This window comes from Sphingomonas oligophenolica, assembly GCF_006438955.1.
Lineage (GTDB): Bacteria > Pseudomonadota > Alphaproteobacteria > Sphingomonadales > Sphingomonadaceae > Sphingomonas > Sphingomonas oligophenolica_A.
The window spans coordinates 1-57671 of sequence record NZ_RCZK01000008.1 but is presented as its reverse complement, the minus strand read 5'-3'; the positions used below and the strand labels follow the sequence as shown (position 1 = coordinate 57671).

General features: G+C 64.9%; 48 protein-coding genes and 1 pseudogene (1 of these 49 running past the window's edge). 28 read left to right on the top strand and 21 right to left on the bottom strand.

What is annotated here, in order from left to right; translation table 11 throughout:
- The 5 genes from hflK to EAH84_RS10990 form a co-directional block, all read left to right on the top strand.
- Positions 1–65 carry the 3' portion of an FtsH protease activity modulator HflK gene (hflK, locus tag EAH84_RS11010; protein ID WP_140871905.1) on the top strand. The gene continues 1039 nt to the left of window position 1, outside the view, so 65 of the gene's 1104 nt are visible here — the last part of the coding sequence; the start codon falls outside the window, past its left edge; it ends in the stop codon at positions 63–65.
- 62 nt (positions 66–127) lie between these two features.
- Positions 128–940 (top strand): protease modulator HflC, encoded by an 813-nt coding sequence (gene hflC, locus EAH84_RS11005; protein WP_194150392.1) that lies wholly within the window; start codon positions 128–130, stop codon positions 938–940.
- Between the two features lie 94 nt (positions 941–1034).
- Positions 1035–2582 carry a Do family serine endopeptidase gene (locus tag EAH84_RS11000; protein ID WP_140871901.1) on the top strand — a complete coding sequence of 516 codons (1548 nt, stop codon included), beginning with the start codon at positions 1035–1037 and terminating at the stop codon, positions 2580–2582.
- A gap of 110 nt (positions 2583–2692) precedes the next feature.
- Positions 2693–4336, top strand: coding sequence for a helicase HerA-like domain-containing protein (locus tag EAH84_RS10995; protein WP_140871899.1), 1644 nt, complete (start codon positions 2693–2695; stop codon positions 4334–4336).
- A gap of 66 nt (positions 4337–4402) precedes the next feature.
- Positions 4403–5629 carry a M20 metallopeptidase family protein gene (locus EAH84_RS10990; RefSeq protein WP_140871897.1) on the top strand — a complete coding sequence of 409 codons (1227 nt, stop codon included), beginning with the start codon at positions 4403–4405 and terminating at the stop codon, positions 5627–5629.
- A 3-nt stretch (positions 5630–5632) separates the two neighbouring features.
- On the opposite strand, the gene EAH84_RS10985 is transcribed toward EAH84_RS10990, so the two are convergent.
- Both EAH84_RS10985 and EAH84_RS10980 read right to left on the bottom strand, forming a co-directional pair.
- Positions 5633–6136: a DUF1993 domain-containing protein gene (locus EAH84_RS10985; protein ID WP_140871895.1), complete on the bottom strand. Its 504-nt coding sequence runs from the start codon at positions 6134–6136 to the stop codon at positions 5633–5635.
- Positions 6137–6141: 5 nt separating this feature from the next.
- A complete protein-coding gene (locus tag EAH84_RS10980; protein WP_140871893.1) occupies positions 6142–7113 on the bottom strand; it encodes an isopenicillin N synthase family dioxygenase in 972 nt (323 codons plus the stop codon).
- A 341-nt stretch (positions 7114–7454) separates the two neighbouring features.
- On the opposite strand from EAH84_RS10980, the gene EAH84_RS10975 reads away from it, so the two are divergent.
- From EAH84_RS10975 to EAH84_RS10950, 6 genes are all read left to right on the top strand, one after another.
- Positions 7455–8636 carry a M23 family metallopeptidase gene (locus tag EAH84_RS10975; protein WP_140871891.1) on the top strand — a complete coding sequence of 394 codons (1182 nt, stop codon included), beginning with the start codon at positions 7455–7457 and terminating at the stop codon, positions 8634–8636.
- 231 nt (positions 8637–8867) lie between these two features.
- The gene (erpA, locus tag EAH84_RS10970) at positions 8868–9206 is read left to right on the top strand and encodes an iron-sulfur cluster insertion protein ErpA (RefSeq protein WP_140871889.1); all 339 of its coding nucleotides are present in this window, start codon (positions 8868–8870) and stop codon (positions 9204–9206) included.
- 17 nt (positions 9207–9223) lie between these two features.
- Complete coding sequence (gene xth / locus EAH84_RS10965) at positions 9224–9994, top strand: exodeoxyribonuclease III (protein ID WP_140871887.1); 771 nt, start codon at positions 9224–9226, stop codon at positions 9992–9994.
- Positions 9991–10788 (top strand): transporter, encoded by a 798-nt coding sequence (locus EAH84_RS10960; RefSeq protein ID WP_140871885.1) that lies wholly within the window; start codon positions 9991–9993, stop codon positions 10786–10788. Before xth ends, EAH84_RS10960 begins: the two co-directional genes overlap by 4 nt.
- A 61-nt stretch (positions 10789–10849) precedes the next feature.
- Positions 10850–12883: a M13 family metallopeptidase gene (locus EAH84_RS10955; RefSeq protein ID WP_140871883.1), complete on the top strand. Its 2034-nt coding sequence runs from the start codon at positions 10850–10852 to the stop codon at positions 12881–12883.
- A gap of 60 nt (positions 12884–12943) precedes the next feature.
- Positions 12944–14350, top strand: a complete 1407-nt coding sequence (locus tag EAH84_RS10950; protein WP_140871881.1) for an amino acid permease — start codon at positions 12944–12946, stop codon at positions 14348–14350.
- Positions 14351–14580: 230 nt separating this feature from the next.
- Here the strand turns inward: EAH84_RS10950 and EAH84_RS10945 are convergent, their stop codons facing one another.
- From EAH84_RS10945 to acnA, 3 genes are all read right to left on the bottom strand, one after another.
- Positions 14581–14916: a GFA family protein gene (locus EAH84_RS10945; protein ID WP_140871879.1), complete on the bottom strand. Its 336-nt coding sequence runs from the start codon at positions 14914–14916 to the stop codon at positions 14581–14583.
- Positions 14917–15316: 400 nt separating this feature from the next.
- Positions 15317–15577 (bottom strand): CBU_0592 family membrane protein, encoded by a 261-nt coding sequence (locus tag EAH84_RS10940; RefSeq protein WP_140871877.1) that lies wholly within the window; start codon positions 15575–15577, stop codon positions 15317–15319.
- Positions 15578–15581: 4 nt separating this feature from the next.
- Positions 15582–18257, bottom strand: coding sequence for an aconitate hydratase AcnA (acnA, locus tag EAH84_RS10935; RefSeq protein ID WP_140871875.1), 2676 nt, complete (start codon positions 18255–18257; stop codon positions 15582–15584).
- 217 nt (positions 18258–18474) lie between these two features.
- Here acnA and EAH84_RS10930 point away from each other — a divergent pair, with 217 nt between their 5' ends.
- The 6 genes from EAH84_RS10930 to EAH84_RS10905 all read left to right on the top strand — a co-directional run bounded on the left by EAH84_RS10930 (position 18475) and on the right by EAH84_RS10905 (position 25176).
- Positions 18475–19020, top strand: coding sequence for a helix-turn-helix domain-containing protein (locus EAH84_RS10930; protein WP_161978378.1), 546 nt, complete (start codon positions 18475–18477; stop codon positions 19018–19020).
- A gap of 40 nt (positions 19021–19060) precedes the next feature.
- Positions 19061–19411, top strand: a complete 351-nt coding sequence (locus tag EAH84_RS10925) for a hypothetical protein (protein ID WP_140871871.1) — start codon at positions 19061–19063, stop codon at positions 19409–19411.
- Positions 19412–19456: 45 nt separating this feature from the next.
- Entirely contained in the window at positions 19457–19939 is a 483-nt protein-coding gene (locus tag EAH84_RS10920; RefSeq protein WP_140871869.1) for a hypothetical protein, read from the top strand.
- 41 nt (positions 19940–19980) lie between these two features.
- Entirely contained in the window at positions 19981–23154 is a 3174-nt protein-coding gene (locus EAH84_RS10915) for a bifunctional cytochrome P450/NADPH--P450 reductase (RefSeq protein WP_140871867.1), read from the top strand.
- 85 nt (positions 23155–23239) lie between these two features.
- Positions 23240–24733 carry a WS/DGAT/MGAT family O-acyltransferase gene (locus EAH84_RS10910; RefSeq protein ID WP_140871865.1) on the top strand — a complete coding sequence of 498 codons (1494 nt, stop codon included), beginning with the start codon at positions 23240–23242 and terminating at the stop codon, positions 24731–24733.
- Positions 24733–25176 carry a phasin family protein gene (locus EAH84_RS10905; protein ID WP_140871863.1) on the top strand — a complete coding sequence of 148 codons (444 nt, stop codon included), beginning with the start codon at positions 24733–24735 and terminating at the stop codon, positions 25174–25176. Before EAH84_RS10910 ends, EAH84_RS10905 begins: the two co-directional genes overlap by 1 nt.
- A 191-nt stretch (positions 25177–25367) precedes the next feature.
- Here EAH84_RS10905 and EAH84_RS10900 read toward each other — a convergent pair whose 3' ends face one another.
- The 7 genes from EAH84_RS10900 to EAH84_RS10870 are packed head-to-tail and all read right to left on the bottom strand — an operon-like array spanning position 25368 to position 34216.
- The gene (locus EAH84_RS10900) at positions 25368–26174 is read right to left on the bottom strand and encodes an esterase/lipase family protein (protein ID WP_194150389.1); all 807 of its coding nucleotides are present in this window, start codon (positions 26172–26174) and stop codon (positions 25368–25370) included.
- A gap of 52 nt (positions 26175–26226) precedes the next feature.
- Positions 26227–26760, bottom strand: coding sequence for a GNAT family N-acetyltransferase (locus tag EAH84_RS10895; protein ID WP_140871861.1), 534 nt, complete (start codon positions 26758–26760; stop codon positions 26227–26229).
- Between the two features lie 16 nt (positions 26761–26776).
- Positions 26777–27841 (bottom strand): alpha/beta fold hydrolase, encoded by a 1065-nt coding sequence (locus tag EAH84_RS10890; RefSeq protein WP_140871859.1) that lies wholly within the window; start codon positions 27839–27841, stop codon positions 26777–26779.
- A gap of 13 nt (positions 27842–27854) precedes the next feature.
- Positions 27855–28205 (bottom strand): poly(R)-hydroxyalkanoic acid synthase subunit PhaE, encoded by a 351-nt coding sequence (locus EAH84_RS10885; RefSeq protein ID WP_140871857.1) that lies wholly within the window; start codon positions 28203–28205, stop codon positions 27855–27857.
- 47 nt (positions 28206–28252) lie between these two features.
- Positions 28253–29755 (bottom strand): efflux transporter outer membrane subunit, encoded by a 1503-nt coding sequence (locus EAH84_RS10880; protein ID WP_140871855.1) that lies wholly within the window; start codon positions 29753–29755, stop codon positions 28253–28255.
- Positions 29755–33015: an efflux RND transporter permease subunit gene (locus EAH84_RS10875; RefSeq protein WP_140871853.1), complete on the bottom strand. Its 3261-nt coding sequence runs from the start codon at positions 33013–33015 to the stop codon at positions 29755–29757. The genes EAH84_RS10880 and EAH84_RS10875 overlap by 1 nt, the downstream gene beginning before the upstream one ends.
- A 7-nt stretch (positions 33016–33022) precedes the next feature.
- A complete protein-coding gene (locus EAH84_RS10870) occupies positions 33023–34216 on the bottom strand; it encodes an efflux RND transporter periplasmic adaptor subunit (RefSeq protein ID WP_241656562.1) in 1194 nt (397 codons plus the stop codon).
- Between the two features lie 157 nt (positions 34217–34373).
- Between EAH84_RS10870 and rpiA the strand changes: the two genes are divergently transcribed.
- From rpiA to EAH84_RS10835, 7 genes are all read left to right on the top strand, one after another.
- Positions 34374–35060, top strand: coding sequence for a ribose-5-phosphate isomerase RpiA (gene rpiA, locus EAH84_RS10865; protein ID WP_140871852.1), 687 nt, complete (start codon positions 34374–34376; stop codon positions 35058–35060).
- 67 nt (positions 35061–35127) lie between these two features.
- Positions 35128–37221: a transketolase gene (gene tkt, locus EAH84_RS10860; RefSeq protein WP_140871850.1), complete on the top strand. Its 2094-nt coding sequence runs from the start codon at positions 35128–35130 to the stop codon at positions 37219–37221.
- Positions 37221–38345 carry a transaldolase gene (gene tal, locus EAH84_RS10855; RefSeq protein ID WP_140871848.1) on the top strand — a complete coding sequence of 375 codons (1125 nt, stop codon included), beginning with the start codon at positions 37221–37223 and terminating at the stop codon, positions 38343–38345. The genes tkt and tal overlap by 1 nt, the downstream gene beginning before the upstream one ends.
- 58 nt (positions 38346–38403) lie before the next feature.
- Complete coding sequence (gene gnd / locus EAH84_RS10850) at positions 38404–39390, top strand: phosphogluconate dehydrogenase (NAD(+)-dependent, decarboxylating) (RefSeq protein WP_140871846.1); 987 nt, start codon at positions 38404–38406, stop codon at positions 39388–39390.
- Between the two features lie 10 nt (positions 39391–39400).
- The gene (locus EAH84_RS10845; protein ID WP_338326038.1) at positions 39401–40216 is read left to right on the top strand and encodes a Cof-type HAD-IIB family hydrolase; all 816 of its coding nucleotides are present in this window, start codon (positions 39401–39403) and stop codon (positions 40214–40216) included.
- Positions 40213–40959 (top strand): HAD-IIB family hydrolase, encoded by a 747-nt coding sequence (locus tag EAH84_RS10840; protein ID WP_140871844.1) that lies wholly within the window; start codon positions 40213–40215, stop codon positions 40957–40959. The genes EAH84_RS10845 and EAH84_RS10840 overlap by 4 nt, the downstream gene beginning before the upstream one ends.
- Positions 40956–41432 carry a nuclear transport factor 2 family protein gene (locus EAH84_RS10835; protein ID WP_140872007.1) on the top strand — a complete coding sequence of 159 codons (477 nt, stop codon included), beginning with the start codon at positions 40956–40958 and terminating at the stop codon, positions 41430–41432. Before EAH84_RS10840 ends, EAH84_RS10835 begins: the two co-directional genes overlap by 4 nt.
- Positions 41433–41442: 10 nt before the next feature.
- Here EAH84_RS10835 and EAH84_RS10830 read toward each other — a convergent pair whose 3' ends face one another.
- Together EAH84_RS10830 and EAH84_RS10825 are read right to left on the bottom strand one after the other, a co-directional pair.
- A complete protein-coding gene (locus EAH84_RS10830; protein ID WP_140871842.1) occupies positions 41443–42057 on the bottom strand; it encodes a flavodoxin family protein in 615 nt (204 codons plus the stop codon).
- A gap of 118 nt (positions 42058–42175) precedes the next feature.
- Positions 42176–44032 carry an ABC-F family ATP-binding cassette domain-containing protein gene (locus EAH84_RS10825; RefSeq protein ID WP_140871840.1) on the bottom strand — a complete coding sequence of 619 codons (1857 nt, stop codon included), beginning with the start codon at positions 44030–44032 and terminating at the stop codon, positions 42176–42178.
- A 343-nt stretch (positions 44033–44375) separates the two neighbouring features.
- On the opposite strand from EAH84_RS10825, the pseudogene EAH84_RS10820 reads away from it, so the two are divergent.
- Both EAH84_RS10820 and EAH84_RS10815 read left to right on the top strand, forming a co-directional pair.
- Positions 44376–45680 (top strand): annotated as a pseudogene (locus EAH84_RS10820) (serine/threonine-protein kinase); the annotation flags it as partial.
- Positions 45670–46383 carry a PP2C family protein-serine/threonine phosphatase gene (locus tag EAH84_RS10815; protein ID WP_140871836.1) on the top strand — a complete coding sequence of 238 codons (714 nt, stop codon included), beginning with the start codon at positions 45670–45672 and terminating at the stop codon, positions 46381–46383. The pseudogene EAH84_RS10820 and the gene EAH84_RS10815, both read left to right, overlap by 11 nt.
- A gap of 213 nt (positions 46384–46596) precedes the next feature.
- Here EAH84_RS10815 and EAH84_RS10810 read toward each other — a convergent pair whose 3' ends face one another.
- The 5 genes from EAH84_RS10810 to EAH84_RS10790 form a co-directional block, all read right to left on the bottom strand.
- Positions 46597–48201, bottom strand: a complete 1605-nt coding sequence (locus tag EAH84_RS10810) for a carbon-nitrogen hydrolase family protein (RefSeq protein WP_140871834.1) — start codon at positions 48199–48201, stop codon at positions 46597–46599.
- A gap of 131 nt (positions 48202–48332) precedes the next feature.
- On the bottom strand, positions 48333–49148 hold the full coding sequence (locus EAH84_RS10805; protein WP_140871832.1) for a LytR/AlgR family response regulator transcription factor: 816 nt from the start codon (positions 49146–49148) through the stop codon (positions 48333–48335).
- Positions 49145–50263: a sensor histidine kinase gene (locus EAH84_RS10800; protein WP_140871830.1), complete on the bottom strand. Its 1119-nt coding sequence runs from the start codon at positions 50261–50263 to the stop codon at positions 49145–49147. Before EAH84_RS10800 ends, EAH84_RS10805 begins: the two co-directional genes overlap by 4 nt.
- Positions 50264–50394: 131 nt before the next feature.
- A complete protein-coding gene (locus EAH84_RS10795; RefSeq protein ID WP_140871828.1) occupies positions 50395–53685 on the bottom strand; it encodes a TonB-dependent receptor in 3291 nt (1096 codons plus the stop codon).
- 399 nt (positions 53686–54084) lie between these two features.
- Positions 54085–54861, bottom strand: coding sequence for a hypothetical protein (locus EAH84_RS10790; RefSeq protein ID WP_140871826.1), 777 nt, complete (start codon positions 54859–54861; stop codon positions 54085–54087).
- A gap of 975 nt (positions 54862–55836) precedes the next feature.
- Here EAH84_RS10790 and EAH84_RS10785 point away from each other — a divergent pair.
- Positions 55837–56259 carry a nuclear transport factor 2 family protein gene (locus EAH84_RS10785; RefSeq protein ID WP_206663962.1) on the top strand — a complete coding sequence of 141 codons (423 nt, stop codon included), beginning with the start codon at positions 55837–55839 and terminating at the stop codon, positions 56257–56259.
- Between the two features lie 33 nt (positions 56260–56292).
- Here the strand turns inward: EAH84_RS10785 and EAH84_RS10780 are convergent, their stop codons facing one another.
- Together EAH84_RS10780 and EAH84_RS10775 are read right to left on the bottom strand one after the other, a co-directional pair.
- Positions 56293–56919, bottom strand: coding sequence for an SOS response-associated peptidase family protein (locus EAH84_RS10780; RefSeq protein WP_140871822.1), 627 nt, complete (start codon positions 56917–56919; stop codon positions 56293–56295).
- 10 nt (positions 56920–56929) lie between these two features.
- Positions 56930–57277: a hypothetical protein gene (locus EAH84_RS10775; RefSeq protein ID WP_140871820.1), complete on the bottom strand. Its 348-nt coding sequence runs from the start codon at positions 57275–57277 to the stop codon at positions 56930–56932.
- A gap of 183 nt (positions 57278–57460) precedes the next feature.
- Between EAH84_RS10775 and EAH84_RS10770 the strand changes: the two genes are divergently transcribed.
- On the top strand, positions 57461–57671 hold a 211-nt coding region (locus tag EAH84_RS10770), incomplete at its 3' end, for a transposase (RefSeq protein ID WP_140868377.1).

The window sequence follows — 57671 nt, the reverse complement described above, 5'->3', positions numbered from 1 at the left end:
GGCGGGTACCCGAAACCGTGTCACCCGCGACCACCGACGCGCCAGCGGCAGGGGGTGGCCAGTGAGCGCGACGTTATGGCGCAATCCGGTTGCGATCGGACTAGCGGTGCTGTTCGCGTTCGTGTTGATGGCCTCGACCTTCACGATCGTGCCCGAAACCGAACAGGTCGTCGTGCTGCGCTTCGAAAAGGTGGTGCGGACGGTCAACGCGTATAAGCCGAAGGAAGTGTTCGGGCGGACCGGCGCGGGGATGATCGCGAAGGTGCCGTTCGTCGATCGGCTGGTGTGGATCAACAAGCGCGTGCTCGATGTCGACTACGACAACCAGCAGGTGCTCTCGTCCGACCAGCTGCGGCTCGAGGTCGATGCCTATGCGCGGTTCCGGATCACCGATCCGCTAAAGGCGGTGAACGCGACCGGCAGCGTCGGATCGACCGAAGAGCGGGTGCGCGATGCGCTCCAGCCGCTGCTCGGCAGTTCGATCCGCGCCGAACTCGGCAACCAGCCGTTCGCGACGCTGCTCACCCCAGAACGTGACCGGGTGATGGACAATATCCAGCGGCGGCTCCAGCGGCTCGCGACGCAATATGGCGTCCAGATCGTCGATGTCCGGATCAAGCACGCTGACCTGCCCGACGGCAGCCCGCTCGACAGCGCCTTGAAGCGGATGCAAACTGCACGTCAACAACAGGCCGTGACGATTCGAGCACAGGGCCGCAAGGACGCGCAGATCGTCCGTGCCGATGCCGATGCCAATGCCGCGCGCATCTATGCCGAAAGCTTTTCGAAGGATGCCAGCTTCTACGATTTCTATCGCGCGATGCAGTCGTACCGGCACACCTTCGGCGCTGATGGCGGCGACACGCCGACCGGATCGACCTCGATCATCCTGTCGCCCAACAACAGCTATATGAAGCAGTTCGAGGGTGGTGGTCGGTGATGCGGCCGGGCCGTTCATATTCAAGCGGCGTTCAGCCGGTGTCGGGCATTGCGTCCGCAACCGCGAACGACCTATCTGAGAGGAAGAATAAATAGTGCGCTACGCCTATGCCATTACCGGTGCGCTGCTGCTCGGCGGCGCCACCGCCACCATCGCGCTCCAGCCGGGCCATGCCCAATCCGCGCAGAACGAACCCGGCGCGATCGAGGCCGTGATCCCCAAATCCGGCGCGCCGCTGAGCTTCGCCGACATGGTCGCCAAGCTCCAGCCCGCGGTCGTCAACATCTCGACCAAGCAGACCATCGTCCAGAAGCAGCAGGCTAATCCGTTCGCGGGCACGCCGTTCGGCGATCTATTCGGCGGTGGCGCGGCGCAGGGCGGCGCGCCGGTGAAGCGCGAGGGCCAGTCGCTGGGATCGGGCTTCCTGATCTCGCCCGACGGCTATGTCGTGACCAACAACCATGTGATCTCGCCGGGCGCGCAGGGCGCAACGGTCGATTCGATCGCGGTGACGCTGAGCAATCACAAGGAATATATCGCCAAGGTCATCGGCAAAGACCAGGATTCGGATCTGGCGCTGCTCAAGATTGATGCCACCAACCTGCCTTATGTGAAATTCGGTGATTCATCGCGCGCGCGCGTGGGGGATTGGGTGGTCGCGATCGGCGAACCATTCGGGCTGGGCGGCACCGTGACCGCGGGCATCATCTCGTCGATCAACCGCGTCACCGGTCAGGGCGGCGCATATGACCGCTTCATCCAGACCGATGCCTCGATCAACCAGGGCAATTCGGGCGGCCCGATGTTCGACATGAACGGCAACGTCATCGGCATCAATTCGCAGATATTCAGCCAGTCGGGCGGCAACATCGGGATCGGCTTCGCGATTCCCGCGGCGACCGCCAAGCCTATCATCCAGACCTTCATGAAGGGCGGGACGATCGAGCGCGGCTATATCGGCGTCCAGATCCAGCCGGGGACGATCGACGACGATACCGCCGCGGCACTGGGGATTCCCAAGAATCAGGGCGAGCTGATCGCGGATACCACCGCGGGCGGACCGGCTGCGAAGGGCGGGGTCCGCGCGGGCGATGTTGTCACGAAGGTGAATGGTCAGGCGGTGACTCCCGAACAGACATTGTCCTATCTCGTCTCGAACGTGGCTCCGGGCTCTACCGCGCGACTCGACATCCTGCGCAACGGCAAGCCCGCAATCGCGAACGTCACCGTCGCGACCCGTCCGAGCGCGGACAAGCTCGCCGAGATCGTCGGTGGCGATACCCAGGGGTTTGGCGGCACCGATAACGGCGATGATGATACGTCCTCGACCGCAGCACCCGCCGCGGGCGGCATGCTCGGCATGGCGGTGCAACCGCTCACCCCCGGCATCGCGCGCGCGATCGGGGTTGACGCGTCGACCCAAGGCGTTGTGATCGCCTCGGTCGACAACGCGAGCGACGCTTATGGCAAGTTGAAGCGCGGCGACGTGATCATCTCGGTCAATGCGACGCCGGTGAAGACCGCAGCGGACGTCGATCGGCTGGTCCAGTCGGCAAAGGCCGCAGGTCGACCTCAGGTGCTGCTCCAGGTCAAGCGCGGAAGCGGCCCGGCGCGATTCCTGCCCTTCAAGCTCAAGGGCTGATCCGCTACCGGATCGGTTGGTCAGGGGTCGCCGCTTCTCGGAGCGGCGGCCCTTTTCTTTTGCGCGGTCGGGAGCGTAGAAACGCGGCGGCGGGAACGAGGATAAGCAACATGGGCGAGGGCATCTATATCGGCTTTGGCGGGGGCAAGCCCCAAGCGCTCGACCTCAAGCGTGCCAACCGCCACGGGCTGATCGCGGGCGCGACCGGCACCGGCAAGACGGTGACGGTACAGGGCATCATCGAGGGGTTTTCGCGCGCCGGGGTGCCGTGTTTCGTCGCCGACGTGAAGGGTGATCTGTCGGGCCTTGCGCTGGCAGGATCGCCGCAGGGCAAAGCCCACGACATCTTCGCGGCGCGCGCGAAGGAGATCGGGCAGGACGATTGGGCCTATGCCGATACTCCGGTGCAGTTCTGGGACTTGTTCGGTGAACAAGGCCACCCGATCCGCACCACGATCAGCGAGATGGGGCCATTGCTGCTCAGTCGGCTGATGGACCTCAACGAGGTGCAGGAGGGCGTGCTGACGATCGCGTTCCACGTTGCCGACAAGGAAGGGCTGCTGCTGATCGACCTCGACGATCTCCAGGCGATGCTCGGCGAATGCGCCCATCGCGCGGACGAATTGACGACGACCTATGGCAATGTCTCGAAACAGTCGATCGGCGCGATCCAGCGCTCGCTGCTCCAGCTGCGGACGCAGGGCGCCGAGCATTTCTTCGGCGAACCCGCGCTAGAGATCGACGATTTCCTGACCCTCGACGACAAGGGGCGGGGGATCGTCAACATTCTCGCCGCCGACAAGTTGATGCAGAGCCCCAAGCTCTATTCGACCTTCCTGCTGTGGCTGATGAGCGAATTGTTCGAGCAGCTTCCCGAGGTGGGCGACCCCGACAAGCCCAAATTGTGCTTCTTCTTCGACGAGGCGCATCTGCTGTTCGACGATGTGCCCAAGGCGGTCGAGGAAAAGATCGAGCAGGTCGTCCGGCTGATCCGGTCGAAGGGGGTGGGGGTGTATTTCATCACCCAGAACCCGATCGACATCCCCGATACGGTCGCGGGCCAGCTCAACAACCGCATCCAGCACAAATTGAACGCCTTCACACCGCGCGACCAAGCGGCGGTGAAAGCCGCGGCGGACACGTTTCGCGCCAACCCCGGCGTCGATGTCGCGACCGTGATCACCGAACTCAAGATCGGCGAGGCGCTGGTCTCGCTGCTTCAGCCCGACGGATCGCCGACCCCGGTCGAGCAAACGCTGATCAAGGCACCGTCGAGTCGGGTTGGCCCCGTGACTCCGGTCGAGCGCGGCGTGCTGATCCAGACTGACGCGATCGGCGCAAAATACGATTCCCCGGTCGATCGCGAGAGTGCGGAGGAAATCCTCACCGCCAAGACCGCGCAGGCGACCGCGGCGGCGGCGGCGGCGCAGGCCTCGACCGATGCCGAAAAACAGGTCGCGGCGCAGGCAAAGGCGGACGCGATCGCGGCGAAGGAAGCCGCGCGCCAGCAGGCGACCGCGCTGAAGGAAGCCGACCGCGAGCAACGCGACGCGGCACGGGCATCGGCGAACAGTCCGTGGTCGAAGATCGCGACCAGCGCGACCCGCGCGGCAGGATCGTCGATCGGGCGTCAGGTCGCGAACGAACTCGGTAGGCAGGTGTTCGGGTCGTCGTCACGCGGGCGCTCATCGGGCGGCGGGATGGTAGGATCGGTTCTGCGCGGGGTGCTCGGAGGATTGCTCAGGGGGCGGTGACCTGAGACTTTGCGTCGATCCCGGCCGAGGAGTAGGGTCTGGGGCCCGCCTCAAGGAGAAGCCGCGATGACGCTCGACACGATCGATTCCACCGACTGGACCGCGGTCGGCGAAGCGGGGCTCGACGAGGCGATCGACCTGCGCCGCGCGATTCATCGCGAGCCCGAGATCGGGCTCCATTGTCCCAACACCACCGCGAAGATCAAGGCGGCGCTTGAGGGGTTGCCGCTCGAGATTCGCGAAGGATCGTCGACCACGGGGTTCGTCGCGATCCTGCGCGGGCAGCGCGGCGACAATGGCCGCACGGTGCTGCTGCGCGGCGACATGGATGCGCTGCCGATGCAGGAGGAGACGGGGCTCGATTACGCCTCGACGATCCCCGGCGCGATGCACGCATGCGGGCATGATTCGCACACCGCGATGCTGGTCGGTGCGGCGAAGGCGCTGAGCGCGAGGGCCGACTCGCTACCCGGCACCGTTGTCTTCATGTTCCAGCCCGGCGAGGAGGGGCATCACGGCGCGCGCCACATGATCGCCGACGGGCTGCTCGACGAACCGCGCCCCGATGCCGCCTTCGCGCTCCATATCACCCCCAACGCGCCGGCCGGCACGTTCGTCGGTCGGCCGGGGCCGCTGCTCGCCTCGACCGACACCGTCCACGCGCGGATCATCGGGCGCGGCGGGCATGCCGCGATGCCGCATGATTGCGCCGATCCGATTCCCGTCGCGTGCGAGATCGTCACCGCGCTCCAGACCTTCGTCGCGCGGCGCGTGCCGGTCGCGGACCCCGCGGTGCTGACGATCACGAAGATCAACGCCGGCTCGTCGCACAACATCATCCCCGCCGAGGTCGTGCTGATGGGCACGCTGCGGACGCTGTCCGAACGGACCCGCGAGATGATGCGCGCCGCGTTCGAGCGGATCGCGCAGGGGATCGCGGCGGCGCACGGGCTGACCGCCGAAACCTCGATCGAGGAAGGCTATCCGGTCACGATGAACGATGCGCGCGCGACCGCGCTGATCGAACGCGTCGCGGGCGAGATGGGGGGTGCCGACGGCTGGAACCTGATGCCCGCGCCGATGATGGGCGGCGAGGATTTCTCCTATGTCCTGCGTGATATCCCCGGCGCGATGGCGTTCATCGGGGTCGCACCCGACGGCACCGATCCACACACCAACCCGCCGCTCCACAACACCAAGATGACGATCAACGAACGCGTCATGGCCAAGGGGATTGCGATGCACTGCACCCTCGCGACGCGGTTCCTCGACCGGGGGTTCGACGAGGTTTGAGGCTTACAGGTTCGGCTGGCCGAGATGCTGGAGGAAATCCGGTTTCCCCAGCTCAACCCCATTGGCACGCAGGATCGCGTAGGCGGTGGTGACGTGGAAGAAGAAGTTGGGCAGCGCGAAGCCGGTCAGGAACTGGGTGCCGGTGAAGCCGTAACCCATCCCGTTCGGGAAGCGCAGCTCGACGCGGCGATCGGCGCTATCCGCTAGCGCGGCGGGGGCGATGCCCTCGATGAACCCGATTGTCTTCTCGCACCGCGCCTTGAGGTCGGCGAAGCTCGCCTCGGTATCGGGCATTGCGGGGGGCTCGACCCCGGTGAGCCGCGCCATCGCGCCCTTCGCCGAATCCGACGCCATCTGGAATTGCGCTGGCAGCGGCTTCATGTCGGGGGCGAGGCTGGCGGTCATCAGCGCGGCCTCGTGATCGCTCGCTTTGTCGAGCCACGCGTGCATGTTGCGCAGGCTGTTGACGAAGACCGGGGCGGAGGCGTCGTAGATCGAAAAGGTCATGCTGCTCATTTCTTGATCAGCCCGATTTCGACGAGCCGCTCGTACAGGTAGTCCTGCGCGGTGATCGGGGTGGGGTAGCGGTTGGGGTTCGCGGACGTGATCGTCTGCGGCAGCGTCTCGATCAGGAAATCGGGCGCGGGGTGGAGGAAGAACGGCATCGAATAGCGCGAATGGCCGCGGCGTTCGGGCGGCGGGTTGACGACGCGGTGGGTGGTCGACGGCAGGACGTTGTTGGTCAGCCGCTGGAGCATGTCGCCGACGTTGACGACCATCGCGCCCTCGGGCGGCTTGATCGCGAGCCACGTGTCGTTGGTGCGATCGTAGAGTTCGAGCCCCGCCTCCTCCGCGCCGAGCAGCAATGTGATGAGGTTGATGTCTTCATGCGCGCCCGCGCGGACGCCCTCGGCATCGGCGGGGATCGGGGGATAGTGGAGCAGCCTGAGCACGCTGTTGCCGTCGCCGACCGCGGCGTCGAACCAGTCGGGGGCGAGCCCCAGATGCCGCGCGATCGCGGACAGCAGCCGGTCGCCCGCGCGATCGAACGCGGCGAACAGTTCGAGGAACACCGGCTTGAATCCCGCGGGGCGCTCCGGCCAGATGTTGGGCGCCATGTCGTCGGCGAAGCGGTGCCCCGCGGGCAGTTCGCGCCCGACGTGCCAGAATTCTTTGAGGTCGACCGCGCTCGCGCCCTTGGCGATTTCGGTCTTGAACGGGGTATAGCCGCGCGCGCCGCCGCCGCCCTCGACGAAATAGCCGCGCTTTTCGGCATCGGGGAGCGCGAACAGTTTCTCGGTTTCCGCCCAGGCGCGCGCGATCAGGTCGGCGGGAATGCCGTGATCGGCGACGATCGCGAAACCATAGCGTTCGAACGACCCGCCGAACGCGGCAGCGAAGGCGACCGGATCGCGCTTCTGGTCGGCGAGACTGAGCGTCGGGACCTGCGCGGTCGCGGCGTCGGCGGTAGGGGTGTCGTGCATAGGGTCAGCGTCCGGTTGTGATGGAAACGACTATACCGCTGCGATCGCGCGGCGTCATGCTCCTTATCGGTCGATAGCGATCATCGTATCGCGCGCGAATCGAGCGTTTCGGGGCGGCATAATCCAGCTTTTCTGCGACGTTGCGGGCGCTGGTTCCCACATTTTCAACCACTCGCCGCACGCTTCCGTCGGTTGACCCCGAGATGACGTGCGCGCTCTTGCTCACCGTCGCGGCTTATCGTTCAACCATGATCGTGAGACGCGGAGGGGCTGCGATTTCACCGAACTTGAATGAAGTCGTGCCCGGATTGACCCGGATACGGCGCAATTTATGGGGCACGATGAGCCGTTTCATACGATCCGCCGGCGCTTTCGTTCAGCGCGCGCGTTCTTTTTTCACCCCCCGCGATTTCCTGTTTCACGACGGCAAGACGCTGCGGCGCCTGAGCGTCAGCGCGCGCAGCCAGGGGACGATCGCGCTGGTCGGTGCAGTCACGATCGGCTTTTCTGGCTATGGCGTCGCCCACGCGGCGTATGATGCCGCGGCGCTGACCGGGGTCGTCGCGCCCGCGACGTCCGCCGCCAGTCTCGATCGGATGCAGCATGAGGTCGCCTCGATGCAGCACCGCGTCTCGACGATCCGCCAGGTTGCTGCGGCGCATGCGCAGCGGATCGAACAGCGCCAGACGCTGATCGCCGCGGCGCTGACCGGATCGGGCACCGAACAGCGGATGGCACTCGCCACGCTGACGATCGATCCCGCCAAGGACCAACTGGCCGCGACTGCGATCGCGCCGCTCGCCAAGGTCGAGGCGCGTCAGGTCGGGTTCGCGAAGGTAGCGCAGAAGCTGCTCGACAAGCGCTACGCCGATACCGCCGCGGAAATCCGCAAGCTTGGGCTGGCGAGCCGGATCAGGACCACGCGCCGCGGCATGGGTGGCCCGATGATCGCCGCCGACAGCGCCGAAGCGGTCGCGGACCTCAAGGCCGATGCGCAGTTCCGCACGCTGTTCCAGACCTGGAAGAAGCTCGATACGCTGCAACAGGGGACGATCGCGATCCCGTCGGTCCATCCCGTAGCCGACCTGCAGTTCACCAGCAATTTCGGCATCCGGTCCGATCCGTTCCGTGGTACCGCGGCGATGCACGCCGGGGTCGACATTCCCGGCCCGGTCGGCACCCCGGTCTATGCGACCGCCGATGGCGTCGTCGACCGCGCCGAACGCGCAGGCGGCTATGGCAACCTCGTCGAGATCGATCATGGCAAGGGCATCCAAACCCGGTACGGCCATCTGTCGAGGATCCTCGTCAGCGACGGCACCCGCGTCCATCGCGGCCAGTTGATCGCGCTGATGGGATCGACCGGGCGGTCGACCGGCCCGCATCTCCATTACGAGGTCCGGATCGACGGGCATGCGGTGAACCCGGTGCCGTTCCTGACCACCGCCGACTATCTGCTCGCGGCGCAGGACCGGTCGGTCCATGCGATCCCGGTGTCGACCGGCCCCGCTCCGCAGGATTGAGCGCCGCCCGCCGTCTCGTCCGCCGCGGTTTCAGCCAGAGCCGTAAACCCGGACGTGTTCCTGGGTCCATCGGGCGGTTGGGTGGTGAACCGGGGGCGAGCGCATTGCTGGCGGCACAATAGGCGCCGGAACAAGGGCACCCGTCAAAGTAGTACTTTGACGGGACCCAAGTCCGGTGTGGCGTGTAGGGCAACGCTTGCCCCGCCTCCTACGACCCCTTATCTCCGACCCATGGCCACGCTCGCACCAGACATCGCCCTGACCCCCGCCGCGGCGGCGCGCGTCGCCGCGATCGCGGTCAAGCAGAACAAGCCCGCGATCTTGCGGCTGTCGGTCGACGGCGGCGGGTGTTCGGGGTTCCAGTATAAATTCGGGTTCGCCGATGCCGCGGAGGGCGACGACACGGTCGCGGTGACCGACGGGGTGCGGCTGGTGGTCGACAGCATCAGCCTCGACCTCGTCCGCGGCTGCCAGGTCGATTATGTCGAATCGCTCGGCGGCGCGGCGTTCAAGGTGGAAAATCCCAACGCCGCCAGCGGGTGCGGCTGCGGATCCAGTTTCGCCATCTGACGTGAAACCCGGCTGACATGAAAATCGTCACGTACAATGTCAACGGCATCAAGGCGCGGTTGCCGAGGCTGGTCGAATATCTGACCGAGGCGCAGCCCGATGTGGTGTGCCTGCAGGAACTGAAGTCGAGCGACGATACCTTCCCGGTCGCGGATATCGAGGCCGCGGGTTATGGCGCGGTATGGCATGGCCAGAAGAGCTGGAACGGCGTCGCGGTGCTGGCCAAGGGCGGGGTGCCGGTCGAGCGCCAGCGCGGGCTGGGGGGCGAGCCCGAGGACGAGCATAGCCGCTATCTAGAATGCGATATCGATGGCCTCGTCGTCGCGTCGATCTACCTGCCCAACGGCAATCCGCAACCCGGCCCCAAGTTCGATTACAAGTTGCGCTGGATCGACCGGCTCGCGGCACGCGCGCAAGAGATTCTGGCGGAAGAGGTGCCCGCGATCCTCGCGGGGGATTACAACGTCATTCCCAACGACGACGACACCTATTCGGTGCGTGCGATGCAGAACGATGCGCTGATGCAGCCCGAAAGCCGCGAGGGCTATCGCCGCCTCGTCGCGCAGGGGTGGACCGATGCGCTGCGGACGCGGCATCCCAAGGGCGGGGTGTGGACGTTTTGGGATTATCAGGCGGGCGCGTGGCAGCGCGACGCGGGGTTCCGGATCGACCATCTGCTGCTGAGCCCGGCGGTCGCGGATCGGTTGATCGAGGCGGGGGTCGACAAGGAGTATCGCGGTCGCGAAAAGGCGAGCGATCACGCCCCCACCTATGTGAGGATTCGATGAAACCGATCGCGGTGGCGCTTGCCACTGTGCTGGCCGCGCTCCCTGCGGCGGCAATGGCGCAAGACGACGCCTATTGTCCCGAGCGCCCTGGGATCAACACGCCGCCCTGCGTGACCCCACCCGGCCGGGTGTCGGTGGAAACCGCGATCGTCGACTGGACGCGCGACGACAGCGACGGCGCGCGCAACGATAGTGTGGCGATCGGCGACACGCTCGTTCGGGTCGGCCTGACCGACCGGGTCGAGGCGCGGGTCGGCTGGTTGCCGTTCGGCCATTCCTATGCGCGCGATGCGGGCAGCATCGCCACCGCGGATCGGGTCGGTGACGTGTCGCTGGGGGTAAAGGCGCTGCTGACCGATCCCGACGGCGGCGGCGCGCTCGCGGTGGCGGTGCTACCGTTCGCGACGCTGCCGGTCGGGCGCACGCCGATTGGCGCGGGGGATTGGGGCGCGGGCGTGCTGCTGCCGATCTCGTACAGCCTCACCGACAAGGTCGCGCTGGCGCTGACGCCCGAGGTCGACGCCGCGGTCGATGGCGACGGCGATGGCCGCCATTTGGCGTACAGCGCAGCGGCGGGGCTGTCCTACGCGCTGACCGACGCGCTGACCGCGACGGGCGAAGTCCAGGCGCTGCGTGACGACGATCCCGCCGGCCATGCGACCCAGACCGTCGCGGCGCTATCGTTCGCGTATCTCGCGACCCCCGACACGCAGTTCGATATCTTCGCCGCCGCCGGGCTCAATCGCAACACGCCCGATGCCGAACTGTACGCCGGGATTGCGCACCGTTTCTGATCGACTGGCGCCGCGTCGGCGGCGGGTGTAACGCTTGGGCGATACACTGGAGACTCAGCCCATGAAGCGCCTTGTTCTGCTCGCCGCCCTGCTTGCCTCGACCGCCATCGCGCAGGATGCGCCGATCGGCATCGATACCACCGCGATCGACCGGTCGGTCAAGCCCGGCGACGATTTCGATGCCTATGCCAGCGGCGCGTGGCGTGCGCGGACCGAAATTCCCGCGGACCGGTCGTCGACCGGCGTGTTCCTGACCGTCTTCAAGAAGGCGGAGGCCGCCAATGCTGCGATCATCAAGACCGCGGGTGCCGCCAACGCCGCGGCGGGCACCGACCAGCGCCGGATCGCGGATTACTACGCCGCGTTCATGGATACCGCGGGGATCGAGGCACGCGGGATGGCGCCGGTGCAGGCGGACCTCGCTGCGATCGCCGCGCTCAAGGACAAGCAGCAGTTGTCGGCGATGCTCGGCGCGAACCTGCGCGCCGACGAGGATCCGATCAACGCGACCAGCCTCGGCACCGAGAATCTGTTCGGGCTGTTCGTGACGCAGGCGCTGACCAAGCCTGACGAGACCGTCCCCTATGTCCTCCAGGGCGGGCTCGGCATGCCCGACCGCGACTATTATCTGTCGACCGCCGCCGACATGGTCGCGATCCGCACCGCGTATCGCGCCTATGTCGAGCAGCTGCTGACGCTGGCGGGCGTCAGCGATGCCGCTGCCCGAGCCGACCGGATCGTCGCGCTCGAAACCAAGATCGCGAAGGCGCATGCCGACGTCCTCACCACCAATCAGATGAGCCAGGGCCACGATCCGTGGAGCAAGGCCGATTTCGCCGCCAAGGCACCCGGAATCGATTGGGACGCCTATTGGCGCGCCGCCGGGCTTCCCGCGCAACGCGATTTCATCGCATGGCAGCCCGCCGCCGTGGCGGGAGAGGCGGCGCTGGTCGCGAGCGAACCGCTGGAGACGTGGCAGGACTGGCTGACCTTCCATCGGATCAACCAGGTGACATCGGTTTTGCCCAAGCGAATCGACGACGCGCACTTCGATTTCTACGGCAAGACGCTCAACGGCACCCCGCAACAGCGCCCGCGCGATCAACGCGCGATCGGCGCCACCGGTGGCGCGCTCGGCGATGCGGTCGGCAAGCTGTACGCCGCGCAATATTTCCCCGCCTCGTCGAAGGCGGACATCCAGCATATGGTGAAGGGCATCCTCGCCGCGTTCGACACCCGCGTTGCCGCGCTCACCTGGATGGCGCCCGCCACCAAGGCCGAGGCGCGGCGCAAGATCGAAACGATGCGCGTCGGAATCGGCTATCCCGAAACGTGGCGTAGTTATGCCGATTACACCGTCCGCGCGAATGATCCGGTCGCCAACCAGCGCGGCGCCGAACTCGCCGAATACCACCACCAGATCGCCAAGATCGGCCAGCCGGTCGATCGCGGCGAATGGTGGATGACGCCGCAGACGGTCAATGCGGTCAATCTGCCGCTTCAGAACGCGCTCAACTTCCCCGCCGCGATCCTCCAGGCGCCGTTCTACGATCCCAAGGCCGATGCGGCGTCGAACTACGGATCGATCGGCGCGGTGATCGGGCATGAAATCAGCCACAGCTTCGACAACAACGGCGCCGAATTCGACGCCTCGGGGCGGTTGCGCAATTGGTGGACCCCCGCCGATCTGGCGCATTTCAAGCAGCAGGGCGCGGCGCTCGCCGCACAGTATGGCGCGTACGAGCCGCTGCCGGGCGTTCACCTCAACGGCGAACAAGTGTTGGGCGAAAACATCGCCGACGTCGCGGGGCTGACCGCGGCGTATGAGGCGTATCACGCCTCGCTCGGCGGCAAGCCCGCGCCGGTGATCGACGGGATGACCGGGGACCAGCGCTTCTTCCTCGCCTTCGCGCAGAGTTGGCGGAGCAAGACCCGCGACAAGGCGCTCCGCGCGCAGATCGCGACCGACGGCCACGCGCCGGGCCGCTATCGCGCGCAGACCGTCCGCAACCTCGATCAATGGTATCCCGCGTTCACCGTGGTGCCCGGACAGGCGCTGTATCTGGCCCCGGCCAAGCGCGTTCACGTGTGGTGACCTGAGCCCCGCTTTGCCGCGGCGCGCCCGATTTGGTAGGGCCGCGGCAAAGGGGACATCATGAACAGTCTGTTTCGCCGTAAGATCATCACGCCGGTGGCGCCGAGCGACCAGCTCGCGCGGACCTTGTCGTGGCCGCATCTCCTCGCGTTGGGCGTCGGCGCGATCGTCGGCACCGGCATCCTGACGCTGATCGGGGTCGGCGCGGATCGCGCGGGACCCGCGGTGATCCTGAGCTTCGTGATCGCGGGTGCGATCTGTTCGTGCGCCGCGCTCTGCTATGCCGAAATGTCGACGATGATCCCCGCGTCGGGCAGCGCCTACACGTACAGCTACGTCGTGCTGGGGGAGATCATCGCCTGGGTGATCGGCTGGTCGTTGATGCTCGAATATTCGCTCGTCGTCTCGACCGTCGCGGTCGGCTGGTCAGGCTATGCCGCGCCGCTGCTCGAAGGGCTGGGCTTTCCGCACAGCTTGACGCAGGGGCCACCGCTCGGCGGGATCATCAACGCGCCCGCGATCTTCATCATCGCGGTCGTCGCGGGGCTGCTCAGCCTCGGAACCAAGGAAAGCGCGACGTTGAACGCCGTGCTCGTCGTCATCAAGATGCTCGCGCTTGCGTTGTTCGTCGTGGTGGCGCTGCCACATTTCGATGCCGCCAACCTCCATCCGTTCATGCCCTATGGCTTCGCCAAATCGGCGGAGGCCGGCCCCGACGGGGTCGTCGCCGCGCGCGGGGTGATGGCGGCCGCCGCGATCATCTTCTTCGCCTTCTACGGCTTCGACGCGATCTCGACCGCGGCGGAAGAGACCAAGAACCCCGGGCGCGACCTGGCGATCGGGATCGTCGGGTCGATGATCGCGTGCGTCATCATCTATATCCTGATCGGGGTCACCGCGGTCGGCGCGTTGCATTTCACCCGCTTCGCCAACAGCCCCGATCCGCTCGCGCTGATCCTGCGCGAGGTACATCAGCCGGTGGTCGCGACGATTCTGGCGGTGAGCGCGGTGATCGCGCTGCCGACGGTGCTGCTCGGCTTTCTGTTCGGGCAGAGCCGGATTTTCTTCACGATGGCGCGCGACGGCCTGCTCCCGGTCGGGCTGACCAAGGTGTCGAAGCGCGGGTCGCCGGTGCGGATCACGATGCTGACCGCGGTGCTGGTCGCCGCGATCGCGGGCTTCGCGCCGATCGACGCGATCGCCGCGCTCGCGAATGCGGGCACGCTCGCGGCGTTCACCGCGGTGTGCGTGTGCGTCCTCGTCATGCGCCGCCGCGCGCCCGACCATCAGCGGACGTTCCGCACCCCCTTCGCCTCGGTCATCGCGCCGCTCGGGATCGCGGGGTGCGCGTATTTGTTCTTCAGCCTGCCGACCCGAACCGAGCTGTATTTCCTCGGCTGGAATGCGTTCGGGCTGCTGATCTATTTCTTCTACGCGCGACCGCGGATGACGGGCGCAGATGGCTGACGCTTTGGGCTTCCGCAATAACGGGAGCCCAAACTTACAAGCGGCGTGTTGCTCACGGCTCAAGCTTTTAGATGAGCTGGCGACCATCGGCTCGCGGGGGAGCCCATCAGCGCAACGTCCGAGATTGGGTGGATTCCGGAAAGTCTGCATTTAGGCCACAAACCCGGTTTTCGGCCATCAATACCTTCCTGAGGCATCCCGAATGGGGGGCGATGCGGTGAATCGCTGTCTTACCAGCTCGCGCCGTCGACGAACTTGCGGGGTAACGCTTCCCATAGCCTCGGATCAAACAGCCTGAGGTTGATGCCCATCCGGTCGTAGTCCGGGTCGATTGTGCTCCAATGAGTAATCACACCGCAGGTTGGGCAATGAAACAGAGCCAGCATCTTGTCACCGTGGACGTAGCCGATGCCTTCGCCGGTCACTGCGACGCAAGCGGGCGGGGCATAAGTCCACAACGCACCGGTGCGGCGGCAGATCGAGCAATTGCACTCACTGACTTCAATCGGATCGTCCTCGATTGTGACGGTCATCGCGCCGCAGTGGCAGCTTCCCTGGTGGCTCATGCCAGCACTTCCTTTACACGTTCGGAGAGTTCTGTGCCGCCGGACGACGACACATCAAATAACGCCCGCACGCTCGCTTCGCTGGGTTTGCTTTCGAACGATACATTGCGCCAAAGGAATGTCTACTTTTGGGTCGATCTCAGCCATTTCAGCTGCTGAAGACCGACCGCTAGCGGCCCATCCTCGCATCGACGCTGTCCTACATGACTGCATCATGGCATGGTCGCCGCGCTCTTTCTCAAGACGATCGGTGCGACCACTATACGCGCTCTTGCCAGCATCGAACCCCGCACGATGCTCCCCGGCGTGACCTTATGTGAACTTCCGCCGTCAGAACTGCGGTTTGGCGTGACCTTGTGTGAACTCTGGCAGCTGAGGGGCTGATAAAAGGCGAATCGCCCTACTGCGCCGACCGTCTCCGCACCGCGATACCTGCCAGCGCCGCAACCCCGATCGCGCACCACGCCGCATCGAGCGCGGCGACCGGCACCGCGCCGTGCGCCCAGCCGTTGAGCGTCAATCCCGCGGCGCCGACGACATTCATCCCCTGGAACATCGCCGACTTGCCCGACAGTCGCCCGGTCGTGACCAGCGCATAAGCGGCGAGGATCAGCGCGCCGCCGATCCAGCCGCCAAATTCTATCACGGGCGCCTCGATCATCGCGTCAGGCGGCGAGCTTGCGCAGGACGTATTGCAGGATTCCGCCGTTGAGGAAATATTCGAGCTCGTTGACGGTGTCGATCCGGCACCGCGTCATGAACCGCTCGCTCGCGCCGTCGGCACGGGTCAGCATCACCTCGACCTCCTGGCGCGGGCGGATGTCGGCGACGCCGCGGATCGTGAAGGTTTCCGAGCCATCGAGCTCGAGCGTCTGGCGCGTTACCCCTTCGGCGAACTGGAGCGGCAACACGCCCATGCCGACGAGGTTCGAGCGGTGGATGCGTTCGAAGCTTTCGGTGATCACCGCGCGGACGCCGAGCAGGTTGGTGCCCTTCGCCGCCCAGTCGCGGCTCGATCCGGTGCCATATTCCTTGCCCGCGATCACCACGAGCGGGGTGCCATCGGCCTTGAAGCGCATCGCCGCGTCGTAGATCGGCATGACCTCGCCTTCGTATTTGGTCATCCCGCCCTCGACGCCGGGGACCATCTCGTTCTTGATGCGGATGTTGGCGAAGGTGCCGCGCATCATCACGTCATGGTTGCCGCGGCGCGCGCCATAGCTGTTGAAATCGGCCTTCGCGACCTGATGCTCCTGCAGATAGGTGCCCGCGGGGCTGTCCGCCTTGATGCTGCCCGCGGGGCTGATGTGATCGGTGGTGATCGAATCGCCCAGCACCGCAAGGGGCTTGGCCTCGATGATGTCCTGCACCGGCGCGGGGGTCATCCCCATCCCATCGAAATAGGGCGGGTTGGCGACATAGGTGGAGCCTGCGCGCCAGCCGTAGGTGTCCGACCCGGTTACATCGATCCCGCGCCACTGCGCGTCGCCCGCATAGACGTTGCCGTAGCGGTTGCGGAACATGCCGTCGTCGATATTGGCTTCCATGAGCTCGCGGACTTCGTCGTTGGTCGGCCAGATGTCCTTCAGGAACACATCGCCGCCGTCGCTGTCCTGGCCCAGTGGGCTCTCGACCATGTCGGTGGTAACGGTGCCCTTGATCGCATAGGCGACGACCAGCGGGGGGGAAGCGAGGAAGTTGGCGCGGACATCCTGGCTGACGCGGCCTTCGAAGTTGCGGTTGCCCGACAGCACCGACGCGGCGACGAGGTCGTTTTCGTTGATCGCCGCCGAGATTGCGGGCGCGAGCGGCCCCGAATTGCCGATGCAGGTGGTGCAGCCGTAGCCGACGAGGTTGAACCCCAGATAGTTGAGGTCGTCGGTCAGGCCCGCCTTGTCGAGATAGTCGGTGACGACCTGGCTGCCCGGTGCAAGGCTGGTCTTGACCCACGGCTTCGACTGGAGACCGAGCGCGCGCGCCTTGCGCGCGACGAGCCCGGCGGCGACGAGCACGCTGGGGTTCGAGGTGTTGGTGCAACTGGTGATCGCGGCGATCACGACGTCGCCGTCGCCGATGTCGTGGTCGCGCCCCGACACCGCGACGCGGGTCGGCGCATCCTTCTTGTAGACGGTCCTGAGATCGCGGTTGAATTCGTCGTCGACGTGATCGAGCGTCACCTTGTCCTGCGGGCGCTTGGGACCCGCGAGGCTGGGGACGACACTGCCCATGTCGAGCTCGAGTGTATCGGTGAAGATCGGATCGGGCATGTCGTCGAACCGCCAGAAGCCATTCTCCTTCGCATAGGCCTCGACCAGCGCGATGGTGTCCGCGGGACGCGCGGTGAGCCGCATGTAATCGAGCGTGCGATCGTCGATCGGAAAGAAACCGCAGGTCGCGCCATATTCGGGGGCCATGTTGGCGATCGTCGCGCGATCGGCGAGACTCATGCTGCCGAGCCCGGGGCCGAAGAATTCGACGAACCGCCCGACGACGCCCTTGGCGCGGAGCATCTGCGTCACGGTCAGCACGAGATCGGTCGCGGTGATCCCCTCGCCGAGCTTGCCGATGAGCTTGAACCCGACGACCTCGGGGATCAGCATCGATACCGGCTGACCGAGCATCGCCGCCTCCGCCTCGATCCCGCCGACGCCCCAGCCGAGTACGCCCAGGCCGTTGATCATCGTGGTGTGGCTGTCGGTGCCGACCAGCGTATCGGGATAGGCGATCGTCGCCTCGCCCGTCGTCTCCTTCGACGACCACACCGCCTGGCCGATATATTCGAGATTCACCTGGTGGCAGATGCCGGTGCCAGGGGGCACGACCGAGAAATTGTCGAGCGCCTTCGATCCCCATTTGAGGAATTCGTAGCGCTCCATGTTGCGCTGATATTCCAGCTCGACATTGTCCTCGAACGCCTGCGGGGTGCCGAATTCATCGACCATCACCGAATGGTCGATGACGAGGTGGACGGGCACCTGCGGATTGATCTTTTCAGGATCGCCGCCCAGCTTGGTCATCGCATCGCGCATCGCGGCGAGATCGACGACGCAGGGCACCCCGGTGAAATCCTGCATCAGCACGCGAGCGGGGCGATACTGGATCTCGCGGTCGCTGCGGCGTTCCTGCTGCCAGTCGACAATCGCCTGGACGTCGGCCTCGGTCACGGTCACGCCGTCCTCGAAGCGCAGCATGTTTTCGAGCAGCACCTTCATCGAGAAGGGCAGGCGGCTGACGTCGCCATATTTCGCGGCCGCCTTGGCGAGGCTGTAATAATCATACGCCTTGCCGCCGACCGTCAGAGTCGAGCGGGTGTTCAGCGTGTCTTGGCCGATCGCGGTCATAAATATCCCTTCGATTGCACGCTTGCGGCGCTCGGGGAGGCGGGAAAGACCCGCGCGGGCGCGACGTCAAGCGCTGGAAAGTGCGAATGTCCTGCTGGCCTTAGCAAGCGGTGCCGAGCGGGGGAAGCATGGTCTCGTCCGATACAGCCGCCGCATCCGGGTGTCCTGCGACCCGTGCCGCTTGCTTTGTCGGCTAAGACACCGGAAACCAGGAACTGTGAGCGACCAAACCCGATTCGACCGGCTGACCAAGCGGCACCGGGAGTGCCTGACAGGCGTGCGCGCGCTGCAGGGCTCGAAGGAGATCGCTGACTATCTCGGAATCGAAAAATCCACCGTCGACAGCTATCTGACCGAGGCGGTTCGCGTCCTCGGAGCGAAGAATCGGCGTCATGCTGCGCTCCTGCTGGCCGAACACGACGAAGCCACTGGCATCGACGCCCCCGATGATGCCCCCCATAAAATGGGGGCCGATTCTGCACGGCTAGTCCCACCCACCGATTCGCTGCCATCCGATGTGTCGCTGGGCGAACAGGTCGTCGGTCAGTCGGATTATCGAGAGCAGGCACTGCGCCATCGTTTCTCGTCGATCGGACTGCCCTACCGGCGGAAGGGACAAGCGGATAACGATCTTTCGGTCGGCGATCGATTGATCTGGATACAGGCTATCGCAGTGGGCAGCGCCATCGGTTTCGGCATGCTTGCGATGGGTCTCCAGGTCATCACCACGCTGGTCGAAACCGTCACCCACCACCTGTCCTGACCATCATGCGGAAGGCACCCAACCGGGTGAAGAGGTGGATATGTCCAACATCGATGCACGGACGGCCAACGATGCCGTCGCGGAACTGCTGTGGCGCCTCGAGGCGCAACTCGACGATGCCCTTGCGACCGGTGGCGAACTCATCGCCTCGCTGCCTAGGGCGCGCCGCGCCTCTAACCTGCCCGCAATCGCCGGGCAGGCCGCATTCGACCATTTCAGCCAGACCCTTCTCGCGATCAGCGAGGCTCGCGGCCATGTCGTCGCTGGCCACCGCGTGGTCGAGAGGGTCGGCAAGCAGATCGGTTATGAAACCAGCTACGGCGACGAAACGCCGAAAGAGGGGTTCATGCCGACGGGTGCCGACGCCAGTCATCTGCGCGTCGCTGCCTAGCGGTCATGGCCTGGTCTCCTGGTCGCTCCTTTGGCAGGCCAGGCCATGACCCACATATACGTGTTCAACATCGCGTTGTTTGCAGCCTGTGGCTACGCGTTTTGGTGTGGAGGCTCACCCGAGCGACTCACCGCGGCCGTCTTCTTGATCGCAGCGGCCGCGAGCTATGCGCGGCCCGATGGGGCCCTTGATCGCGTTCAGTTGAGCCTGCTGGCGATCGATGTCGCGACGCTCGCCGGGCTGGTCGTGATCGCGTTGATGTCTAATCGTTTCTGGCCACTATACGTTAGCGCGCTTCAACTGCTCACGCTAGCGATCCACGGTGTCAAAGCCTATGAGCCCGACTTGCCGTATTGGATGTATGTCAGCGCCAATGGCAAGCTGGCCTATCCCACACTCATCCTGCTGACGATTGGCGTGTTGCGACATCGCGAACGCGTCGCTCGATCCGGCGTCGATCGCGCGTGGTCCTCTGCCATTTCGCGCAATTGCCTGCCAGAACACCGAGGGCTAACCCTTAAGTTGTGATCTCGCGCGCGCTGTGGTCAGGTGTGGGTGAGAGGAACTTCATGGCCGATCCCCCTGCCGCGCCGTCGATCCCGAGCCCCAAGGGGCTGCCAGTGGTTGGCCACCTCCACCAGATCGCGCGCGCCGGACTGATCGGGCATCTGCTGACGGTCAGCAAGGAGTTCCCGGCGGGCATTTTCAAGCTCAAGTTCGGCAGCCGGGTCGGGGTGTTCGTCACCGATCCCGATATCGTCGCCGAGCTGAGCGACGAAACCCGGTTCCGCAAGATGCCCGGCCCAGGGCTGCGCGTGGTGCGGAAATTCGCGGGCGACGGGCTGTTCACCGCGTTCAGCGATGAGCCCAATTGGGGCAAGGCGCACCGCATCCTGCTCCCCGCGTTCAGCCAGCGCGCGATGCGCGGCTATTTCGACATGATCGTCGAGGTCTGCGACCAGCTCGTGACCAAATGGACCAGGGCGGCGGGCACCGACGTGCTCGTCGCCGACGACATGACGCGGCTGACGCTCGATTCGATCGCGATCGCCGGGTTCGGCCACCGCTTCAATTCGTTCGAGCGGGACGAGCTCGACAGCTTCCTCCTCGCGCTCGGCCGCGCGCTCAGCGAATCGATGTCGATGATCACGCGGCTGCCGGTCCAGAACCGATTCGCGAAACGCTCGCAGCGCCAGTTCGACGCCGACATCGCGGAGATGAACGCGCTGGTCGACGGGATCATCGCCGATCGCCGCGTCCATCCCACCGAGGGGAAGGATCTGCTCAACCTGATGCTGACGGCGGTCGACCCGGAGACCAGCGAGCGGCTCGACGACATCAACATCCGATATCAGGTGCTGACCTTCCTGATCGCGGGGCATGAGACGACGTCGGGCATGCTGACCTTCGCGTTCAGCTACCTTCTCCGCAATCCCGCGATCCTCGCGCAAGCCTATGCCGAGGTCGATCGCGTCCTGCCCGGCGATATCCGCCCCGATTACGCGCAGGTCGCCAAGCTGGAGGTGATCGAGCGTATCCTCAAGGAAGCGCTGCGCCTCTGGCCGACCGCGCCGGCGTTCAGCCTGGCGCCGTTCGAGGATACCGAGGTCGCGGGATACGTCCTCAAAAAGGATCGTCCGGTCAACGTCTTCACCCCCGGCGTCCAGCGCAATCCCAAGGCCTGGGACGATCCCGAGAGTTTCGACATCGACCGCTGGCTTCCGGAGAACGAGGCGCGGCATCACCCGCACGCCTACAAACCCTTCGGCAACGGCGAGCGCGCATGCATCGGACGGCAGTTCGCGATGGTCGAGGCGAAGATCGCGATGGCGATGCTGCTGCGCGCGTTTTCGATCAGCGACCCGCATTCGTACAAATTGCGGATCAAGGAAACGCTGTCGATCAAGCCCGACGATTTCTTCATGCGGATCAAGCGGCGTTGGCCGCACGAACGCCTCCAGCTCGCCCACAGCGCGCCCACCGCAACCGAAACCGTCGCCAGTGTCGCGGGAACCGGCCAGCAATTCGCGGTGCTCTACGGCTCATCGCTCGGCACCGCGCGCGACATCGCGGAGGAGATCGCCGAGCGCGCACGGGTCGACGGGTTCGACGTCGTCGTCCGCTCGATGGACGACAGCTTCAAGGGTGGCGCGTTACCCGAGGACAAGGTCATCGTCCTCGTCACCGCCACCTATAACGGCCGCGCCCCCGATACCGCGATCGAGGTCGAACGCGCGCTCGACGCAGGACTGTTTGAGGGCGCGGACTGGTCGGGAGCGATGTTCGCGGTGCTCGGCATCGGCAATTCGCAATGGCCCAATTTCCAGGTCTTCCCCAAACGCGTCGACGCCGCGATCGAGGCCGCGGGCGCGACCCGCCTGATCCCGCGCGCGGAGGCGGACGGGCAGGGCGATTTCGACGGCGCGGTTGCCGCCTTCGTCCGCGACCTGTGGAAGGCACTCGGTAGCGACACCGCGCCAAGCGAGACGAGCGCATCGCTGACCCTCCAGCCGGTCGACACCGCCGCCACCCGCGCGGCAGCCTTGCCCGAACATGCGCAGCGGCTGACCATCCTTGCTAATGACGAAATGGTGCGCCCCGCGGACGGGCTGTGGGATTTTGCGACCGAAGCGCCGCGCCCGTCGACCCGTGCGATCCGGATCGCGCTGCCCGACGGGCAGATCTATCATACCGGCGATCACCTCGCGGTCTATGCGCGCAACCGCCCCGATCTGGTCGAACGCGCGCTCGCGCGGCTGGATGTCGACGGCGCGAACCAACTCCGCGTCGACGGGCAGGGCGGCCGCTTCAAGCACTTGCCGCTCGGCCAGACCGTCACCGCGCGGCAATTGCTCACCGATTTCGTCGAACTCTCCGATCCGATGCCGCGCCGCGCGCTGGGCGTGATCGCCGCGCAGACTCGCTGTCCGGATACCAAGGCAAAGCTTGGCGCGCTGGAGCCTGACTTCGACGCCGCCGTCGCCGCAAAACGGATGACGCTGCTCGACCTGCTTGCCGCGCACCCCGCCGCCGAGCTGTCGCTGGCGAGCCTCGTCGAACTGTCCGCACCGATCGCGCCGCGCTTCTATTCGATCGCTTCCTCGCCGCTCACCTCGCCGGATGCGGTCGACCTGATCGTCGGTACGTCGGCGGCCCCCGCCTGGTCGGGCCTGGGCGAACATCGCGGCTTCGCGTCGAGCTACATGGCCGATGTCGGCGCAGGCGATCAGCTGTTCGGCTATATTCGCCGCCCCAACCCACCGTTCGCACCCCCCGCCGATCCCGCGGTGCCGATGATCCTGATCGGCCCCGGCACTGGCTTCGCGCCGCTGCGGGGGTTTCTACAGGAGCGCACGGTGCAGGAAGGCGCGGCGACCAGCCTGTTGTTCTTCGGGTGCCGCCACCCCGATCACGACTGGTTCTGCCGCGCCGAGATGGAGCAATGGCAAGCGGACGGCACTGTCGACCTCCACCTCGCCTTTTCCGCGGTGCAATCGCATCCGTGGCCATACGTCCAGGACGCGCTCTGGGCCGAACAGGACAAGGTCTGGGCCGCGATCGAGGCGGGCGCGGCGATCTATCTGTGCGGCGACGGACGCTTCATGGCCCCCGCGGTGCGGGACACGCTGATCCGCATCCGGATGCAGCAGGCGGGCGGTGAACACGCCGCGGGCTCCGAATGGCTCGAAGCGATGATCGAGGACGGGCGGTTCCATCAGGATGTGTTCGGGTTCGGGAAATAACCCGCAGCTGACGGCTTGCCCGAACCCGCTGCCCGGTCCACCATTCGTGTCGTGAGCGCAACAAGCGCCGGCAACGGAGAGGGCCATGCAGCAACTGTCCGCGCAGGATGCGTCGTTCGTCTATCTGGAGACCCCGCATACCCCGATGCATATCGGGTCGGTCGGGATCTACGATCCGTCGACCGCGCCGGGCGGGTTCGTTCGGTTCAAGGACATCCTCGACTTTATCGGCCAGCGGTTGCAGGGCGCGCGGTCGTTCCGCCAGCGGCTGGTGCGGGTGCCGTTCGATCTCGATCATCCCTATTGGATCGAGGACCCCGAATTCGACATCGAATTCCACGTCCGCCACATCGCGCTGCCCAAGCCCGGCGACTGGCGGCAATTGTGCATCCAGGTCGCGCGGCTCCATGCGCGCCCGATGGACCTGTCGAAGCCGTTGTGGGAATTCACCGTCGTCGAGGGGCTCGACGAGATCGAGGGGTTACCGCCCGGCTGTTTCGCGCTGGTCAGCAAGGTCCACCACGCCGCGATCGACGGGATGAGCGGGGTCGAGATGTCCGCCGCGGTCCATGATCTCGATGCGAACATGACCCCGCCCGACCGCGCCGACGCGTGGGAACCCGAAAACATGCCGCGCGTCGCCGAACTGCTGTCGCGCAGCTACGTCAACAGCCTGATCCAGCCGATGCGGGTGATGGAAACGATCGGGCGGTCGCTGCCCGGCATGGCGAAGCTGACCGCGCAGGTTAGCAAAGGCGACGTGTCGATTCGCAACGCGCGGCCCGCGCCGAAGACGCGGTTCAATGGCAAGGTATCGGCGCACCGGGTTTGGGACGCGGTGCCGTTCAAGCTCGCGGATATTCGCGCCATCAAGAATGCGGTGCCCGACGCCACGGTGAACGACGTGATCCTGTCGATCGTCGGCGGCGCGCTCAGAACGTATCTGAAGGACAGGGACGAACTGCCCAAGGACACGCTGACCGCGATGGCCCCGATCAGCGTGCGCGGCGAAGGCGAGAAGGCCGCGCTCGGCAACTTGGTCTCGGCGATGGTTGTCGGATTGGGCACGCAGATCGAAGACCCGCTCGAACGGCTCCGCTTCGTCCATGACGAGGCGGTGAATTCGAAAGCGATGACCAACGCGGTCGGCGCGAAGACGCTCGCCGATTACAGCAAGCTGGTGCCGTCCGGGCTCGCGGGTTTGGCGGCGCGGCTCTACACCCGCGTCGGCGCGGCGAACGCGCACGCGCCGCTCTACAATTGCGTCGTCACCAATGTGCCAGGCAGCCGCGTCCCGATGTATTTCTGCGGTGCCAAGATGATCGGGATGTATGGGACCGGACCGGTGTTCGACGGGATGGGGCTGATCAACCCGGTCTACAGCTATGGCGACACGATCGCAGTGTCGTTCACCTGCGATCGCGACAAGATGCCCGATCCGGATCGCTATGCCGAGGCGCTGCGATCGTCGTTCGCCGCGTTGAAGAATGCGGCGGCTACGCCTGCGGCGGCACCTCGGGCGGAGAAGAACGACAACAAACCCGCGCGGAAACGCGTAAAACGCAAAGGAGCGACATGATGCCCGACACCAAGAAGAACATCGACGAGGCTGCTGCCAAGACCAAATCGGCGACCGACAAGACCGCAACCGCCGCCAAGGCCGCGACCGACAAGCTGCGCGCGGCCGGCGACAAGGCGCGCGCCGACTTCACCGCTCGCATCGTCGACCCCGCCAAGCGTGCGGGCGAGGCGGTGAAGTCGTCGGGCAAAAAGGTCGCCGAGGGCGGTTCGACGATCAGCGCACGGCTGATCGATCAAGCCGAAACCAACGCCAAACAGGCGTTTGCGGCGATGCGCGAGGCGGCCAGGGCGAACGACATCAGCGAGGTGATGCGGGTACAGGGCGACTATATGCGCAACCAGGCGCAACGCAGTGTGGAACAAGCGCGCGAGATCGGCGAGTTGATCGTCCAGTTCGGCAAGGAAGCGGTCACGCCGTTGAAGGGCGACGCCAAGAAGTGATGGGCCGTATCGAGTGGCGCGACGACGTGAAAGTTATCAGACCGTCCACCGTTCGCCCTGAGCCTGCCGGGTTCCCGTGAAAGTAATACTTTCACGGGGCCGTCGAAGGGCGGTGAGTCTCACCGTGCTTCGACAGGCTCAGCACGAACGGGTCTAGGTGCAATTATCTCGCTAGCCCTCGGCCGACACGTTCACGCGTGGCCCGCCGCGGGATACACCAGCGATTTGACGCCGTGGCGGTCGAACGGATGCCAGTCGTCCTCCGCCTGCGCGAGCCGGTCAGCGACGGCGTAGAGCACTGCCGGGTTGACGCCGAGCCCGATGTGGCTGCCGTGGACCTCGATATTGTCGGTCGCGGGGCCGGGTTGCTCCCTGCAGATCTGCCATGCGACGACGCCGTCCTCGCGCGAATAGATCGCGGTTGACGGGACCGGGGGCGGGCTCGCGGCTTCGGCGAGCTGGCTCTTGGCGTTGTCGCTTTCGATATGGTGGCCGGTGAGGAGTTCGTACGCGCGCCAGACGTTGGTCGCCTTGGGGCTCCCCGCGAAGGGCGAGCCGAGCGTGATGACCTGGCGCACCGCGTCGGGCGCGCGGCACGCGACGATCCGCGCCATGATCCCGCCGAGGCTCCAGCCGACCAGGCTGACCTTCTGGCCGGTGAGATCGTGGATCGCGCGCAGCCGCGCGACGAGTTTCTCGCCCTCGGCACCGATCGCCTTGGGGCCGAGGTTGCGACCGAGTTCCCAGGCGTGCGCGTCATAGCCCATTTTCTTGAGGTAACGGCGCAGAACCAAGGTCGACGTGTCGCTTGCGATGAAGCCGGGCAGGACGAGTACCGGATGCCCGTCGCCCCGCGGCGCGCTGGCCAGCACGGGCGCGGCGAACGGCAGCGATCCGAGTTCGGCGAGCGCGCGCGGCAGCTCAGTTAGCGCCAGGAGCGCCGAGGGCGCGCGGATCGCGTCATGGTCGTGCGGGATGGTCATAGCGGCTGACGCCATCGGGATTCCTTTTCAGCAATGGCGGCATCAATGCGCCGGTTCGCGTTAAAGTTCATTCCAGGCCGAACGCGCTGTGCCGCGCGGTGACGCGCGCGACGTCGTAGCTGAGGATCGCGATGTCGTGGGGTCGCCCGTCGCGCCCGCGCACCTGCTCCTTCAGCATCGCTTCGGCGCGGAAGCCCAGATTTTCGAACAGCGCGATCGATCCCTGCTGGTCGGTCGTCATCGCCGCGGTCAGCTTGGCGAGCCCGTGGACATCGGCGATCGCGAAAATTCCCTCGAGCAGATCGCGCCCCAGCCCCGCGCCGCGGCGTTCGCTGGCGACGAGCAGCCGCACCTCGCCGACATGCGCGCTCCAGCTGAGCGGATCACGGACGAGCGCGGCCGAGCCGACGATCGCGCCGTCCTCCTCGGCGAGCAGGCTGTCGATCCAGCCTTCGTCGATCGCGCCGAGCCACGCCTCGATCACCCGCGGGTGGCGCAGATCGCGGCCCAGGAACAGCAGGTCGTGTTCGGGCAGGTCCTTGGCGAAGGCGATCATCGCCTCGCGGTCGTCGGGCTGAAACCGGCGGATACGGTGGCTCATGCTATCCTTTCAGGATTCAGGTCGACCGAACGCTCAGCCATTGCGCAAGCTTGGGCCACATCCGGCGGACCGCGTTGGCCCCCGCGACCAGGCTGACATGGCCGCCCTTGAGCACCACCTCCTCCTTGTCGTCGGACCCGACCATGCTGAGCAGCGGCGCGGAGGCGGCGGTGGGGACGATATGGTCGTGTTCGGCGGCGACGTGGAGGAACGGCGCGGTGATATGCTTGAGATCGATTACGCGATCGCCAATGGTCATCGACCCGTCGAGCAGGCGGTTGTCCCACATCAGCTGCTTGACGGTCTCACGGAAATACTCCCCCGCTAGCGGCAGGATGTCGGTCGACCAGCGATCGAACATCCGGAAGGATTTGACGAATTCGTCGTCGTGCAGGTTGTCGATCAGCCGGACGTTGCCCGCGACGCGTGCGCCGGGGCGGAGCATGTCGAACGCTGTATAGAGATAGTCGCCGGGGCAGTTGCCGAAGGTGTCGACCAGCTTGTCGACATCGAAGAACCGCCGGTCGGCCCAGGATTGGAACATGTCCATCGCGCTGAAATCGACCGGGGTCGTGAAGGTGGCGAGGTTGGCGAGCGGCGTGGGGTGCAGCGCCGCCCACAGCAGTGACAGCACGCCGCCGAAGCAATAGCCGACGATGCTGACATCGGGCTCGCCGGTTTCCGCGGCAACGCGCGCGACCGCCTGGGGCAGGAAATCGAGGACGTAGCTGTCGATCGTCAGCCGCTTTTCGTCGGCGCGCGGCGCCTCCCAATCGAGCATGAAGACGTCGAACCCGGCGAGCAGCAGATATTCGACCATGCTCTGGCCGGGGATCATGTCGAAGATATAGCCGCGGTTGGTCGTCGCCATCACCAGCAGCACGGGGACGCGGTACACGTCGTCGACGCGCGCGCGATAGTGATAGAGCCGCATCGTGCCGCGGTCGATCAGCACATCCTTGGGGCTGGCACCGAGCTTTGGCCCAGAGGTCGCGAAATAGTCGAGCCCCTTCAGGTTACGCCGCATCGCGCGGTCGAACTCGGTCTGCGCGACCGCAAAGATGTCGGGGACGCTCGCCATCGTCAGCGGGGCGTCACGCCTTGCCCTCGGGCGGTGTGCGTTTGCGGGTTGGCTTGGACGAGCCGGGCGGGCGGGTCTTGCCCGCGCCGAGCAGCGCCTCGATCCGCGCCAGGCTGTCCTCGATCCCGCCGATCCGCGCGGACAGATTCTCGAACTCGGTTCGGCTCGGCATGTTGGCGGCGGCGAGCGAGCGTTCCATGAAGGTCTTCATCGCGGCCTGGGCGTTGGTCGTCGCCGCGCTGGCGCCGTGCATGGTTCGCGCCCATTCTTCCGACTTCAGCATGTCGCCGCCGACGCTGTTGGTCATCTTCTCCCATTCGCCGAGCATCGTCCGGAAGAGCGCGGCTGGATCGGTGGTCGTCATGCTGCGCAGCATCGGCGCGCGCACGCACGGCGTCAAGCGGGCGGCGATCAGCGCGCCGGCGGGGTCGCTGCGGTCACCGGCTCGGGGCCGTTGGCGGTCGGTTCGAGCAGTGAATCGCCGCCGAGCACCTGATACAGCGTCACTTTGTTGGTCGCAGCGACAAGTTGGGTCGCGATCAGCGTGCGCTGCGCGGTATAATAGGAACGCTGCGCGTCGAGGCTGGTGAGGAAGGTGTCGATCCCGCCGCGGTAGCGCGCGGTGGTGAGCGTCAGCGTGTCCTGCGCGGCAGCGGCGAAGTTCCGGTTGGCGCGGAGCTGGTCCGCGATCGTGCCCTGCCGTGCGAGCGCGTCGGCGGTTTCGCGGAACGCGGTCTGGATCGAGCGTTCGTAGGTCGCGAGCGCGGCGTCGCGCTGCGCCTGGGTGTAGCGGACGTTGGCGACGCCCGCGCCCGCGCGGAACAGCGGATAGCTGATCGACGGCGCTACCGAATAGTTGAACGCGCCCCCGGTGAAGAGCGACGACAACGCGGTCGATGCGAAGCCGAGGATGCCGGTCAGCGAAATCCGCGGGAACAGCGCCGCGCGCGCCGCGCCAATTTCCGCATTGGTCGCGCGGAGTTCATATTCGGACTGGACCACGTCGGGGCGGCGCAACAGGACAGAACTGTCGAGCCCCGCGGGCAGCGTCGCGATCGTCGGCAGCGCCTGGTCTATCGACACGGGCAGCAGCGCGGGGTCGACCGGCGCGCCGACCAGCAACTGGAGCGCGTTGACGTCCTGCGCCAGCGCGGTGCGTTGCTGCGCGAGATCGGCATTCGCGGTTTCGAGCACCTGCTGCGCCTGACGCAGGTCGGTGCGCGGGGCGATCCCGCCTTGAAGCCGGGCGTTGGTCAACCGGACGCTCTTTTCGGCGCTGACCGCCGTGTCCTCGGCCACCTTGAGCAGGCTCTGGTCCGCGGCATAGCTGACCCAGGCGTTCGCGATCCCGCCGACCAGCGTCAGCCGGGTCGCGCGCGCGGCCGCTTCGGTCTCGAAATAGCGATCGAGCGCCGCGCCGGTCATCGAACGAATCCGCCCGAACAGGTCGAGTTCGAACGCGGTAGTGCCGACATCGGCGGTGAAAACGCTGCGCGATCCCCCGGTCGAGACGATCGATCCGGTCGTGCCGGTGCCGCCCGTCCCCGTTCCACCGGTCGTGTTCGATCCGTTGCCGCCGCCCGAATAGCGATAGCTGCTGCTCGCATCGACCTGTGGCACGATGTCAGCGCGCTGAACGCTATATTGCGCGCGCGCGGCCTCGATGTTCGCCGCCGCGATGCGCAGGTCGCGGTTGTTGGCGAGCGCCTGGTCGATGATCGACTGGAGCCGCGCGTCCTTGAACACGTCGCGATAGGTGATCGCCGGCAATGTTGCTTCCGACTGGCGGAGGTACGCGTCGCCGACCGGCCATGAGGGCGGCACCGGCAGCGCGGGCTCGACATATGGTGGCGCGAGCGAACAGCCCGCAAGCGCGGTGCCGGCGACGAGCGACAGGAACGGATAGCGGCGCATCAGGCGGGCTCCGGCGCGGATGAATCGGCAAGCGTGGGCGGCATCGGCGGTGCGGGTGGCCGGTTCTCGTCCGCTGGATGATAGCCGGTCGGACGCCCGCGTACCTTGGCGATGCCGTCGCGGATGCCGCGGCGGACCATCACGAAGAAGAACGGGATATAGAACACCGCGAAGATCGTCGCGGTCAGCATCCCGCCGACCACCGCGGTGCCGATCGCGATCCGGCTGTTGGCGCCTGCACCGGTCGACACCGCGAGCGGCATCACGCCAAAAATGAACGCGAAGCTGGTCATCAGGATCGGGCGCAACCGGATCCGCGCGGCTTCCAGCGCGGCGTCGATGACGCGCGCACCCTTGCGCTCGGCCTGTTCGGCGAATTCGATCATCAGGATCGCGTTCTTCGACGCCAGCCCCATCGTCGTCAGCAGCCCGATCTGGAGATAGACGTCGTTGGTCAGCCCGCGCAGCGTCACGAACACGATCGCACCGACCAGTCCCAGCGGAATGATCAGCAGCACCGCGACCGGGATCGACCAGCTTTCGTAGAGCGCGGCGAGGCACAGGAACACGACGAGGATCGACAGGCCGTAGAGGAGCGGTGCCTGTCCCGAGGACAGCCGCTCCTGGAAGGTCAGCCCCGAATAGGCAACGCTGGTGCCCGGAATCTTCGATGCGAGCGCGGTCATCGCCGCGATCGCATCGCCCGAACTCTTTCCCGGCGCGGCGGAGCCCTGGAATTCGTAGCTCTGGATGCCGTTGAAGCGCGACAGCAGGACGGGGGCGACTTCCCAGCTCGTCTTCGCAAACGAGGAGAACGGCGCCATCTGCCCGCTTGAACCGCGCACATACCATTGATCGAGGTCGGACGGTTCGGACCGATAGGGCGCATCGCCCTGGACATAGACGCGCTTCACCCGGCCGCGGTCGGTGAAATCGTTGACATATTGCCCGCCCCACGCGGTCGACAGCGTCGAATTGACCGCCTGCTGGTTGAGCCCGAGCACCGCGAGTTTTTCGGGGTCGACATCGACGTGCACGGTTGGGACGTCGGGCAGTTCGGACAGCCGCACCCCGGCCATTGCCGGGTCCTTCATCGCTTCTGCGAGCAGCATGTCGCGCGCCGCCTGGAACTGCGCGAGCGGCATACCGCTGGTGTTCTGCAGTTCGATCGTGAACCCGTTCGACTGGCCGAGGCCGCGCACCGCGGGCGGCACCAGCGCATAGACCCGCGCATCGCGGATGTTGGCGAACGCGCCCGATGCGCGCTGGGTGATCGCGTCGGCGGTGTTCTCCTTGCCCTGGCGGTTCGACCAGTCGTTCATCGCGATGAAGCCGAGCCCGGTATTCTGACCACCCGGCGCGCCCCCGCCGCCGATGCCGCTGACCGAGAACATCGTCTTCACATTGTCGGCTTCCTTGGTCAGGAAATAATGTTCGACCTGTTGCTGGACCTGCGCGGTGCGATTCTGGGTCGCGCCGGGGGGCAGCTGGAACTGGACGATCGCGATGCCCTGATCCTCGGTCGGCAGGAAGCCGGTTGGCAGCCGCACGAACAGGATCGCGAGCAATGCGACGATGCCTAGATAGATCAGCCCGAACAGCCATTTACGGTCGACGACGGTACGCACCCCCCGCGCGTATTTCTCGACCCCCGCGTCGAACATGTCGTTGAATTTGGTCGCGGCGGACGAAAACCATCCTGCGACCCGCGGTAACCGGCGCTCTAGCCACGTCCCTTCCCTCGCCTCCTTCGATTTCTGTTTCAGCAGCGTCGCCGTCAGCGCGGGCGACAGGATCAGCGCGACCAGCACCGACAGCACCATCGCCGAGATGATCGTCAGCGCGAACTGGCGATAGATCACCCCGGTCGATCCGCCGAAAAACGCCATCGGCAGGAACACCGCCGACAGGACGAGCGCGATCGCGATCAGCGCGACCGTGATCTCGTCCATCGATTGGATCGTGGCCTCGCGCGGCGTCATCTCCGGATTTTCATCCATCAGCCGTTCGACGTTCTCGACCACGACGATCGCGTCATCGACCAGCAACCCGATCGCGAGCACCAGCCCGAACAACGTCAACGTGTTGATCGAAAACCCTGCGAAGTAGAAAATTCCAAAGGTGCCGAGCAGCACGACGGGCACCGCGATCGTCGGGATCAGCGTCGCGCGCCAGCTTTGCAGGAACACGAACATCACGATGACGACGAGGATCACTGCCTCGATCAGCGTCTTGACGACCTCGTCGATCGACAGCTTGATGAACGCGGTCGAATCATTGGCATACGAGATCTTGTACCCGGCGGGCAGGCCCGCGGTCTGCTCGCTGACGAACTGCTTGACCAGCTCGGCAGTCTTGAGCGCGTCGGCGCCCGGCGCCAGCAGCACCGCGATGCCCGCGCCTGGATGCCCGTTGACCCGGCTGCGCGCGGCATAGCTTTCGGCGCCGAGTTCGACGCGCGCAACATCCTTCATCCGAACGGTGGCGCCGCTGTTCTGCGTCTTGAGGATGATGTTGGCGAATTGTTCGGGGGTCTGGAGCCGCGATTGCGCGGTGACAGTAGCGTTAAGATACTGGCTGGGCGGCGACGGTTGCCCGCCGATTTCGCCCGCCGCGACCTCGGTATTCTGGTTCTGGATCGCAGTGATGACGTCGCTCGGCATGAGCTGGAAACTGGCGAGCCGCTGCGGATCGAGCCAGATCCGCATCGCATATTGCGCGCCGAACACGTTGGTATCGCCGACCCCCTTGATCCGCCCGAGCGGGTCCTGGAAATTCGAGACCAGATAGTCCGACACATCCTGGTTGGTCGATTTGTCGGTCGCGTCATAGACCCCGATCACCAGCAGGAAATCGGGGTTCGATTTGCGGACCTGGAGCCCCTGTTGCTGGACCTGCTGTGGCAACCGGGGCAGCGCTTGCTGAACCTGGTTCTGGACTTGGACCTGCGCGATGTCGGGGTTGGTGCCCTTGGCGAAGGTGACGCTGATCGACACCGATCCGCGCGACGAGGACGACGAGCTGAAATACAGCAACCCGTCGATCCCGGTCAGCTGCTGCTCGATCACCTGGGTCACGCTGTTCTGGAGCGTTTCGGCGTTGGCGCCGGGATAGTTGGCGCGGATCGACACCTGCGGCGGCGCGACATCGGGATATTGCGCGATCGGCAGCGACATGATCGCGCCGACGCCGCCCAGCATGACGATGATCGCGAGCACCCACGCAAAGATGGGGCGATCGATGAAGATCCGGCTCAGCATGGGGGCGTCAGCCGGCCTTGCCCGCAGCCTGCGGTGGCTGGATGCGCTCGGGCGTATCGGCGGCGACCGGTTTGATCGGCTGGCCCTGCTGGAGCTTGGACAGGCCCTGGGTGATCACCTTTTCGCCAGGAACGAGGCCCTCGGTCACGACCCAATAGCCGCCCTGCGCGCGATCGGCCTTGACCGTCTTCTGGATCGCCTTGTTGCCCGGCCCGACGACGATGACCGTCGCATTGCCCTTGGGATCGCGGCTGACCGCCTGCTGCGGCACCAGAATCGCGCGTCGATTGATCGATTGCGCAAGGTGCGCGCGGACGAACATCCCCGGCAGCAGCAGCCCTTCTGGGTTGGGGAAGCGCGCGCGCAGCGTCACCGTCCCGGTCTGGGGATCGACGATTGCTTCAGAGAATTCGAGCGTGCCGGTGTAGCCATAATCGCTGCCGTCCTCGAGCGTCAGCCGGACCTTGGCGGTGGCGGGGACGGTGCCCCCCTGCGCTAGACTGCGGCGCAGCGCGAGGATGTCGGCAGAGGATTGCTGGATGTCGACGAACATCGGGTCGAGCCGCTGGATCTGCGCCAGCGGCTCGGTCTGGCTCGCGGAGACCAGCGCGCCGACGGTGAAGAGCGAGCGTCCAATCCGCCCGCTGATCGGCGCGGGGACAGTGGTGAAGCTGAGCGTGACCCGCGCGCTGTCGAGCGCCGCCTTGGTCTGGCCGACCGAGGCCTGTGCCTGTCGCGCCTGCGCGACCGAATTGGTGTAATCCTGTTTCGACACCGCCTCGATATCGGCGAGCGGCTTGTAGCGTTGCGCCTGGATCCGTGTCGCTTCGGCGTTCGCTTGCGCGCTGGCCAGATTCGCCTGCGCCTGGTTCAGCGCCGCGCGATACGGGCGCGGATCGATTTCGTAGAGCTTCTGGCCCTGCTTGACGAGCCCGCCTTCGGTAAAGAAGCGGCGGCGGATGATGCCGTTCACCTGCGGACGGACGTCGGAGCTTTCGAACGCGGCGGTGCGGCCCGACAATTCAGTGACGACCGCGGCATCGGTCGCCGCGACGGTGACATAGCCGACCGTCGGTGGCCCCATGTCGCCCTTGCCTTTGCCCTTGGCGTCGGAACCGCCGCCGCACCCGGCCAGCGCCACTGCGCTGGCGACCGCGACGAAGGCAACGGCGCGCCGCCGGCTCGACGGAATAGCTACCACTGGACTTACCTGCTGCTGTTGGTCCGAACGAACGCCCGGTCGAGGCGCTCAATGCACGACCCCGGCGCCAGTTGCGCGCTGCGCCGAAAATTGTGCATCTGCGAGCGGCCTTGCAACAACCCCCGCGACAAATCTAGACCGAATGGTAAAGAAATACATGGCTGACCTAAATTTCGATGCCGACAAGCGGGCCGCCGCGATCGCCGCGGTGGCGGAGGTACGCGCCGACATGCTGGTTGGACTGGGGACCGGAACGACCGCAGCGTTCGCGATCCGCGCGCTCGGCGAACGGGTCGCGGCGGGCTTGGCGATCCGGGCGGTCGCGACGTCGCAGAACAGCGCAGCGCTGGCGCGCGAGTGCGGGATCGCGGTCATCGACTTCGCCGACGTGGCGCACGTCGACCTGACGATCGACGGCGCGGACGCGATCGATCCGCACTGCCGCGCGATCAAGGGCGCGGGCGGCGCGATGCTGCGCGAAAAGGTGGTCGCGACGGCATCGCGGCGGATGATCGTGATCGCCGATGGGTCGAAACAGGTCCAGACGCTCGGCACCGCGCGGGTCCCGGTCGAGGTGCTTCCCTTCGCGCGATCATCGGTGCTCGCGGTACTGGGCGAAAGCGCGACCCTGCGGATGGGGACGGACGGACTCTATCGCACCGATAGCGGCAACCTGATCGCGGATTGCCGGTTCGACCTGTCGGACCTCGAAGCGACCGCGCGATGGCTCGAATCGATCCCCGGCGTTCTCGGGCATGGCCTATTTCTGGACGAGGTCGATGCCGCCTATATCGCGACCGCTGGCGTCGTTACGCGACTGGAACGGGACGCCGCATCGCGGTAGGGGCGACAAACTTGGCAACCGGATCGGACGCGGGACGTTCGACCTGTGAATGAGCGAGGCCCTTTCCATGTCCGATACCACCACCGCCGACCCCATCACGGCGGACCCGCACCTGCACGAAGACGGCAGCCTGTCGCGGTTGACGATCGATACGATCCGCACGCTGTCGATGGACGCGGTGCAGAAAGCGAACTCTGGCCACCCGGGGACGCCGATGGCGCTCGCCCCGGTCGGTTACACCTTGTGGTCGCAATTCCTTCGCTACGATCCGTCGACGCCCGACTGGCCCAATCGCGACCGGTTCGTGCTGTCGGTGGGCCATGCGTCGATGCTGCTCTATTCGCTGATCCACCTCGCAGGGATCGAGGAAATCGATGCCGAGGGCCACAAGACGGGCAACGAGGCGGTCAGCCTGACCGACATCGAACAATTCCGCCAATTGAATTCGAAGACGCCCGGCCACCCCGAATATCGCCACACCACCGGGGTCGAGACGACCACCGGGCCGTTGGGACAGGGCTGCGGCAATTCGGTCGGCATGGCGATCGCCGAGCGCTGGCTTGCGGCGCGCTATAACAAGGATGAGTTCGCGCTGTTCGACCATGATGTCTACGCACTGTGCGGTGACGGCGACATGATGGAGGGTGTGTCCGCCGAGGCCGCGAGCCTGGCCGGGCATTTGAAACTGAGCAACCTGTGCTGGATCTACGACAGCAACCACATTTCGATCGAGGGGGGCACCGACCTCGCGTTCGACGAGGACACCGGGCTGCGCTTCGCGGCCTATGGCTGGAACGTCATCCATATCGACGACGCCAACGACACCGCCGCGCTCGCCAAGGCGATCGAGACGTTCCAGGCGACCGACGACCGACCGACCTTCATCGTGGTCCATTCGGTGATCGGCTATGGCAGCCCCAAGGCGGGCAGCGAAAAGGCGCATGGCGAGCCGCTCGGCGAGGAGAATATCCGCATCACCAAGCGCGCCTATGGTTGGCCCGAGGACAAGAGCTTCTACGTTCCCGACGGCGTGGCCGCGCATTTCCACGATGCGATCGCGGATCGCGGTGGCGCGCTCCGCGACGAGTGGGAGGCGAATTTCGCTAAGTATAAGACCGCACATCCGGACTTGGGCACCGAACTCGACCTGATGCTGGCCGACAAGCTGCCCGACGGCTGGGATGCCGACATCCCGGTCTTTCCCGCCGACCCAAAGGGGCTCGCGAGCCGCGATTCGGGGGGCAAGGTGTTGAACGCGATCGTCGGCAAGGTGCCGTGGCTGATCGGCGGTTCCGCCGACCTTGCGCCCTCGACCAAGACCGACATCAAGGGTGCAGCCTCGTTCGAGCCGACCAATTACGGCGGGACCAATTTCCACTTCGGCGTGCGCGAACATGGCATGGGCGCGGTGGTGAACGGCATGGCGCTCAGCCACCTCAAATCCTACGGCTCCACCTTCTTCGTGTTCCTCGATTACATGCGCCCGCCGGTACGGCTGTCGGCGATCATGGAACTGGGCGCGGTGTGGGTGTTCACGCATGATTCGATCGGGGTCGGCGAGGATGGCCCGACCCACCAGCCGATCGAACAGCTCGCGATCATGCGGTCGACGCCGGGAATCGATACCTTCCGCCCTGGCGACGCCAACGAGGTCGCCTATGCATGGCGCGCCGCGATGGAGAATAGCGGCACGCCGACCGCGCTCGTACTGTCGCGCCAGGCGCTGCCGACGCTCGATCGCGACAAATATGCGAGCGCCGAGGGCGTGCTGAAGGGCGGCTATGTGCTCGCCGACAGCGATGGTACCCCCGACGTGATCCTGATCGCGACGGGCAGCGAGGTAAGCCTCGCGGTCGAGGCGCACGAGAAGCTGGCCGCCGACGGCGTGAAGAGCCGGGTCGTGTCGTTGCCGAGCTGGCATCGCTACGAACTCCAGTCCGATGCATATAAGGAAAGCGTTCTCCCGAAGGCGGTCAGCGCACGGCTCGCGATCGAGATGGCGGGCGAACTCGGCTGGGACCGCTATGTCGGGCTGCAGGGCAAGACGATCACTATGTCGACCTACGGCGCGTCGGCCCCGCTCGCCAAGCTTGCCGACAAGTTCGGCTTCACGGTCGACAACGTCTTCGCGACCGCCACATCGATGCTGGAGAACAAGTGATGGGTAAGCTCAACGATCTCGCCGCGCAGGGGCAGGCGGTGTGGCTCGACTTCGTCGACCGCAAGTTCCTGGCCGACGGCGGCTTGCAGAAACTCGTCGACGAGGACGGGCTGACCGGGGTGACCTCCAACCCGTCGATCTTCGAAAAGGCGATGGGGCATGGCGACGCCTATGACGCCGCACTCGCCGAATTCGACCAGGCGAACCCCGGTGCCTCGACGATGGCACGGTACGAACATCTCGCGATCCAGGATATCCAGACCGCCGCCGATACGCTGCGCCCGGTCTATGACAAGCTCGACGCCAAGGACGGCTATGTCAGCCTCGAAGTGTCGCCCTATCTCGCCAACGATACCGATGCCACCATCGCCGAGGCGGCGAAGCTGTGGGCGGCGGTCGATCGACCCAACCTGATGATCAAGATCCCCGGCACCATGGCTGGCGTGCCCGCGATCGCCGCGACGATCGATGCGGGGATCAATGTCAACGTCACGCTGCTGTTCGCGGTCGAGGCGTACAAGGCGGTCGCGATGGCCTATGTCGCGGGGCTCGAGAAGCGCGCGGCCCGCGGTGAGCCGATCGATCGGATCGCCAGCGTCGCGAGCTTCTTCGTCAGCCGGATCGACGGCAAGATCGACGACAAGATCACCGAGTTCAAGAAGCGCAGCGCCGATGAGGCCGATGCGCTCGATGCGTTGCGCGGCAAGGTTGCGATCGCCAACGCCAAGGTCGCCTATGCCTGGTATGAGGATTTCGCGAAGTCGGATCGGTGGCAGGCGCTCGCGGCCAAGGGCGCGATGCCGCAGCGGCTGTTGTGGGCGTCGACCAGCACCAAGGATCCGAGCTATCCCGACACGCTCTACGTCGACACGCTGATCGGCAAGGACACGGTCAACACGATCCCGCCCAAGACGATGGACGCCTTTCGCGATCACGGCACCCCTGCCGAGACCTTGACCAAGGATGTCGATGCCGCGCGGCACGTGCTGTCTGAAGCCGAGCGGCTTGGCCTCGATCTGGGCGGCGTCACCGATATGTTGGTGGTCGAGGGCGTGGCATCGTTCGGCAAGTCGTTCGACGACCTGCTCGGCGCGATCGCGGCCAAGCACCCGGCGACCGCGTAACCGACCGGAACGCGCCGCCGAACCGTCGGTGGGGCCAGACCATAAGGAATATCCACCAATGAAGATCGGTATCGTCGGCCTCGGCCGGATGGGCGCCAATATCGGGCGTCGCCTGATGAACAACGGCCACGAGGTCGTCGGCTACGATCGCGACGAGCAGGCGGTGAAGGATCTGGTCGCCGACGGTGCGATCGGGGCGTCGTCGATCGACGACATGCGCGGCAAGCTCGCCGATCCCGCGATCTGGTGGGTGATGCTCCCCGCCGGTCCCCCGACCGAAAGCACCGTCGCGGAAATCTGCAAGACCGCGGCCAAGGGCAGCGTCGTCATCGATGGCGGCAATAGCTTCTACAAGGACGACATCCGTCGCGCGAAAACGCTCAAGGAGCATGACTGTCATTATGTCGATGTCGGGACGTCGGGGGGCGTCTGGGGTCTTGAACGCGGGTTCTGCATGATGATCGGCGGCGAGGACGAGATTGTCCGGATGCTCGACCCGATCTTCGACGCGCTCGCGCCGGGCTATGGCACGATCACGCGGACCCCGGGCCGCGACGAGGCCGATGGCGAGGATCCCCGCGCGGAGAAGGGCTATATCCACGCTGGTCCGGCGGGCGCGGGCCATTTCGTCAAGATGGTCCACAACGGCATCGAATACGGGCTGATGGAGGCCTATGCCGAGGGCTTCGACATCCTGAAGGGCAAGAATTCCGACAAGCTGCCCGAAGATCAGCGGTTCGACATCAACCTGGCGGATGTCGCCGAGGTATGGCGCCGCGGCAGCGTGATTTCGTCATGGCTGCTCGATCTGTCCGCGATCGCGCTCGCCAAGGACAACGCGCTCGAACAATTCACCGGCAAGGTCGCCGATTCGGGTGAGGGCCAGTGGACGATCGATGCCGCGATGGAAGAGGCGGTGCCCGCCAATGTGCTGACCGCGGCGCTGTTCGCGCGCTATCGCAGCCGCGTCGACCATACCTTCGGCGACAAGCTGCTCTCCGCGATGCGGTTCGGCTTCGGTGGCCACGTCGAGATGCCCCAGTGAGGGCGCAATCGTGAACCCCGTCAAACTGGTGGTCTCCGATGTCGACGGCACACTCGTCGACAAACAAAAGCAGCTGACGGTAGCGACGACCGACGCGGTGGCTCGTCTCGACGCGGCGGGGGTGGCGTTCACGATCATTAGCGCCCGCCCGCGATCGGGGATGATGCCGATCGCCGACACGCTCGGGATCGACCAGCCGATGGGGGCCTTCAACGGCGGCACCATCTTCACCCGCGACGGCACGGTGACCGAGCATCACGTCATCGACGCCAATGTCGCGCGGGGCATGATGGCGCTGGCGGAGGGCGCGGCGGTCGATCGCTGGGTGTTCGCCGACGACAAATGGTATTCGACGACCGACCGAGGCGTCCATGTTGAGCATGAACGCGTCGCGTCGAACCAGGAACCGATCGTCACCGACGACTTCGCCGACCTGCTGACCCGTGCCGACAAGATCACTTTCGTCAGCGACGACGAACCCGTGCTGGTCGCGCTCCACGAACAGGCGGCGCGGTTCGACGCCGATGCGACGATCGTCCAGAGCCAGACCTATTATCTCGACGTGACCGCGCTCGCCGCCAACAAAGGCGACGGCGTCGCCGCGCTCGCCAAGGCAATCGGGGTCGACCTCGCCGAGACCGCGGCGATCGGCGACCAGTTTAACGACGCGCCGATGCTCGAAGTCGCTGGCTATGCGGTCGCGATGGGCAACGCGCCCGCCAAGGTGCAGGCGCTCGCCGATGACGTTACGCTCGGCAACGACGCCGATGGCGTCGCGCACGCGATCGACACGCTGATCCTTCCCCGTATCGGAGTCCCTGTATGAAAGACCTCGTCGCCTTCGATCTCGACGGCACCCTCGCCGAGAGCAAGCAGCCGCTGAAGGCGTCGATGGGCGAGGCGCTCGCCGATTTGCTCGGGGTCGCCAACGTCGCGGTGATCTCGGGCGGCGACTGGCCGCAGTTCGACAAGCAGGTCGCGAGCCAATTGCCCGCGCGTGCCGATCTCAAGAAACTGTGGCTGATGCCGACCACCGGCACCAAGCTCTACACCCACATGGGTGATGTCTGGACCGCGGTCTACGCCGAGCTGTTCGACGACGATACCCGCAAGAATATCATCGATTCGTTCAACGCGTCGCTCGAGGCGACCGGCTTCAAGCCCGAACAGACGTGGGGCGAACGGATCGAGGATCGCGGGTCGCAGATCACCTTCTCCGCGCTCGGCCAGGAAGCGCCGCTCGACGCCAAGGAGAAATGGGATCCCGATTTCGCCAAGCGCAAGGTGATCCAGGCGGATCTCAAGACGCGGCTGCCCGGCCTGTCGATCAACATGGGCGGGTCGACCTCTATCGACATCACCCGCGAGGGCGTCGACAAGGCCTATGGCCTCAAGAAACTCCGCGATCACAGTGGCATCGCGCTCGACAAGATGATGTTCGTCGGCGACGCGATCTTCCCCGGCGGCAACGACTATCCTGCCAAGCAACTAGGGTTAGACACCGTGAAGGTGCGCGATCCCGACGAAACGCTGTCGGTGATCGCCGCGATCGTGGCGTGCCAGCAATGATCGGCGCGCTGGTACTCGCGCTCGCGCTGCAATCCGACAAGCTGCCGCCCGCGACGCCACTGCCGCCGCCGCAGACCGAGGAAGCCGGCGTGATGCGCCCGATCACCGCGATGTTCGCAGGTCTCGCGGCGCGTGACCCCGCCGCGATCCTCGCCGAAGTGCGCCCTGAGGGCGGCGCGACCGTCGCGCTGGAGAATGCCGATGGCACGCGGACCATCCGCCACATGGGATGGGCGGACTTCGCCGCCGGCGTGAAGCCCGGCCCCGAACGCTATGAGGAACGATTGACCGATGTCGCGATCGATATCGACGGCGACATCGCGATGGTATGGGCGCCCTACGTCTTCCTGATCGACGGCAAGCCGCACCACTGCGGCACCGATCACTTCGATCTGGTCCGCGAGAATGCGCGGTGGAAGGTGCAGAATGTGACGTGGTCGCAACGCACGACAGGGTGTTCGACCGGCGGGTAACGCGACGCGGCTACCCCGGATACGGCGTGCCCTTGAGCAGCCCGGCCAGGTGCGCGGCGTTGCTCGCGACCATCTTGGCGGTCTTGGTCACCTTGTCGGGGGTCTTGGCGAGATCCTTGAAGTCGACCGAACCCATCGCCTCGCCGACCCAGTAGCAGGCGGCGACCGCGGGGATCGTCCAGCCCACGTCATTGAGCGACTGGAAGATCTGCGCCGACGAGAAATGCGCGCCGTCCTCGTTCCCGACGATCGCGGCGACCGCGACCTTGCCATAGCTCGGCATCCGACCCTGATCGTCGGTTTCGGCAATGAACGCGTCCATTCGTTCGAGCACGCGCTTGCCGACACTGCCGAGCTGCCCCATCCAGATCGGCCCGCCAAAGATCAGGATGTCCGCGCTAAGAATCTTGGTGCGGATCGCGGGCCAGTCGTCGCCATCGCCCTCGTCGCTGCTGACGCCGGGCTTCACATGATGTGCCGCGATGCGGATCGTGTCGGTCAGCGTGACGTCGCAATCGGCGAATGCGTCCTTCAACACCGCGATCATCGCGTCGGTCGACGACGCCTCGGTCTGGTCCGATTTCAGCGTGCAGTTAATCGCGATCGCGGTGAGGGGGGTCGGCATGTCGATGATGTCCTTCGCAGCAGGCGCCAGGCATGGCGGGTCGTGCTCATCAACGCATCAGCCACCGAACGGTGCCGAGGCCGCGCCCGCTAGCGGCAGCCAGCGGATCAGCAACCCGTTACGCCGCGACGCCCTCCAGCGCCTCGCTCGCCTTCAGCCAGCGCGCTTCGGTGTGTTCGAGCCGCGCCTGCACCTCGGCGCGGCGGATCGCGAGGTCGCTCATCGACATCGTGGCATAGCGCGGCTCGGCGCCCGAGGGATCGAACATCGCGCGATCGATCGCGCTGCGTTCGGCGTGGAGCTTGGCGGTTTCGCCCTCCAGATCGCGGACGGTCTTGCGCAATTCCTGGTCGCGTTCGCGCGCGGCGGCGCTCGCCTTCTTGTCCGCCTTCTTGGCCTTGGCTTCCTTGGGGCCGTCGCCCTTCAGGACGAAGGCGATGTAATCGTCGAGGCTGCCGTCGAATTCGCGCGCGGTGCCCTCGTCGACCAGCACGAGGCGATCGGCGGTGAGTTCGACCATGTGGCGATCGTGGCTGACCAGGATGACCGCGCCGGTATAGGCGTTCAATGCCTGCACCAGCGCCTCGCGCGCATCGACGTCGAGGTGGTTGGTAGGCTCGTCGAGGATCAGCATGTGCGGCGCGTCGCGGGTGATAAGCGCAAGGGCGAGACGTGCGCGCTCGCCGCCCGACAGCTTGCCGACCTTGGTCGTCGCCTTGTCGCCCGAAAAGCCGAACCGCCCCAATTGCGCGCGCACCGCGGCGGGGCTCGCGCCCTTCATGACATGGGTCATGTGTTCGAGCGGCGAATCGTCGGTGTCGAGCTCCTCGACCTGATATTGGGTGAAATACCCCACCTTCATCTTGCCCGACGAGGTCATGTCGCCGTCCATCGGCGCGAGCTGCGCCGCGAGCAGCCGCGCGAGCGTGGTCTTGCCGTTGCCGTTGCGCCCCAGCATCGCGATCCGGTCGTCGGGGTCGAGCCGCAGGTTGAGCCGCTTGAGGATCGGGGTGTCGCCATAGCCGACGCTCGCCATGTCGAGCGTGATCAGCGGCGGGCGCAATTCGGTGGGATCGGGGAAGTCGAAGCTCAGCGAGGGATCATTGTAGCTTTCCGCGATCGGCTGCATCTTGGCGAGCATCTTCTGGCGCGACTGCGCCTGCTTGGCGGTCGAGGCGCGCGCGCTGTTCTTGGCGATGTACGATTGCAACTTCTCGCGCTGCACCGCCTGGTTGGCGCGCGCCGCCTCGATCTGCGCCAAGCGCTCGGCGCGCTGGCGCTCGAACGCGTCATAGCCGCCGGGATAGAGCGTGATCTTGCCGCCCTGCAGGTGCAGGATGTGATCGACGACGTTGTTGAGGAAGTCACGCTCATGGCTCACCACCACGATCGTCGCCTTGTAGGTCTTGAGGAAATCCTCGAGCCACATCACCGCTTCGAGATCGAGGTGGTTCGACGGCTCGTCGAGCAGCAGCAGGTCGGGCTGCGAGAACAGCAGCGCGGCGAGCGCGACGCGCATCTTCCACCCGCCCGAGAAACTGTCGAGCGGCTGCTGCTGCATATGCTCGTCGAAGCCGAGGCCAAGCAGGATCTGCGCGGCGCGCGCGGGCGCGGTGTACGCGTCGATCGCGATCAGCCGCTCGTAGACGTCGCCAAGGCGGTCGGTATCCTCGGTCGTCTCGCTTTCGTGCATCAGCGCGGCGCGTTCGACATCGGCGGCAAGCACGGTGTCGAACGGGGTCATCTCGCCCGACGGCGCCTCCTGCGCGATATAGCCGATCCGCGCGCCCTTGGGCATGTCGGCGCTGCCGTCGTCGGGTTCGAGCAACCCCGCAACGACGCGCACCATCGTCGACTTGCCCGCGCCGTTGCGCCCGATCAGCCCGACGCGGCTGCCCGGCGGCAACGCCGCGGTCGCGCCGTCAAGGATGACGCGCCCGCCAAGGCGCACCGTGATGCCATTCAGATTGAGCATGCGCGCGCCGTTAGCAGATGCAGCATGATTGCGCGAGGGGGTGACGCGCGTGCGGTTGGGGGGATCGCGGGGGGCAAAGGTAACGAAGGTAACGTGACGTCATAGGCGAAAACGCGACGAATGGAGTGAGGTGGGGGAGGGTGCCGCAGGATCGCGGCGGGCGAGTAAGTGGACGTTCTGAACCTGCACCGGGAGAGGATGGCGCAATCGGGGCGTGTAGGACAGCGATGATTTTGGGCTGCTGGGTCACTTGGTTGTCGGTTTGGGTTGCCCGATAGCCTCCCTTCGTTCAGCTTCAGTTTCCTGAGAGCCAAGAGGGAATCCGACGGAGTATGAGGTCGTCAAAAAATTGGGGCAGGGCGGATTTGGGATCGTTGAAGAGGTTATCGGGGAGGACGGCCTCCGTTATGCCCGTAAGACTTTGGTTGTTCCACCAAATCTCGAAGTCGACCAAGTAAAACCGCGCTTTGAACGGGAAGTGAAATACCAAAGTGCTATATCGCATAATCATGTAGTCCATATATTTCACCACGATCTCACGGCAAATCCGCCTTGGTTCACCATGCCCCTGGCGCAATGTAGCCTGCTTGACGAGATGATGATTGACCGGACGTTCAGCGGCGATCCGCGCTTAGCATTGTTCAGCATTCTAGCCGGCCTGGAGGAGATACATCGCCTGGGTTATTGTCATCGTGATCTTAAGCCGCACAATGTTCTGAAGTTCGAGGGACCGGACGGCGGAATAATCTATGCGCTGTCGGACTTTGGATTGATGGCTGTGGGCGAAGAGGCTTCGTCTACCCTGACACCCAGCGGTGTCGGAGGAGGTACACCGGCTTATCAAGCACCAGAGTGCGCGGTAAATTTCAAGCGAGCAACGGCACGCTCCGACATATATTCGTTCGGCGCGCTCCTCCACGATATCTTCGCCGTAAACCCCAAGCGGCTCCCGCACGAGCAGCTTACCGCGCCCGGTGACATTGGACCGGTCATCGAACGCTGCACCAAAAGGAACGCCCACCGGCGTTACAAGGATGTAGCTCAGTTGCGCGAAGCCCTGTTCGATGCACTGAACAATTACCGATTCGTCTATCAATCCGGCGAGGAACAAAAGGTCGTCGAACTTCTCTCGCGGGACAACCTGCTGCCAACGGAAGACGAATGGGACGAAGTCTTTGACTTTCTCGATGCGACTCCCGACACGGGCCAGCCAACTATGAATGTGTTCCAGGCCCTTCGACGGGAGCACATTGATCAACTAAGCCAAGATGATCCAGACCTGATGGCTGCTCTAGGACAAATGTTCTCAGATCATTGCCGAAAGCGATCTTTCAACTTCGATTACTGCGACGTTCTTGCGGGCAAAGCCCAGTTATTTTACGAGCATGGTGATATTGGTTTGAAGGCAAGCATGGCCATTGGTATGCTTGTGCTCGGCCTCGATCATAATAGGTGGTTCGTAGAGCGTGTCTTTCTCTTCATGGCTGGACCCGCGGCTGCGGATCCTGTCGTGCAGCGGATGATCGTCGAAATGAGTGTCTTACAAATCGACTTTAATGAGCAATTTTGGAGGATGACACATTCCATTTCGGTCAGCAAAGAGGCATTGCACCCCGCCCTCCAGGCCCTCGTGACAGATGAACCTTGAATTTGCCTCTTTCTCTAACGTCGGCCCACGTAAGGCCAATGAAGATCGTCTGCTCAGCCCTACCGGGTCGTGCCTTGATGCTGTGCTGGTCGCCATCGCGGACGGCATTGGAGGAGCCAAGGGGGGGGCTGAGGCTGCTTCCATAGCGATTGAAGCAGCCTCGGCGGTCGGGCCTGACCCCGGGCACCTTGAAGACATTTTCCGCGCCGCCGCTCGTACAATCGCCGATCTCGGTCGCGCCGACCCGGAAAAGATAAAAGCGGGCACGACACTGAGCGTGGCAACTATCATCAATGGCAGGGTTGACGTCGCTCACGTCGGCGACACTCGAATATATCACCTTCGGGGCAGAGGCTTGAACGCTCTCACGCAAGATCAGACAGAGATAGCCGAGTTAGTAAGGCGTGGTGTGTTCACAGAGAGCCAAGCCCGCCGCTATCCAAGAAGAAACGTCTTATTGTCTGCTCTGACGGCAAGTAGAGAGTATGAGATATACCGTAGTTATGCCAACATTGAACCCGGCGATCGACTACTCCTCCTGTCCGACGGCGTTCACGGGAGGGTAAAGCGAGGCGCTATCCTCAATTTATCGCTTAAAAATACAAGTGTTAGCGGTTGGCTAAACGATATTGAGCAACGCGTTGAGGCGGCAAAGCCAAGTGATAACTATACCGCTCTCGGTATTCAAATAAAATCCATATGAAAAAGGAACCTACCGAAAAGCTATCTATCGTCTGGTTCAGCCAATTTTCATGGCGTTGATTTACGGATGAAGAAATGTCGGCATTGCTGAGCCGAAGTTAGAAGGCGGACGAGCCTCTTTCCACAACGTGAGGCCCCCGCCAATCGGGGTTGAGCCGTAACCAGGCCGACCGCGAGTCTGCTCCCATCCCTTGCGGAGAGAGTTGGAATAAACTCACCCGCCGCCAGGCGACTTCGCGCGCTCGGGATGTACCTTCACCGGCGGTGCGCCCTCGGGGTGTTGGGTCCAGTCGATGCGGTATAGATCGAACCGGCGGTCGGCGAGATTCCGCACCGTGCCTTCCGCGCGCGCCCAGGTCAGGTCGGCGAGGTTGACGTCGGCGATCGTCAGCGTTTCGATATTCTCGCTCGCCTCCGCGGCGATGCCGTCGCGGGCGAAGGGGAAGTCGCAGGGGGTGAGGATGCAGCTCTGCGCATATTGGATGTCCATGTTGTCGACCCCGGGCAAATTGCCGACATTGCCGCTCATCACGACGAAACACTGGTTCTCGATCGCGCGCGCCTGGCTGCAATAGCGCACCCGCATATAGCCCTGGCGGCTGTCGGTGCAGAACGGGACGAACAGGATGCGCGCGCCTTCGTCGACCAGGCGCCGCGCGAGTTCGGGGAATTCGCTGTCGTAGCAGATCAGCACGCCGATCGGGCCGCAGTCGGTCTGGATCACGTCGACCGAATCGCCGCCCTTGATCTTCCACCAATAGGCTTCGTTTGGGGTGGGGTGGATCTTTTCCTGCGCATGGATCGAGCCGTCGCGCAGGCAGACATAGGCGACGTTCTGGATGTCGCCGTCGTCGGCCACGGTCGGGTGCGAACCGCCGATGATGTTGATGTTGTAGCGCAGCGCCATCCGCGACAGCTCGTCGACGAGCGGCTGGCGGTGTTCGGTCAGGCGATCGATCGCCTCCATCGGGGTCAGCGTCGCCTTTTCGAACGACAGCAGCGGCAGCGAGAACAATTCGGGGAAGACGACGAAATCGGAGCGGTAATCGGCGGCGACGTCGACGAAATATTCGACCTGTTTGATGAACGCGGCGAAATTCTTCACCGCACGCGCCTGGAATTGCACGGTGGCGAGGCGGACGCTTTCGATCCCGCGGGGGACGCGGAATTCGGATGCCTCGTCGGGATCGACATAGGCGTTGCGCCAGACCATGTGCGCGGCGTTGCCCTTCGACGCCTTGTCCTCGGGCAAATAACCCTTGAGGACGCCGATCGGGGCGAAGCCGTTGGCGAGCTGGAAGGTGATGACCGGATCGCGGATTTCGCCCTCGACGACCTGGTTCAGATAGTCGTCGGCGGTCCCCACCTTGCGCGCGACGCGGGCATAGCCGGGCATCCGGCCGCCGAAGACGATGCCCTTCAGCTCGAGTTGTTCGACCAGCGACCGCCGCGCTTCGTAGAGGCGCTTGCCGATGCGCAGGCCGCGCTGTTCGGCGTCGACCGCGAGTTCGAAGCCGTAGAGCCAGTCGCCGGTCGGATCGTGGCGGCTGCCAAAGCCGTTGCCGGTGATCGTCTCCCAATCGTGCGGCGCCATCACCAGCGCCTCGTCGATCCGCGACGAGGCGCAATAACCGACGACCGCGTCCTCGAAGATCGCGATGAACTGGCCTTCGGGGAAATTGTTGATCTGCCCCCGGATCATCCCCGCGCTGTAGCTGACGAAGCCGGGATAGACGCGGTCGATCAGCCCCAGGATCGCGGGGACGTCGGCCGGGGTGGCGGGCCGGATGTTGAGGCGGGCCTTGGATTTACGGGACAAACGGGATTCCTGATTGGTTCTGGCAATGGAACGTGATCATAGCACCGTCATCCCGGGCTTGTCCCGGGATCCAGGGTAAGGGATGCAGCAACTTTGGCTCTGGATCCCGGGACAAGCCCGGGATGACGATGTTAATGAACGAACCGAGCGACCACGTCGCGGTAGGACCGGCTGACCTTCACGTTCGCGCCCGAATTGAGCACCAGGAAACATTCGCCGTTGGTGTGCGGCTTGACCTGCTTGACGAGATCTAGGTTGACGATCGTCGAGCGGTGGACACGCTGGAAGCGGCGCGGGTCGAGGCGCTTTTCGAGGTCCTTCATCGTTTCACGCAGGATCAGCGTGTTGTCGCCGGTGTAGATGCACATGTAATCGCCCGCGGCATCGATCCGCTCGATTGAATCGACGTCGACGCGGAAGATCTGGCCGCGATCCTTGATGTTGATCAGCTTTTCGAAGCGGTTGGCGGCGACCGCATCGCCGCCCGCGCCGCCGCTTTCGGCGGCCATGTCGGCGGCGGTTTCGGGGGCGACCTCGGCGAGCACCTCCATCAGCTTCTCGACCTCCTCGACGCCGCGCTTTTCGCTGAGGCGCTGGCGGACGCGGTCGAGGGTGTCGGCGAGCCGCGATTCGTCGACCGGCTTCATCAGATAATCGACCGCCTGCGCCTCGAACGCGCGCAGCGCGTGGTCGCTGTAGGCGGTGACGAACACGAACAGCGGGGGTTCGACCTCCATCAAACCCTGGACCACCGAAAAGCCGTCGAACCCCGGCATCTGGATATCGAGGAAGACGAGGTCGGGCTTGTGGGTCTTGATACTCCGGATCGCCTCGCGCCCGTTCGAGCATTTCTCGATGATCTCGACGTCGTCATGCGCTTGCAGCCGGAGCTCGAGCCCCTGGATCGCGAGCGGCTCGTCGTCGACGAGGATGGTGCGGATGGTCATGCAACCTCTCTATTCATGTCTTCGAGCTGGAACGGGATTTCGATATCCACCGAAAAGCCGCCAGCCGGCGTCGATCGGGTCTCGAACCGTTGATCCGGGCCGTATGCCTGGAACAGCCGGTCCCTTATATTGGCAAGCCCGACCCCGGTTGAAAGGCTTGCGCCCATTCGCGTCTCGTTCAACCCCGGCCCGGTGTCGGATACGGCGATCTGCACGCGTTCCCCGGCGAGCCGCACGCGGACGCAGATTTCGGCACCTTCTTCCTGCGTCGTGACCGCATATTTGATCGCGTTTTCGACCAGTGGCTGGAGCAGCAGCGAGGGCAGCCGCGCGCGTTCGGCGGCGGCGTCGATCTCGAACACCGGGCGCAACCGCTCCTCGAACCGCATCTTCTCGATCTCGAGATAGAGTTTGAGCGTCTCGATCTCCTGCGCGACGGTGACGTGTGCGGTGGGTTCGTTCGCCAGCGTGTAGCGCAGGAACGACGACAGCCGGTTGAGCATCGCGTTGGCGCGCTCGGTCTGTTTCAGCAACACCAGCGTCGAGATCGAATTGAGCGTGTTAAACAGGAAATGCGGGTTCAACTGATAGCGCAGCATCGCAAGCTGCGCGGTCGAGGCCTGGGTCGTCAGGTCCTGCATCTGATCGATCTGTTCCTCGACGATCAGGTAGAAATTGATCCCGAAATACAGCGCCGACCAGCCCGCGAGCACGGTGAAGGTGACGTAGAACGCGCCCAATACGCGCGAAATCGTGATTCCGGGCGTCGCGTTCTGCTGGACCAAGCTGAACGCGAAGGCGAGAATCACCGCATAGACCAGCACGGACATCAGTAGGGTCAGCGCGGTGAGGACGACCCCCAGCAGCCGCGGCAACGTGCGGCAATAGCCGTACAGCGCGGACAGCAGCAGCGTAATGCAATAGCCGACGATCGCTTCGATGATCAGCGGGATGATCGCCTGCCACGTCAGCCCGTTGCCGATCGACGACGCGCTGCGCAGCACCAGATAGCCGGTCCAGCCGACCGCCTGGAGCGTCCAGAAGGCGCGGGTCTTGTTCTCGAAGAACGGGCGGACGTTGAGCGCGGGGCGCGGCGGGAGCGGGGCGGTCGCCATCGCTAGCGGCTCTACACGCGCGGGGGTGCCGACAAAAGGGGGCGCGGCGCGCGCCATGTCGTGGGGCCACGAAAAAGGGCCGCCGGATCGCGCCGGCGGCCCCCTTCAGGCCCGATCGGGACGCGTTCCCCTTAGAAGGTGAAGCGCGCGCCGATGCGGATCGTGTAGAGCGACTGGGTTACGTTCAGCGCGCTCTCGTTCGGCGATTTGAAGCTCGAATAGCGATACTGCGCACACGCCTGCGAGGTGTTGTTGGCGGTAACGCCCGCCGCCGAGGTACCCGTGGGCACCGCCGACGTCAGACACTGGACCTCGACGACGCCTGCGGATGCCGGGAAGCCGAGCTGGCGCAGGCCACCCCATTTGCTGTTGAGCAGATTGGTGAGGTTGTTGATGTCGCCGAACAAGGTGATCCGCGATCCGCCGATGAAGGTCGGGATTTCCTGTTCGAGATGCAGATCGATCCGGGTGTAGGCGCGGTTGCGGGCGATGTTCTTCGCCGCCACCCGGCCACGGTAGTTCTTGAGTGCGGTGTTGTTGATCAGCGTGTCGAGCGCGTTCTGGGTCGCAGTCGAGTCGTAGCTGACGATCGGATCGGTCGTGCTGGTCGGCACGTACAGCAGGTTGGTCGACTGGTTCGGCGTCAGGACGGTGCCGAAGATCGCCGACCGGTTCGACTGATTGTCGAGCATGCCAAAGCTGTAGGGCTTGCCCGCGCGGGTTTCACCGAACAGCTGGAACACCGTCTTGTAATCGCCGAAGAACGCATGGTCGTAGCCGACGCTGTATTTGAACTGCCACTTGGTCTGGTTGTCCGAAATGCCATAGGCCGGATTGTTCGGGTCGCCAAAGATCTGAAAGCGATAGTTCGAATTGATCGTCGACGAGGTCGCGTCGCCGACGTCCTTGACGTCCTGGAGCGTGTAGCTGCCCGCCAGCGACAGACCCCAGTCGAAGTCCTTGTTGACGCGAACCACGCCGATATTGCTGCGGCCCTTCGACGTATTGCGGACAATGATGTCGTAATTATTGTCGCCGAAGCCGTAATAAGGGTTGCCGTAGCGTGGGCGACCATCGGGCAGCGTGCCCAGCTGGACCGACCGTTGATCGACGAAGATGATCCCGTCGATCGTGTTCGAATAATAATAGTCGAGCCCGACGTTGAAGCCGTAGAACGAATAGTCCGCCGACAATGTCGCCTTGAGCGAGCGCGGCAGGCGGAAATCCGAATCGAGCGCGCCGGTGTTGGTGCGGGCGAGCGAGGGATTGGCGGTCGGGCTCGACGCCGCAGTTACCAGCGCGGCGGGGACCTGACCCGTCACGTTGTTGAGCGCCAGATCGCAGAGGCTGCCCGCGGTGTTGCAGCTGGCGTCGCGGTTGATCGTCAGCGAGTTCGTCGTCAGCGTGTTCGAGAAGCTGTTCGACAGATAGATGTCGGGCGATCCACCGCCGAAGATGCCGGCCCCGCCGCGCAGCTTCAGCCCGGGCAGAAATCCGCTCGGCCGGTAGTTGAAGCTGAACCGCGGCTCGAACAGGTCGAGCCCCTTGTACGTCTGGGTGTTGGTGAAGCCATAGCGCTGGTTGAAGAACGAATTGTACACCGGCGCGTCGCGCATCGCGAACAGGCTCATCCGCGCGCCATAGGTGATCGACAGGTCGTCGGTGACCTTCCAATCGTCCTGCAGGCCGAACGCGAACTGGGTGTAGTTGAAATCGGCGGCGGCACCGTTGGCCACGCCGCCGATGGTGGCGGCATATTGCACCTGGTTAGCGCGCCGGTTCTGATAGTCGGCGAGCGAATCATAATACCACGACCCCAGGCTGTTGGGGACGAAGTTGTTGAAGGTGTGGTTACGGGTCACGTCGACCAACAACTTCACCTCATGCGCGCCGGCGTGGACGCGGCCGAGGAACGAGCCCTCGTAAGTATCGAAGTTGAGTTCATTGGTTTGACGGAAGTTGTCGGGGCCGAGCGTCACGCTCGGGACGCCCGACGAGCAGCCGGTCGCCGAACCCGCGGACGCGGCGTCGGTGCAAATCTGGAATTGCCCGGTGTTGCGCCCCTGCAGCGGCTCCTGGCCGCGGACTGTCCGCTTGTAGATACCGCGAATTTCGGTCGAAATCTTGTCGCTCCAGTCCGAATTCAACTGGACGATCCCCGCGCGCAACAACTCGGTCAGCGCATAGGCGTTTGAGCTGAGGCCGTATCGCGGGGTCGACGACGAGGTCGACGTATTGTTCTGGCTGACCAGCGAATCATAGGCGTTGATGTAGGACAGCGACAGCTTCTGGCGATCGGTGATGTTCCAATCGATCTGGCCGACGATCTTTTCGTCCTTGCGCGGATTGATCACCAGCGAATTGCCCGGCTGAACCGCGGGAAAGCGGCTCGACGTGATGCCGAGGACATTGTTGATGATCCCCTGCGACAGCCCCGGCACCTGCGCGACCTGGGTGCTGAACGGGCGCGGATCGGTGTTCCGCTCCGCGGCGACCATGAAGAACAGCTTATCCTTGATCAACGGCCCGCGGAACATCGCGCCATAGGTTTCGCTCTTGTACTTCGGGTTGACGATCTTGGTCGACCCGATCCGGTCACCCGACAGGCCATCGGTGTTCTGCGAATAGAAGCCGGTGCCGTGGAATTCGTTGGTGCCCTTCAGCAACGTCACGTCGACCGCGCCGCCCTGGAACCCGCTCTGGCGGAAATCATAGGGCGCGACCGAGGTCGAGACCTGGCCGATCGCGTCAAAGGGGATCGGGCCGCGATTGGTCGGGCTGGCGTCCTGGTTGAGCCCGAAGGTGTCGCCGACCTGGACGCCGTTGATCGTGAAGCGGTTGAAGCGCGGGTTGACGCCCGCGAACGCCACCGCGCCGCCGCGGTCGCCCGCGTTCGACAGATCGATCGTCGCGAACGGATCGCGGCGTTCGATGTCGCGGATGTCGCGGTTGACCGATGCGACCTTGGCCACGTCCGCCTGGGTGAGGACGGTCTGCGGGCCGTCGGACCGCACGCCTGCCCCAGCGACCCTGGAGGCGGTGATGATGATGTCCCCGCCCGTGCCGGTGCCCGCCGCCGACCCGGCCGCGGCGGTGTCGGACAGTTCGATCGGCAGGCTATAGACCTGCTGGACCACGGTGTAGATGTCGGTGACGGTCTGGTTGCCGTCGGCGCTCGTTACGGTGACCGTGTACGGCCCGCCGGGGCGCAGCCCGTTGAAGCTGAAGCTGCCGTCGGCCCCGGTGGTCGCGCTCGACCGGGTTCCCGAGTTGACGTCGAGCACCGCGACGTCCGCGCCAGCGACCGGCGCACCGCCGTTGCTGACCGAACCGCGAATCTGACTGGTGGTCTCCTGCGCGGATACCGCGGCTGGAACGATCAGCGCGACTGCCGCCACGCCCAGGAACAGGTTGTTTCGCATTGGTAATTTCCCCTTTGAGCATTTTGCTCTGGATTCGCGGTCGGACACCGGATGCCGCAGCCCCTGCGCCCCGATTATTTCGCTTCCATGACAAAGGCGAGTCGTATCATCGCGCGGTTCGACTCAATGATGGTGCGTTGCAAAAAAGCCACGCGGGGGCCGCCTATACGAGTGGCTTTCCGCGTGGCGATCAGTCCATCGTACAAACATGTTTTGGCCCAGCACGACCCCATTACAACCAAATTCCCTACAAGCTAACCCGGCCCATTCCGCGGGACGTGCAAGGAATGACGGCCCAGCCTCTCGCGACATGACCGGCATCGGTGGCTCGCAATCAAGGCGCATGCCCTCCGGTGTCGCCGATGCAGCCGCTTAGGCGTTAGTCTTGGTCCGCTCGGGTCAGGAGGTCAGCAGGCCACTGCCTTCGATCACTTCCCTTTTCCATCCCGTCGCCGTCCGTGCATCGGCGAACTTCAGAACCTGGCCCTTCAGGCGTCGCGGGCTCCACTGGTTGTGTTCGCAGATCTCGGCGACCGAGATCGAGCGTTGCGCCTCTTCTAGAACCACCGATAGGCCGATGGCCTTCTCGGGCCCGAACTGAGGACGCGACGCGATGTCGCCGGCGAATAGCTTTTGCAGGTTGCAGCTCGGGATACCGCCGAGGTTGAGAATCTCTCGAGCGCCGGTGATGTTCGTCGTCTCGGAGAAACGGAGGAGAGCATAGCCTTCCGGATCGAACGCGACGTCGTCGAAGCGCTTGAGGTCTTCCGAGATCACTTGGATGCGCCGCGTCCAAGCGGCGGCGTTATCAGTCGAAATCCAGAACCGCATGGGGGAGGGCTGCAACGCTGATCCTGACAGGGCGTCGAATATGGCGCCCCAAGGCTTCAACCGTCCGCCGATCCGCCGAACCGCGGTTCCGAGCGGCGTGGCACCGCGCGGCGGGATACCTTGTGTTGCGTTCTGCTCGATATCGTCCCAGAGGGTATCTCGGGAGGCGGTCGTTACGCCCCAGGCGCCCCTGAGATACTGCGCCGCGGCGTTCATCTCGCGATCTATTTTCTCCATGCAGTGGAGCTGTTCCATGCCGTAGAGCGGGATGCCGATGGACCGCGCAATTTCGGCCCAGGTCCTCGATTCTATCTGCGCGCGCCGGATTTCCACGAGTTCCGCCATGGAATAGCGTACATGGTCGCGCGTCCGACCGGGAACCGTCGGGCAGGGCGAGATACGCCTCGATGGCGGCGACGCGCCGGCGCGCCTCGGGCACGCGCAGCGGGTCGATGCCCGAGAAGTCGGGTTCGCTCATTTTTCCACTCCATTTGTTGTGTCGCTATCCGACCACGGTCATTTGGCGGCGGGCCTCGCCGCGCATCGATAAACCCACGCCAGGGCCCTCGATCCCGCCGCCCGGGCATGAGCGCCGGTGCGACGGGGCGGTCTTCTCGTGCAGGCGGGATGACTTGGCCTGGTGGTCCGGGTTCTTCCTTTTCCGCTCCCCTGACCGTCGCGGATCCGGCGTCGCATTGGTCCGGCAGGATCGGCACCGGGCGCCAAGCGGTAGCAGCTCGTGCTGCAGCCCGGCGGGGTTAAGGCCGGGGCCGTTTGGTCATCGCCCTACTGGCGGTGCACCGATCTGTTCGGGTGTCGGATCGCACGGCAGACGGCACCGGCGGTCGGAAGGCGGTCCGCCCGCAGGCTTTTACCGGGGAAGCGGTCCGTCGGCAGTCGCCCCACTAGCGGACATTGCGCGCGGTCCGGATTAGCCGCATTCTCTCCACCATGAGCGAAACGGTGACTCTGGCGCTACTCGCGTGCTAATGGTCGTGATGCTGGCGAGCGCGCTTGTGTCAGGCAAGGTGATCGGCACCGGGTTCTCGTTCGCGCGGAATACCGAGCCAGTGGGGTTTTGGGTAGGATGCGCGACCTACGCGGCGTGCTTCGTTGCGCTCGTATACGGAGCGGCGTTGAACTAGCGGACGACAGCTAACCACCATCGTTCGCCGCTCCCGCGCCGTCGATCGAGCGACCCGCTTGAAAGCCGACCGACAGGTCTGGGCGCGGAAACCTGCCCGGCGGCTATCGCCCAGTAGGGGACGTGCCCTGCTTGCCTTTCAATGCCGCTGAGGCGACAAAGGCGAATAAACATGAATGGCATGGGAGAACTTTATGTCTGCCGATAACGTCGCCGTCATCAAGGGGTTATATGACGCTTTCGGCGTGGGTGATGTGCCGGGAGTGCTTGGACGAATGAGCCCTGACATCGTCTGGAACGAAGCCGAGAATTTTCCCTATTCCGATCATAATCCCTATCGCGGCCCGGAAGCGGTAGCTGCAGGGGTGTTCGCCCGCTGTATCGGCGAGTGGAACGGATTTGCGGTGGCGATGGAAGATCTTATCGACGGCGGCGACCGGGTTGTAGCATTGGGCCGGTATCGCGGTTCCGCTAAAACGACCGGCCGGAGCATGAACCCGCAAGCTGTCCATGTTTGGACGTTACAGGACGGTAAGGTGATCGCGTTTCAGCAATATATCGACACTCTCGATGTCGCACGAGCGACTGGGGAAGTTTGAAGGCATACGGCAGCTAGCCTCCACTGACGGACATTAGGCGCGCGTGGGAAACACTGGGCCGCGTTCCGTCATCAGATCGGCGGGATAAGGCTGCTGCAACGCGACCGCATCACGATAGCCGCCGCGTAGCCATCGGTCCCAATTCTGTTCGGCAAGGACCGTGATCATCGCCTTGGGATGGATCGGTGCGACCAGCTCGTTCGGATCGCACGTCACCATTGCGAACCCGGCGCCTTCCTTCGTGTGCTGCCAGAAACCAGCGACCGCGAAGATCGGCTGATCGGTTACCGCGAACCACATCTCACCCTTGAGCGGCGGCTTGCCATCCCCGAGGTCGTGTTTGTCGGGCGTCCATTCGCAAAATTCGGTGAGCGGGATCAGGCATCGGTTGGCCGGGTTCTCGGCCAGTCGCTGCCACTGCTTCAGCCCTAGGTTACGGACGTTGGTCATTGGCCATGCCGCGCCGCCGCTAAGCACGTCCCAGCCCATCACATCGAGTCCGCGCTGACCGGCTTGTTCGCGGATCACATAGGCGCGCCCCTTCGGGCGGAGCTCGACCGGGTCGAACCGGTTGTCCATCGGCTTGGGGTTTAACCAGTCGCCGCCGAAGCGCTCGAACAACGTTTCAGGCTCGCCTCGATTACGGGCGCGATTGCACATCGGTCGCCCCTCAGATGTCTAGGTTGCGTCGCTGTATTTCGGCGAAGATGGATTCGGCTTCGGAGCCGTCTCCTTTCGTGCGCTGATACTCCGTGAGCAGGTCCGCGTCGGACACTTCGACCGGTTCGTCGTTCAATTCGGGCGGGTCGGGTTCAGCCACAGCGCCAGCCGAAAAATCCGCGCGCGCCTCGGCAAGTAGATCGATGAGTTGGCGGTTGATAGCCGCGCCATGCAGATGCTGGTGGACAGCGTCGTAACCCTCCCGTCGCAACGCCTGGCGAACATCGTTGACGGACTTGCACTGCCCTCCACGTGCGAGTTGAAGCGCGCGTTCCAACGTCGATAAGGCTTGGTCCATGGAGCAGGCCTAGCCGCGAAGGCATCTGCGCGCCAGACCACCTGCTATTCCTGCTAGCGTTGCCCGGTAGGCGAGGTCGAGCATGTGCGACCCAAAATGAGAGGTGGCTCGGGAAATCTGAACAGCGGGGATAAGTGGATTGCCGATCTGACCGCGGCCATGTTGGCCGCCCCAGGAGGCAAGATGAGCAAGCGACCCCGCCGGAATCACAGCCCGGCGTTTAAGGCCAAGGTAGCTCTGGCTGCCGTGAAGGGTGAGAAGACGCTGGCCGAGTTGGCGCAGCAGTATGACGTGCATCCAAACCTCATCAACCAGTGGCGATCCCGGCTGCTGGAGGGCGCGGCGGACGTATTCGGATCGGAGCCGGCCGCGAGCGAACCGGCGATCGACGTGA

What these genes read in the sequence shown, in the direction of transcription:
- hflC (WP_194150392.1), top strand. Translation starts at nt 128, where the DNA reads ATGGCCTCGACCTTCACGATCGTGCCCGAAACCGAACAGGTCGTCGTG.
- EAH84_RS10995 (WP_140871899.1), top strand. Translation starts at nt 2,693, where the DNA reads ATGGGCGAGGGCATCTATATCGGCTTTGGCGGGGGCAAGCCCCAAGCG.
- EAH84_RS10990 (WP_140871897.1), top strand. Translation starts at nt 4,403, where the DNA reads ATGACGCTCGACACGATCGATTCCACCGACTGGACCGCGGTCGGCGAA.
- EAH84_RS10985 (WP_140871895.1), bottom strand. Translation starts at nt 6,136, where the DNA reads ATGACCTTTTCGATCTACGACGCCTCCGCCCCGGTCTTCGTCAACAGC.
- EAH84_RS10980 (WP_140871893.1), bottom strand. Translation starts at nt 7,113, where the DNA reads ATGCACGACACCCCTACCGCCGACGCCGCGACCGCGCAGGTCCCGACG.
- EAH84_RS10975 (WP_140871891.1), top strand. Translation starts at nt 7,455, where the DNA reads ATGAGCCGTTTCATACGATCCGCCGGCGCTTTCGTTCAGCGCGCGCGT.
- erpA (WP_140871889.1), top strand. Translation starts at nt 8,868, where the DNA reads ATGGCCACGCTCGCACCAGACATCGCCCTGACCCCCGCCGCGGCGGCG.
- xth (WP_140871887.1), top strand. Translation starts at nt 9,224, where the DNA reads ATGAAAATCGTCACGTACAATGTCAACGGCATCAAGGCGCGGTTGCCG.
- EAH84_RS10960 (WP_140871885.1), top strand. Translation starts at nt 9,991, where the DNA reads ATGAAACCGATCGCGGTGGCGCTTGCCACTGTGCTGGCCGCGCTCCCT.
- EAH84_RS10955 (WP_140871883.1), top strand. Translation starts at nt 10,850, where the DNA reads ATGAAGCGCCTTGTTCTGCTCGCCGCCCTGCTTGCCTCGACCGCCATC.
- EAH84_RS10950 (WP_140871881.1), top strand. Translation starts at nt 12,944, where the DNA reads ATGAACAGTCTGTTTCGCCGTAAGATCATCACGCCGGTGGCGCCGAGC.
- EAH84_RS10945 (WP_140871879.1), bottom strand. Translation starts at nt 14,916, where the DNA reads ATGAGCCACCAGGGAAGCTGCCACTGCGGCGCGATGACCGTCACAATC.
- EAH84_RS10940 (WP_140871877.1), bottom strand. Translation starts at nt 15,577, where the DNA reads ATGATCGAGGCGCCCGTGATAGAATTTGGCGGCTGGATCGGCGGCGCG.
- acnA (WP_140871875.1), bottom strand. Translation starts at nt 18,257, where the DNA reads ATGACCGCGATCGGCCAAGACACGCTGAACACCCGCTCGACTCTGACG.
- EAH84_RS10925 (WP_140871871.1), top strand. Translation starts at nt 19,061, where the DNA reads ATGTCCAACATCGATGCACGGACGGCCAACGATGCCGTCGCGGAACTG.
- EAH84_RS10920 (WP_140871869.1), top strand. Translation starts at nt 19,457, where the DNA reads ATGACCCACATATACGTGTTCAACATCGCGTTGTTTGCAGCCTGTGGC.
- EAH84_RS10915 (WP_140871867.1), top strand. Translation starts at nt 19,981, where the DNA reads ATGGCCGATCCCCCTGCCGCGCCGTCGATCCCGAGCCCCAAGGGGCTG.
- EAH84_RS10910 (WP_140871865.1), top strand. Translation starts at nt 23,240, where the DNA reads ATGCAGCAACTGTCCGCGCAGGATGCGTCGTTCGTCTATCTGGAGACC.
- EAH84_RS10905 (WP_140871863.1), top strand. Translation starts at nt 24,733, where the DNA reads ATGCCCGACACCAAGAAGAACATCGACGAGGCTGCTGCCAAGACCAAA.
- EAH84_RS10900 (WP_194150389.1), bottom strand. Translation starts at nt 26,174, where the DNA reads ATGGCGTCAGCCGCTATGACCATCCCGCACGACCATGACGCGATCCGC.
- EAH84_RS10895 (WP_140871861.1), bottom strand. Translation starts at nt 26,760, where the DNA reads ATGAGCCACCGTATCCGCCGGTTTCAGCCCGACGACCGCGAGGCGATG.
- EAH84_RS10890 (WP_140871859.1), bottom strand. Translation starts at nt 27,841, where the DNA reads ATGGCGAGCGTCCCCGACATCTTTGCGGTCGCGCAGACCGAGTTCGAC.
- EAH84_RS10885 (WP_140871857.1), bottom strand. Translation starts at nt 28,205, where the DNA reads ATGACGACCACCGATCCAGCCGCGCTCTTCCGGACGATGCTCGGCGAA.
- EAH84_RS10880 (WP_140871855.1), bottom strand. Translation starts at nt 29,755, where the DNA reads ATGCGCCGCTATCCGTTCCTGTCGCTCGTCGCCGGCACCGCGCTTGCG.
- EAH84_RS10875 (WP_140871853.1), bottom strand. Translation starts at nt 33,015, where the DNA reads ATGCTGAGCCGGATCTTCATCGATCGCCCCATCTTTGCGTGGGTGCTC.
- rpiA (WP_140871852.1), top strand. Translation starts at nt 34,374, where the DNA reads ATGGCTGACCTAAATTTCGATGCCGACAAGCGGGCCGCCGCGATCGCC.
- tkt (WP_140871850.1), top strand. Translation starts at nt 35,128, where the DNA reads ATGTCCGATACCACCACCGCCGACCCCATCACGGCGGACCCGCACCTG.
- tal (WP_140871848.1), top strand. Translation starts at nt 37,221, where the DNA reads ATGGGTAAGCTCAACGATCTCGCCGCGCAGGGGCAGGCGGTGTGGCTC.
- gnd (WP_140871846.1), top strand. Translation starts at nt 38,404, where the DNA reads ATGAAGATCGGTATCGTCGGCCTCGGCCGGATGGGCGCCAATATCGGG.
- EAH84_RS10840 (WP_140871844.1), top strand. Translation starts at nt 40,213, where the DNA reads ATGAAAGACCTCGTCGCCTTCGATCTCGACGGCACCCTCGCCGAGAGC.
- EAH84_RS10835 (WP_140872007.1), top strand. Translation starts at nt 40,956, where the DNA reads ATGATCGGCGCGCTGGTACTCGCGCTCGCGCTGCAATCCGACAAGCTG.
- EAH84_RS10830 (WP_140871842.1), bottom strand. Translation starts at nt 42,057, where the DNA reads ATGCCGACCCCCCTCACCGCGATCGCGATTAACTGCACGCTGAAATCG.
- EAH84_RS10825 (WP_140871840.1), bottom strand. Translation starts at nt 44,032, where the DNA reads ATGCTCAATCTGAATGGCATCACGGTGCGCCTTGGCGGGCGCGTCATC.
- EAH84_RS10815 (WP_140871836.1), top strand. Translation starts at nt 45,670, where the DNA reads ATGAACCTTGAATTTGCCTCTTTCTCTAACGTCGGCCCACGTAAGGCC.
- EAH84_RS10805 (WP_140871832.1), bottom strand. Translation starts at nt 49,148, where the DNA reads ATGACCATCCGCACCATCCTCGTCGACGACGAGCCGCTCGCGATCCAG.
- EAH84_RS10800 (WP_140871830.1), bottom strand. Translation starts at nt 50,263, where the DNA reads ATGGCGACCGCCCCGCTCCCGCCGCGCCCCGCGCTCAACGTCCGCCCG.
- EAH84_RS10795 (WP_140871828.1), bottom strand. Translation starts at nt 53,685, where the DNA reads ATGCGAAACAACCTGTTCCTGGGCGTGGCGGCAGTCGCGCTGATCGTT.
- EAH84_RS10790 (WP_140871826.1), bottom strand. Translation starts at nt 54,861, where the DNA reads ATGGCGGAACTCGTGGAAATCCGGCGCGCGCAGATAGAATCGAGGACC.
- EAH84_RS10785 (WP_206663962.1), top strand. Translation starts at nt 55,837, where the DNA reads ATGGCATGGGAGAACTTTATGTCTGCCGATAACGTCGCCGTCATCAAG.
- EAH84_RS10780 (WP_140871822.1), bottom strand. Translation starts at nt 56,919, where the DNA reads ATGTGCAATCGCGCCCGTAATCGAGGCGAGCCTGAAACGTTGTTCGAG.
- EAH84_RS10775 (WP_140871820.1), bottom strand. Translation starts at nt 57,277, where the DNA reads ATGGACCAAGCCTTATCGACGTTGGAACGCGCGCTTCAACTCGCACGT.